50 protein-coding genes and 3 pseudogenes (1 of these 53 only partly in view) are annotated in these 56,724 nt (G+C 62.3%); 8 read left to right on the plus strand and 45 right to left on the minus strand.

The features are described 5' to 3' along the window. Positions 1 to 140: 140 nt before the first annotated feature. The 13 genes and pseudogenes from GUY40_RS14745 to GUY40_RS28795 form a co-directional block, all read right to left on the minus strand. Complete coding sequence (locus GUY40_RS14745; protein WP_166569652.1) at positions 141 to 689, minus strand: adenine phosphoribosyltransferase; 549 nt, start codon at positions 687 to 689, stop codon at positions 141 to 143. A 54-nt stretch (positions 690 to 743) separates the two neighbouring features. Further along, the gene (fnrA, locus tag GUY40_RS14750) at positions 744 to 1,478 is read right to left on the minus strand and encodes a Crp/Fnr family transcriptional regulator FnrA (RefSeq protein WP_166569653.1); all 735 of its coding nucleotides are present in this window, start codon (positions 1,476 to 1,478) and stop codon (positions 744 to 746) included. Positions 1,479 to 1,557: 79 nt separating this feature from the next. Further along, on the minus strand, positions 1,558 to 2,940 hold the full coding sequence (gene hemN / locus GUY40_RS14755; protein WP_166569654.1) for an oxygen-independent coproporphyrinogen III oxidase: 1,383 nt from the start codon (positions 2,938 to 2,940) through the stop codon (positions 1,558 to 1,560). Positions 2,941 to 3,023: 83 nt separating this feature from the next. Continuing rightward, positions 3,024 to 3,707 carry a sulfite exporter TauE/SafE family protein gene (locus GUY40_RS14760; protein ID WP_166569655.1) on the minus strand — a complete coding sequence of 228 codons (684 nt, stop codon included), beginning with the start codon at positions 3,705 to 3,707 and terminating at the stop codon, positions 3,024 to 3,026. Continuing rightward, entirely contained in the window at positions 3,700 to 3,918 is a 219-nt protein-coding gene (ccoS, locus tag GUY40_RS14765) for a cbb3-type cytochrome oxidase assembly protein CcoS (RefSeq protein ID WP_166569656.1), read from the minus strand. The genes GUY40_RS14760 and ccoS overlap by 8 nt, the downstream gene beginning before the upstream one ends. Before the next feature lie 12 nt (positions 3,919 to 3,930). Beyond that, a complete protein-coding gene (locus GUY40_RS14770) occupies positions 3,931 to 6,384 on the minus strand; it encodes a heavy metal translocating P-type ATPase (RefSeq protein WP_166569657.1) in 2,454 nt (817 codons plus the stop codon). A gap of 25 nt (positions 6,385 to 6,409) precedes the next feature. Continuing rightward, positions 6,410 to 6,949 (minus strand): FixH family protein, encoded by a 540-nt coding sequence (locus GUY40_RS14775; protein WP_166569658.1) that lies wholly within the window; start codon positions 6,947 to 6,949, stop codon positions 6,410 to 6,412. Between the two features lie 11 nt (positions 6,950 to 6,960). Next, positions 6,961 to 8,376: a cytochrome c oxidase accessory protein CcoG gene (gene ccoG / locus GUY40_RS14780; RefSeq protein WP_166569659.1), complete on the minus strand. Its 1,416-nt coding sequence runs from the start codon at positions 8,374 to 8,376 to the stop codon at positions 6,961 to 6,963. 304 nt (positions 8,377 to 8,680) lie between these two features. Continuing rightward, positions 8,681 to 9,652, minus strand: coding sequence for a cytochrome-c oxidase, cbb3-type subunit III (ccoP, locus tag GUY40_RS14785; protein ID WP_166569660.1), 972 nt, complete (start codon positions 9,650 to 9,652; stop codon positions 8,681 to 8,683). Next, entirely contained in the window at positions 9,649 to 9,852 is a 204-nt protein-coding gene (locus tag GUY40_RS14790; RefSeq protein WP_166569661.1) for a cbb3-type cytochrome c oxidase subunit 3, read from the minus strand. The genes ccoP and GUY40_RS14790 overlap by 4 nt, the downstream gene beginning before the upstream one ends. Positions 9,853 to 9,857: 5 nt before the next feature. Continuing rightward, positions 9,858 to 10,466: a cytochrome-c oxidase, cbb3-type subunit II gene (gene ccoO, locus GUY40_RS14795; RefSeq protein ID WP_166569662.1), complete on the minus strand. Its 609-nt coding sequence runs from the start codon at positions 10,464 to 10,466 to the stop codon at positions 9,858 to 9,860. Next, the gene (gene ccoN / locus GUY40_RS14800) at positions 10,466 to 11,908 is read right to left on the minus strand and encodes a cytochrome-c oxidase, cbb3-type subunit I (protein WP_166569663.1); all 1,443 of its coding nucleotides are present in this window, start codon (positions 11,906 to 11,908) and stop codon (positions 10,466 to 10,468) included. Before ccoN ends, ccoO begins: the two co-directional genes overlap by 1 nt. A 424-nt stretch (positions 11,909 to 12,332) precedes the next feature. Further along, positions 12,333 to 12,437, minus strand: a pseudogene (locus GUY40_RS28795) (hypothetical protein); the annotation flags it as partial. A 52-nt stretch (positions 12,438 to 12,489) separates the two neighbouring features. On the opposite strand from GUY40_RS28795, the gene GUY40_RS14805 reads away from it, so the two are divergent. Further along, the gene (locus GUY40_RS14805) at positions 12,490 to 13,173 is read left to right on the plus strand and encodes an alpha/beta family hydrolase (RefSeq protein WP_166569664.1); all 684 of its coding nucleotides are present in this window, start codon (positions 12,490 to 12,492) and stop codon (positions 13,171 to 13,173) included. A gap of 128 nt (positions 13,174 to 13,301) precedes the next feature. On the opposite strand, the gene GUY40_RS14810 is transcribed toward GUY40_RS14805, so the two are convergent. From GUY40_RS14810 to acnA, 15 genes are all read right to left on the minus strand, one after another. Continuing rightward, the gene (locus tag GUY40_RS14810; RefSeq protein WP_166569665.1) at positions 13,302 to 14,867 is read right to left on the minus strand and encodes a PAS domain-containing methyl-accepting chemotaxis protein; all 1,566 of its coding nucleotides are present in this window, start codon (positions 14,865 to 14,867) and stop codon (positions 13,302 to 13,304) included. Between the two features lie 72 nt (positions 14,868 to 14,939). Continuing rightward, the gene (gene gspM, locus GUY40_RS14815) at positions 14,940 to 15,413 is read right to left on the minus strand and encodes a type II secretion system protein GspM (RefSeq protein ID WP_166569666.1); all 474 of its coding nucleotides are present in this window, start codon (positions 15,411 to 15,413) and stop codon (positions 14,940 to 14,942) included. Positions 15,414 to 15,416: 3 nt separating this feature from the next. Next, complete coding sequence (gspL, locus tag GUY40_RS14820) at positions 15,417 to 16,511, minus strand: type II secretion system protein GspL (protein ID WP_166569667.1); 1,095 nt, start codon at positions 16,509 to 16,511, stop codon at positions 15,417 to 15,419. Next, positions 16,508 to 17,395, minus strand: a complete 888-nt coding sequence (gene gspK, locus GUY40_RS14825) for a type II secretion system minor pseudopilin GspK (protein WP_166569668.1) — start codon at positions 17,393 to 17,395, stop codon at positions 16,508 to 16,510. The genes gspL and gspK overlap by 4 nt, the downstream gene beginning before the upstream one ends. Further along, complete coding sequence (gene gspJ, locus GUY40_RS14830; RefSeq protein ID WP_166569669.1) at positions 17,388 to 17,987, minus strand: type II secretion system minor pseudopilin GspJ; 600 nt, start codon at positions 17,985 to 17,987, stop codon at positions 17,388 to 17,390. Before gspJ ends, gspK begins: the two co-directional genes overlap by 8 nt. Beyond that, on the minus strand, positions 17,984 to 18,355 hold the full coding sequence (gene gspI / locus GUY40_RS14835; protein ID WP_256675758.1) for a type II secretion system minor pseudopilin GspI: 372 nt from the start codon (positions 18,353 to 18,355) through the stop codon (positions 17,984 to 17,986). The genes gspJ and gspI overlap by 4 nt, the downstream gene beginning before the upstream one ends. Then, complete coding sequence (gspH, locus tag GUY40_RS28335; RefSeq protein WP_256675759.1) at positions 18,339 to 18,830, minus strand: type II secretion system minor pseudopilin GspH; 492 nt, start codon at positions 18,828 to 18,830, stop codon at positions 18,339 to 18,341. Before gspH ends, gspI begins: the two co-directional genes overlap by 17 nt. Before the next feature lies 1 nt (position 18,831). Continuing rightward, positions 18,832 to 19,266 (minus strand): type II secretion system major pseudopilin GspG, encoded by a 435-nt coding sequence (gene gspG, locus GUY40_RS14840; RefSeq protein ID WP_166569671.1) that lies wholly within the window; start codon positions 19,264 to 19,266, stop codon positions 18,832 to 18,834. A gap of 18 nt (positions 19,267 to 19,284) precedes the next feature. Beyond that, positions 19,285 to 20,493: a type II secretion system inner membrane protein GspF gene (gspF, locus tag GUY40_RS14845; RefSeq protein WP_166569672.1), complete on the minus strand. Its 1,209-nt coding sequence runs from the start codon at positions 20,491 to 20,493 to the stop codon at positions 19,285 to 19,287. A gap of 1 nt (position 20,494) precedes the next feature. After that, positions 20,495 to 21,973, minus strand: coding sequence for a type II secretion system ATPase GspE (gene gspE, locus GUY40_RS14850; protein ID WP_166569673.1), 1,479 nt, complete (start codon positions 21,971 to 21,973; stop codon positions 20,495 to 20,497). Beyond that, complete coding sequence (gspD, locus tag GUY40_RS14855) at positions 21,970 to 23,823, minus strand: type II secretion system secretin GspD (RefSeq protein ID WP_166569674.1); 1,854 nt, start codon at positions 23,821 to 23,823, stop codon at positions 21,970 to 21,972. Before gspD ends, gspE begins: the two co-directional genes overlap by 4 nt. After that, on the minus strand, positions 23,820 to 24,350 hold the full coding sequence (locus tag GUY40_RS14860; RefSeq protein ID WP_166569675.1) for a type II secretion system protein N: 531 nt from the start codon (positions 24,348 to 24,350) through the stop codon (positions 23,820 to 23,822). The genes gspD and GUY40_RS14860 overlap by 4 nt, the downstream gene beginning before the upstream one ends. 22 nt (positions 24,351 to 24,372) lie before the next feature. Then, positions 24,373 to 24,888: a cytochrome b/b6 domain-containing protein gene (locus tag GUY40_RS14865; RefSeq protein ID WP_166569676.1), complete on the minus strand. Its 516-nt coding sequence runs from the start codon at positions 24,886 to 24,888 to the stop codon at positions 24,373 to 24,375. 66 nt (positions 24,889 to 24,954) lie between these two features. Further along, complete coding sequence (gene gbpA, locus GUY40_RS14870; protein WP_166569677.1) at positions 24,955 to 26,457, minus strand: N-acetylglucosamine-binding protein GbpA; 1,503 nt, start codon at positions 26,455 to 26,457, stop codon at positions 24,955 to 24,957. A 260-nt stretch (positions 26,458 to 26,717) separates the two neighbouring features. Next, positions 26,718 to 29,459, minus strand: a complete 2,742-nt coding sequence (gene acnA, locus GUY40_RS14875) for an aconitate hydratase AcnA (RefSeq protein ID WP_166569678.1) — start codon at positions 29,457 to 29,459, stop codon at positions 26,718 to 26,720. A gap of 258 nt (positions 29,460 to 29,717) precedes the next feature. On the opposite strand from acnA, the gene rlmM reads away from it, so the two are divergent. Next, complete coding sequence (rlmM, locus tag GUY40_RS14880; RefSeq protein ID WP_166569679.1) at positions 29,718 to 30,791, plus strand: 23S rRNA (cytidine(2498)-2'-O)-methyltransferase RlmM; 1,074 nt, start codon at positions 29,718 to 29,720, stop codon at positions 30,789 to 30,791. Positions 30,792 to 30,817: 26 nt separating this feature from the next. Then, positions 30,818 to 31,063, plus strand: a complete 246-nt coding sequence (tusA, locus tag GUY40_RS14885; protein ID WP_166569680.1) for a sulfurtransferase TusA — start codon at positions 30,818 to 30,820, stop codon at positions 31,061 to 31,063. Here tusA and GUY40_RS14890 read toward each other — a convergent pair. Further along, a complete protein-coding gene (locus GUY40_RS14890) occupies positions 31,060 to 32,445 on the minus strand; it encodes an MATE family efflux transporter (protein WP_166569724.1) in 1,386 nt (461 codons plus the stop codon). The genes tusA and GUY40_RS14890 overlap by 4 nt on opposite strands. 146 nt (positions 32,446 to 32,591) lie before the next feature. On the opposite strand from GUY40_RS14890, the gene pdxB reads away from it, so the two are divergent. Beyond that, positions 32,592 to 33,737 (plus strand): 4-phosphoerythronate dehydrogenase PdxB, encoded by a 1,146-nt coding sequence (pdxB, locus tag GUY40_RS14895; protein ID WP_166569681.1) that lies wholly within the window; start codon positions 32,592 to 32,594, stop codon positions 33,735 to 33,737. A 463-nt stretch (positions 33,738 to 34,200) separates the two neighbouring features. Here the strand turns inward: pdxB and GUY40_RS14900 are convergent, their stop codons facing one another. After that, positions 34,201 to 34,374 carry a PA1571 family protein gene (locus GUY40_RS14900; RefSeq protein ID WP_166569682.1) on the minus strand — a complete coding sequence of 58 codons (174 nt, stop codon included), beginning with the start codon at positions 34,372 to 34,374 and terminating at the stop codon, positions 34,201 to 34,203. Positions 34,375 to 34,634: 260 nt separating this feature from the next. Here GUY40_RS14900 and GUY40_RS14905 point away from each other — a divergent pair, with 260 nt between their 5' ends. Then, entirely contained in the window at positions 34,635 to 36,419 is a 1,785-nt protein-coding gene (locus tag GUY40_RS14905) for an ABC transporter transmembrane domain-containing protein (RefSeq protein WP_166569725.1), read from the plus strand. A 33-nt stretch (positions 36,420 to 36,452) separates the two neighbouring features. Here the strand turns inward: GUY40_RS14905 and GUY40_RS14910 are convergent, their stop codons facing one another. After that, positions 36,453 to 36,737, minus strand: a complete 285-nt coding sequence (locus GUY40_RS14910) for a pyrimidine/purine nucleoside phosphorylase (RefSeq protein WP_166569683.1) — start codon at positions 36,735 to 36,737, stop codon at positions 36,453 to 36,455. Between the two features lie 83 nt (positions 36,738 to 36,820). Next, positions 36,821 to 37,363, minus strand: coding sequence for an exonuclease domain-containing protein (locus GUY40_RS14915; RefSeq protein ID WP_166569684.1), 543 nt, complete (start codon positions 37,361 to 37,363; stop codon positions 36,821 to 36,823). Between the two features lie 129 nt (positions 37,364 to 37,492). On the opposite strand from GUY40_RS14915, the gene GUY40_RS14920 reads away from it, so the two are divergent. Both GUY40_RS14920 and GUY40_RS14925 read left to right on the plus strand, forming a co-directional pair. Continuing rightward, complete coding sequence (locus GUY40_RS14920; RefSeq protein WP_166569685.1) at positions 37,493 to 38,116, plus strand: TetR/AcrR family transcriptional regulator; 624 nt, start codon at positions 37,493 to 37,495, stop codon at positions 38,114 to 38,116. 105 nt (positions 38,117 to 38,221) lie between these two features. Then, on the plus strand, positions 38,222 to 38,995 hold the full coding sequence (locus GUY40_RS14925; protein WP_166569726.1) for an ABC transporter substrate-binding protein: 774 nt from the start codon (positions 38,222 to 38,224) through the stop codon (positions 38,993 to 38,995). A gap of 119 nt (positions 38,996 to 39,114) precedes the next feature. Here the strand turns inward: GUY40_RS14925 and GUY40_RS14930 are convergent, their stop codons facing one another. The 12 genes and pseudogenes from GUY40_RS14930 to GUY40_RS14985 form a co-directional block, all read right to left on the minus strand. Beyond that, positions 39,115 to 40,566, minus strand: a complete 1,452-nt coding sequence (locus GUY40_RS14930) for a mannose-1-phosphate guanylyltransferase/mannose-6-phosphate isomerase (RefSeq protein ID WP_166569686.1) — start codon at positions 40,564 to 40,566, stop codon at positions 39,115 to 39,117. A 39-nt stretch (positions 40,567 to 40,605) separates the two neighbouring features. Then, positions 40,606 to 41,277 carry an alginate O-acetyltransferase AlgF gene (locus GUY40_RS14935; protein WP_166569687.1) on the minus strand — a complete coding sequence of 224 codons (672 nt, stop codon included), beginning with the start codon at positions 41,275 to 41,277 and terminating at the stop codon, positions 40,606 to 40,608. Between the two features lie 12 nt (positions 41,278 to 41,289). Beyond that, positions 41,290 to 42,447: pseudogene (locus GUY40_RS14940) on the minus strand (alginate O-acetyltransferase). Between the two features lie 10 nt (positions 42,448 to 42,457). Then, a complete protein-coding gene (locus GUY40_RS14945; RefSeq protein WP_166569689.1) occupies positions 42,458 to 43,915 on the minus strand; it encodes an MBOAT family protein in 1,458 nt (485 codons plus the stop codon). A gap of 238 nt (positions 43,916 to 44,153) precedes the next feature. Further along, positions 44,154 to 45,281, minus strand: coding sequence for a mannuronate-specific alginate lyase (locus GUY40_RS14950; protein ID WP_166569690.1), 1,128 nt, complete (start codon positions 45,279 to 45,281; stop codon positions 44,154 to 44,156). A 7-nt stretch (positions 45,282 to 45,288) separates the two neighbouring features. After that, the gene (locus GUY40_RS14955; protein ID WP_166569691.1) at positions 45,289 to 46,746 is read right to left on the minus strand and encodes an alginate O-acetyltransferase; all 1,458 of its coding nucleotides are present in this window, start codon (positions 46,744 to 46,746) and stop codon (positions 45,289 to 45,291) included. 13 nt (positions 46,747 to 46,759) lie between these two features. After that, on the minus strand, positions 46,760 to 48,325 hold the full coding sequence (gene algG, locus GUY40_RS14960) for a mannuronan 5-epimerase AlgG (protein ID WP_166569692.1): 1,566 nt from the start codon (positions 48,323 to 48,325) through the stop codon (positions 46,760 to 46,762). 27 nt (positions 48,326 to 48,352) lie between these two features. After that, positions 48,353 to 49,807 carry an alginate export family protein gene (locus tag GUY40_RS14965; RefSeq protein WP_166569693.1) on the minus strand — a complete coding sequence of 485 codons (1,455 nt, stop codon included), beginning with the start codon at positions 49,805 to 49,807 and terminating at the stop codon, positions 48,353 to 48,355. Beyond that, positions 49,804 to 51,207 (minus strand): alginate biosynthesis TPR repeat lipoprotein AlgK, encoded by a 1,404-nt coding sequence (algK, locus tag GUY40_RS14970; RefSeq protein WP_371924818.1) that lies wholly within the window; start codon positions 51,205 to 51,207, stop codon positions 49,804 to 49,806. The genes GUY40_RS14965 and algK overlap by 4 nt, the downstream gene beginning before the upstream one ends. A gap of 133 nt (positions 51,208 to 51,340) precedes the next feature. Beyond that, a complete protein-coding gene (locus tag GUY40_RS14975) occupies positions 51,341 to 52,519 on the minus strand; it encodes a PilZ domain-containing protein (protein ID WP_166569695.1) in 1,179 nt (392 codons plus the stop codon). A 37-nt stretch (positions 52,520 to 52,556) separates the two neighbouring features. Then, a complete protein-coding gene (locus tag GUY40_RS14980; protein ID WP_166569696.1) occupies positions 52,557 to 54,038 on the minus strand; it encodes a glycosyltransferase family 2 protein in 1,482 nt (493 codons plus the stop codon). 114 nt (positions 54,039 to 54,152) lie between these two features. Then, entirely contained in the window at positions 54,153 to 55,469 is a 1,317-nt protein-coding gene (locus tag GUY40_RS14985) for a nucleotide sugar dehydrogenase (protein WP_166569697.1), read from the minus strand. Between the two features lie 559 nt (positions 55,470 to 56,028). On the opposite strand from GUY40_RS14985, the pseudogene GUY40_RS14990 reads away from it, so the two are divergent. Next, a pseudogene (locus tag GUY40_RS14990) lies at positions 56,029 to 56,180 on the plus strand (MBL fold metallo-hydrolase); the annotation flags it as partial. A gap of 227 nt (positions 56,181 to 56,407) precedes the next feature. Here GUY40_RS14990 and dsbG read toward each other — a convergent pair. Continuing rightward, positions 56,408 to 56,724 carry the 3' end of a thiol:disulfide interchange protein DsbG gene (gene dsbG, locus GUY40_RS14995; protein WP_166569698.1) on the minus strand. It continues 442 nt past the right edge of the window, so 317 of the gene's 759 nt are visible here — the last part of the coding sequence; the start codon falls outside the window, past its right edge; it ends in the stop codon at positions 56,408 to 56,410.

The following is a 56,724-nucleotide window of genomic DNA, read 5'->3' on the forward strand; positions in this document are numbered from 1 at the left end:
CGCGATGGGGCGCGCAGCGCCCCCAGAGGCCCGTGACATCTGCAACCTATCTTTGCGAATGCAGACGGTTTCAGCATCGCCGGGGCCGCTGCGCGCCCCATCGCGGCCAGGTCCGCTCCAACAGATAGCGACAGATCGCTCTATTTCTCGGTCAAGGCAAACTCGGTCAGGCAAAAGGTCGGGATACCCGCTGCCTGCAAGCGCTGCGAACCGCCCAGCTCCGGCAAGTCGATGATCGCCGCCGCTTCAAACACCTGAGCCCCCATGCGCCGAACCAGGTTCGCCGCGGCAAGCAAGGTGCCACCCGTGGCGATCAGGTCATCGAAGATCAGGACCGAGTCGCCCTCGCACAAGCTGTCGGCATGCACTTCCAGGTACGCCTCACCATATTCCGTGGCATAGCCTTCGGCGATCACATCCGCGGGCAGCTTGCCTTGCTTGCGGAACAGAATCAGCGGCTTGTTCAGTTGGTGGGCAATGATCGAACCGATCAGAAAGCCGCGTGCGTCCATGGCGCCGATATGGCTGAAATCGGCTTCGACATAGCGCTGGATAAAACTGTCGGCCACCAGGCGCAAGGCTCGTGGCGACTGGAACAGTGGGGTAATGTCGCGAAAGATCACGCCGGGTTTCGGAAAGTCCAGTACCGGGCGGATGAGGGATTTGATGCAGAAAGGATCGTTAAGCATTGTGCAGGTCCTGGCAAGCGCGATGCCCGCCAGTATAGCTGCTCCGAGCCTCGCTTAGCCTTCCAGCGATCCACCTGCCAACGCGCACAGTTGAATCGGGTCAAGGATATGGATTTCCTTGCCTTCGGCGTTAATCAACTGGTTTTGCTGAAAGCGCGTGAATACCCGCGAGACGGTTTCGACGGCAAGGCCCAGGTAATTGCCGATTTCATTGCGTGACATACTCAGGCGGAACTGGTTGGCCGAATAACCGCGCGCGCGGAAGCGTGCGGAGAGATTGACCAGAAAGGTGGCGATGCGCTCGTCGGCGGTTTTTTTTGACAGCAGCAACATCATCTGTTGGTCGTCGCGAATCTCCCGGCTCATGACCCGCATCAACTGGCGACGCAGTTGCGGCAGCTGTACCGAGAGCTCATCCAGCCGTTCGAAGGGGATTTCACACACCGAGGTGGTTTCCTGCGCCTGGGCCGACACCGGGTAGCGTTCGGTGTCCATGCCGGACAGCCCGACCAGTTCGCTGGGCAGGTGAAAACCGGTGATCTGTTCTTCGCCGGCATCGCTCAGGCTGAAGGTTTTCAGGGCGCCGGAGCGGACAGCGTAAACCGAGCCGAAATCGTCACCCTGGCGGAACAGGAATTCACCCTTTTTCAATGGGCGACCGCGCTTGACGATTTCGTCCAGTGCATCCATGTCCTCCAGGTTCAGTGAAAGCGGAAGGCACAGGGGCGCCAGGCTGCAATCCTTGCAGTGGGCCTGGTTGTGGGCACGTAGTTTTACGGGCTCGGACATTTCTTCATTCCTTGTGGGAAAACACACATAAGCCGTAAGGGTACCTCACGCATACTGTTCAAACCAGCGGCCATCCTGATCAGATCACCCGCGAAAACCGCTGCGGGCTCTGTTGGCCAAGGTAGGCGTCGAACACCCTGCACACGGACCGCACCAGCAACCGCCCGGTGGGCAATATACGGATGCCGGTGCTGTCGAGTGCGATCAGGCGGTCGTCGGCCATGCCTTCAAGGGCCGGCCACTGAGCGTTGAAATAGCCGCGAAAATCGATAGTGAAGGCTTGCTCGATGGCGGTGAAATTCAGCTCGAAATGGCAGATCAGTTGCTGGATCACCGCGCGTCGCACACGGTCGTCCGGGCTGCATTCAAGGCCGCGGCAGGTGGCCAGTTGGGCGTTGTCCAGGGCGTTCTGGTAATCGTTCAGGTCGCTGCTGTTCTGGCAGTACACCTCACCGATCTGGCTGATTGCCGAGACGCCCAGGCCAATCAGGTCACAGTGGCCATGGGTGGTGTAGCCCTGGAAATTGCGCTGCAGGGTGGACTCTTCCTGGGCGATGGCCAACTCATCGTCGGGCAGTGCGAAGTGGTCCATGCCGATGTAACGGTAGCCGGCGCCGGTGAGCTGTTGGAGGGTGTTTTCAAGCATCGCAAGCTTGGCTGCCGGTGTCGGCAGGGCACTGCTGTCGATCCGTCGCTGGGGCATGAAGCGCTCCGGCAGATGGGCGTAGTTGAACACCGAGAGGCGGTCAGGCTGCCACTTGATGACTTCTTCCACGGTTTTCGCAAAACCCTGGGGTGTCTGGTTGGGCAAGCCGTAGATCAAGTCGACATTGACCGAGCGAAATTGCAGGGTTCGCGCCGCATCGATGATCGCGCGGGTCTGCTCCGGGGTTTGCAGGCGGTTGATGGCGCGCTGCACCGCAGGGTCCAGGTCCTGGACGCCGAGGCTGACCCGATTGAAGCCGAGCTCGCGCAACAGGCCCATGGTCGACCAGTCGGCCTCGCGCGGGTCGATCTCGATGCTGTAGTCGCCCGAGTCGTCATCCAGCAGATTGAAGTGAGTGCGCAGGTGCTGCATCAGCTGGCGCAGCTCGGTGTGGCTGAGAAAAGTCGGGGTGCCACCCCCCAGGTGCAGTTGCTCGACCCTTTGCCTGGGGTCCAGGTGGCAGGCGATCAGCTGGATTTCCTGCTGCAGCCTTTGCAGGTAGGGCTGGGCGCGACCGCGGTCTTTGGTGATGACCTTGTTGCAGGCGCAGTAATAGCAAATGTTCGCGCAAAACGGCACGTGCACGTACAGCGACAACGGGCGAGCGGCCCGGCGGCTTTCGCGCAAGGCTTGCAGCAGGTCAAAGGAGCCGACTTGAGTGTGGAATTGCACCGCTGTCGGGTAGGACGTATAGCGCGGGCCGGCCAGGTCATAGCGGCGAATCAGGTCAGCGTCCCAACGAAGAGCGTCGAGCATGGTGGGGTTCCCCGCAATGGCTGTGAGTGGCCAAAGTCTAGGGAATGGGGCGGCTTGGCGTGTTGATTTGCGTCAAGGGCCTTTCAGTGGCCCATCAGCCAGTGTTGGTGCGGGCCGGGCAGGGTCCACAGCCCGAACAGGATCACCAGCAGGCCACCCGCGACGCGCACGCCGCGGCGGCGCAGCAGTGCCTGGGTGCGCTCGGCGGCAAGGCCGGTGGCCAGCAACACCGGCCAGGTGCCTAGGCCAAAGGCCAGCATCAGGGCGGCGCTGTCCAGCGCATTACCTTGGCTCGCGGCCCACAACAGGGTGCTGTAGACCAATCCGCAGGGCAGCCAGCCCCACAAGGCGCCGAGCAACAAGGCCCGGGGCAGGCTCGATACCGGCAGCAGGCGGGTGGCCAGCGGTTGAATGTGCCGCCATAACCCACGGCCGAGGCTTTCTATGCGGGTCAGACCGCTCCACCAGCCGGCCAGGTACAAGCCCATGGCGATCAACAGCAGGGCTGCAACGACGCGCATCACCATGGCCGCTGGGCTGTTGGCCAGGGCCCAGCCGCCCAGGCCGATCAACAGGCCTGCACAGGCGTAGCTGAGGATGCGGCCCAGGTTGTAGGCCAGCAGCAGGCGAAAGCGGCGGCCGCGTTGCTCCTGGGGGATGGCCAGGGTCAGGGCGCCCATCAGGCCGCCGCACATGCCCAGACAGTGGCCGCCCCCGAGCAGGCCGAGAATGATTGCCGAGACCAGCAGCGGCAACAGCTCAGGCACGAGGCGGCGACTTGTCGGTGGGCGGCGCTTGCTCGTTTTTGCTCGAATCCACGGCAGCCGTGTGGTTCGGGTCCTGATCATCGAACAGGATGCTGTGGGCCGGGCCGTCGAGGTCGTCGTACTGGCCGCTGTCCACCGCCCAGAAGAAGATGTAGACGGCAATACCGACAAGCACGAGCGCCGCGGGGATCATCACGTAAAGCGCGGGCATGGTAACTCCTGGTCAGGCGGTGGCCGGCCGCGTATCGGTGGCTGAGGGCATGGGCTCGGGTAGCGCCTTGACGCGGGTCAGGCGCAAGGCATTGAGGACCACCGTCAGCGAGCTGAGCGACATGCCGATAGCAGCCCAGACCGGTGTGATCCAGCCCAGGGCTGCAAAGGGCAACATGAGGCCATTGTACAGCCCGGCCCAGAGCAGGTTTTCGATGATTACCCGGCGAGTACGACGAGCCAGGTGCAGGGCTTGCACCAGTGCGTCGAGTCGGTTGCAGAGCAGCACGGCGTCGGCACTGGTCTTGGCAAGGTCGGTGGCCGAGCCCATGGCCACGCTGATGTCCGCAGCGGCCAATACCGGAACGTCATTGACCCCGTCGCCGAGCATCAACACCTTGCGACCTTCGGCGTGCAGCGCCTGCAGCACCTTCAGCTTGTCATCGGGGCGAAGACCGCCACGAGCCTCGTCGATGCCCAGCTCTGCGGCGACGCTGGCGACCATGGGCGAACGATCGCCTGACAACAACAAGGTTTTCCAGCCACGGGCTTTGCAGGCGGCCAGCAGGGCCGGGGCATCGCTGCGCAGGCGGTCGTCGAGGGCAAACCAGCCGAGGGGGCCCTGGAGGTCGCCCAGCAGCAGCCATTGGCCGCTGTTCTCGGGTGTGGCCGGTACCGGGCAGCCGCTCAGGGCACAGACAAAATGCGCTTCGCCAATGCGCAGTTGATGATCGCCGACCACCCCCTCGAGCCCCAGGCCAGGGTGGTTGATCACCTGTTCGGCAGCCTCCGGGGGGCGGCCAAAGGCGCGGGCAATCGGGTGTTCGGAGCGGTGTTCCAGTGCCGCCGCAAGCGCCAGGCACTGGTCTGCATTCAGGTGGCCCAATACACGGATGGCGCGCAACACCAGCCGGCCTTCAGTCAGCGTGCCGGTCTTGTCGAAAATCACCGTGTCGATCTGGTTCAGCCCTTCAAGCACATGGCCACGGGTCAGCAGCAGGCCCAGGCGGTGCAGGCTGCCGGTGGCGGCGGTGAGGGCTGTAGGGGTCGCCAGAGACAGGGCGCAGGGGCACGTGGCAACCAGCATGGCGAGTACGATCCAGAATGCGCGTGAGGCATCCAGTTGCCACCAGAGCAGGCCAATGGCGGCCGCGGCTATCAACGAGATCAACAGGAACCACTGGGCGGCGCGGTCGGCCATTTCGGCCAGGCGCGGCTTCTCGGCCTGGGCCCGTTCCAGCAGGCGCACGATGGCCGACAACCGCGTGTCCTGCCCCAGCGCCAGGACTTCAACGGTCAGTGGCCCTTCGACGTTAAGGGTGCCGGCGGTGACCGCGTCACCCATGCCGCGCGGATGGGGCAGATACTCACCGGTCAGCAAGGATTCGTCGATGCTCGACTGGCCGTCAAGAATGCGGCCATCGGCTGGCATCACCGCGCCGGGATGGATCAGTACCCGGTCACCCACCGACAGCTCATTGAGCAGGATACGTTCGCCCCGGCCTTGCGCATCCAGGCGCAAGCAGGAGGCCGGAAGCAAATTGACCAGTTGGGCAGTGGCCGCAGCAGTCCGTTCACGGGCTCGTCGCTCCAGATAGCGGCCGCTGAGGAGGAACAGCGCAAACATCCCCACCGCATCGAAATACAGCTCGCCACTGCCGCTGATGGCTGTCCAGATCCCGGCGATGTAAGCGCCGCCGATGGCCAGCGACACCGACACATCCATGGTCAGGTGGCGGGTGCGCAGATCGCGCGCCGCGCCGCGAAAGAACGGTTTGCAGCTGTAGAACACGATCGGCGTCGTCAGAAACAGCGCGACCCAGCGCAGGATGGTGTGCATCTGCGGGCTGAGGTCGATATTGAATTCCGGCCAGGTGGCCATGGTCGCCATCATCGCCTGGAACCACAACAACCCGGCGACGCCCAGCTGGCGCAGGGCGGTGCGGTTCTCGCCAGCCAGATGTTCGGCGGCGCGGTCGGCCTGGTAAGGATGAGCGCCATAGCCGATCTGGCGCAGCTCGCTGAGCAGGGCGCTGAGCGGCAGCTGGCTGTCAGCCCATTGCACCAGCAAGCGGTGGTTGGACAGGTTGAGCCGCGCTTCGGCGACCGCCGGCAGGCGGCGCAGGTGCTTCTCGATCAGCCAGCCACAGGCCGCGCAGCTGATGCCTTCGATCAACAGGGTGGTTTCAGCCAGCTCGCCTTCGTGGCGAACGAAGGGCTGTTGCACGTCGGCGCGGTCGTACAGTGCCAGCTCATCGACCAGTTGCACCGGCAGCGCATCGGGGTTGGTCGACGCCTCGCTGCGGTGCTGGTAGTAGCTTTCCAGCTGGCCAGCGACGATGGCTTCGGCCACCGCCTGGCAGCCCGGGCAGCAGAACTGCCGTGGCTCACCAAGCACGATGGCGCTGAAGCGACTGCCCGCGGGAACGGGCAGGGCGCAGTGATAGCAGGGCGTGGGGTTGGTCATGGTTGAAGTCGCTGCGGGGCCGCCATCATTTGTCCAGGTGTTCTGCGCCTTGCAGCGGCTCGTCACCCAGCTTGAGCGTCACGTCATGGCCGACCTGCTCTTCTTCGAACATCCGCCAGGTCTGGCCGTTCTGGCTGCCGAGCAGCTCGACAAAGCGCCGGCCCTCGACCTTGTCACCCAGCTGGCCGATATAGCGGCCCGGTTCGCTGCCACTGTGGGTCAGCGCCACGTTGCGGTCTTTTTGTGGCTGGGTAGGGGAGATCAGGTTCAGTTGCAGGCTGTCGGGTTGGCTGTCGCCGGAAAGGTGCAGCTCGACTTCGCCGGTCAACTCGTCCAGGTGCACGGTAGCCCGCAGCTTCAGTGTCTGCGCCAGCAGCTCACGGTCCAGGGAGCGGTTGATGCCCTTGCCGGCCTCGTAGTAGTTATCGTTGACCAGGTTGTCCTGGTTGCGCACGGCGATGGTCACCGTGGTCAGCGTCAGGGCCACCGAGCAGCCCAGGGCGCCGATGATGAACCAGGGCCAGCGATGTTTGTACCAGGGGCTGGAAGCAGTTGCTGCAGGCATGTGTACTTCTCTCAACGAACGTGTGGGCCGATGAATCGGCTCTTGGCTTGGACTTCGACGCCGCTGTTGTCGGCATCCTTGAGGATGAAGAACACCTCGTTGGTGCTCGACGGCAGCTTCTCGGGTGCAATCGACAATTCCACCGGCATGCTGACGATATCGCCGGCGCCGACGCGGATTTCGCCTGGGCCTTGCAGTTTCAGGTCAGGCAGGCCTGAGGCTTGCAGCACGTAGACGTGGTCGCGCTGGTCCTTGTTCATGATTTTCAGGCTGTAGACGTTTTCGATCCGGCCCTCGGCGTTTTCGCGGTACAGCACGCGGTCCTTGCTGACGTCGAAGCCGACCAGCGAGCGCATCACGAAGGCGGTGACCAGCAGGCTGATCATCAACAGCAGCACCGCGGCGTAGCCGATCAGGCGTGGCCGCAGTTTATGGGTTTTTTGCCCGGACAGGTTGTGCTCGGTGGTGTAACTGATGAGCCCGCGCGGGTAGTTCATCTTGTCCATGATGGTGTCGCAGGCGTCGATGCAGGCAGCGCAGCCAATGCATTCGATTTGCAGGCCGTCGCGGATATCGATGCCGGTCGGGCAGACCTGAACGCACATAGTGCAGTCGATGCAATCGCCCAGGCCCTGGGCCTTGTAGTCGATGTCTTTCTTGCGTGGCCCACGGGTTTCGCCACGCCGAGGGTCGTAGGACACGATCAGGGTGTCTTTGTCGAACATCACGCTCTGGAAGCGCGCATACGGGCACATGTAGATGCACACCTGCTCGCGCAGCCAGCCGGCGTTGCCATAGGTGGCGAGGGTGAAGAAGCCGACCCAGAAATACGCCCAGCCATCGGCTTGCCCGGTGAAGAAGTCCAGGGTCAGTTCGCGGATGGGGGAGAAGTAGCCGACAAAGGTGATGCCGGTGACAAGGCCGATCAGCAGCCAGAGGCTGTGCTTGGCGGCCTTGCGCAGCAGCTTGTTGCTGCTCATGGGCGCCTTGTCGAGCTTGATGCGCTGGTTGCGGTCGCCTTCGGTGACCTTTTCGCACCACATGAAGATCCAGGTCCAGACGCTTTGCGGGCAGGTATAGCCGCACCACACGCGCCCGGCATAGACAGTGATGAAAAACAGGCCGAAGGCGGCGATGATCAGCATTCCCGACAAGAGGATGAAGTCCTGGGGCCAGAAGGTCGCGCCGAAGATGTAGAACTTGCGTTCGGGCAGGTTCCACCACACCGCCTGATGACCGCCCCAGTTCAGCCACACCGTGCCGAAATACACCAGGAACAGAAAGGCACCGCCGGCCATGCGCAGGTTGCGGAACAGCCCGGTAAAGGCGCGGGTGTAGATTTTTTCCCGAGCGGCGTAGAGGTCTACGCTGTCGTTCTCTTTCCTGGCAGGCGGGGTAACGTCATGGACCGGAATCTGCTTGCTCATCAGTGAGTCCCACGGCAGTGGAGAGTGCCGCGGCCAGTACATGCCAGCCGCAGTCAGAAGAGTATCGCTCTGGGATCAATGATACGCCTGTGATCCGAGTGCGAGGGTGCGACCTTTGGTCGCGTTGGGGAAAGCTATTTTATGGTGTAGTGATCTGGGTCAATTGACTGTTTGGACAACTTGATATTCCCGTTCTCGGGGACTTCAAAAGCTTCGCGGGCAAGCTCGCTCCCACAGGTTCAATACATCACCAATGTGGGAGCGGGCTTGCCCGCGAATGGGTCCTGCGTGTAATCCCCCCACCTTACTCGGTGGTCTTCTCACCCTGCGACAGGCTGTAGACATAGGCGGCCAGCAAGTGGACCTTGTCGTTGCCCTGGATCGCTTCTTGCGCAGGCATCTGGCCCTGGCGGCCGTAACGGATAGTCTGCTGCAGTTGGGCGAAGCTGGAACCGTAGATGAACCCTTGCGGGTGGGTCAGGTCAGGGGCGCCCATGGCGGGGGTGCCTTTGCCTTGCGGGCCGTGGCAGGCGACGCAGTTGGCAGCGAAAAGCTTTTGCCCGTTGGCGACGTCGACCTTGGCGTTTTCCGGCGGTTTGCGACCGTCCAGGTTGGACAGTACGTAGCCGGCCACGTCAGCAACGCCTTGCTCGCCGATGACTTCAGCCCAGGCCGGCATGACCGCATGGCGACCGCCCATGATGCTGGTCTTGATGGTCTGGGGCTCGCCACCCCAGCGCCAGTCGGTGTCGGTCAGGTTCGGGAAACCATAAGCGCCCTTGGCATCGGAACCGTGGCACACCGAGCAGTTGGAGGCGAACAGGCGGCCCCCCATTTTCAGTGCTTGCGAGTCTTTGGCGACTTCTTCGATAGGCATGGCGGCGAACTTGGCGAAGATCGGACCGAAACGCGCATCGGAGCGGGCCATTTCCTTTTCCCATTCATGTACGCCGGTCCAGCCGGTCTGGCCGTTGGCAAACGGGGTCTGCTTTTCGTTGTCCAGGTAGTTGTAGCCCGGCAGCAAGCCTTTCCAGTTGCCCAGGCCCGGGTACAGGACCAGGTAGCCAAGAGCGAACACGATGGTGCCCACAAACAGCATGAACCACCACTTGGGCAGCGGGTTGTCGTACTCCTCGATGCCATCGAAGGAGTGACCGACGGTCTCATCGGTGACTTCAGTGCGCTGGCCCTTGCGGGTCGACAGCAGCAGCCAGGTCAGGGCAAAAATGGTCCCCAGACTCAGCACGGTGACATACAGACTCCAGAAGGTAGTCATTTGTTGTTACTCCTAGCAGCTCTCGCGTCCGATTTCGCTTGCTCGACATGCTTGATGGCCTCGGGGTCATCCGCAAATGGCAGCAAGGTCGCTTCGTCGAACTCGGACTTGCGCCGAGAGCTGAACACCCACAACGCCAGCCCGATAAAGGCCACCATCACGACGACGGTGCCCAGGCCACGAATCATCCCGATATCCATCAAGGTCACCGTTTGCTTTTGATGATGGTGCCAAGGCCCTGAAGGTAGGCGACCACGGCGTCCATTTCAGTCTTGCCCTTGACGGCGGCCTGGGCACCGGCAATGTCTTCGTCGGTGTACGGCACGCCCAGGGAGCGCAGGACTTCCATCTTCTTGGCGGTTTCCTTGCCGTCGAGCTTGTTCTCGACCAGGAACGGATACGCCGGCATTTTCGACTCGGGTACAACGTTGCGTGGGTTATACAAATGCGCGCGGTGCCAATCGTCGGAGTAACGACCGCCAACCCGGGCAAGGTCCGGCCCGGTGCGCTTGGAACCCCACAGGAACGGGTGGTCCCAGACGCTTTCGCCGGCAACCGAGTAGTGGCCGTAGCGTTCGGTTTCGGCGCGGAACGGGCGAATCATCTGCGAGTGGCAACCGACACAGCCGTTGGCGATGTACACGTCACGGCCTTCGAGCTCCAGGGCCGGGCGTGGCTTCATGCCCTCGACCGGCTTGTTGGTCACGTCCTGAAAGAACAGCGGAACGATCTGGGTCAGGCCACCGATGCTGACGGCGATGACCATGAAAAAGGCCAGCAGGCCGATGTTCTTCTCAACTGCTTCATGCTTCATCAATGAGCTCCCACAACGACGATCTTGGTCGCAGCTTCCGCTTCAACCGGGTTCGAGGCCCGTACGGTGCGGAACACGTTCCAGGCCATCAGCAGCATCCCGGCAGCGAAGAAGGCGCCGCCCAGGGCACGGACGATATAGCCCGGGTGACTGGCCTGCAGGGCTTCGACGAAGGAGTAGGTGAGGGTGCCGTCGTCGTTGATGGCGCGCCACATCAGGCCCTGGGTGATGCCATTGACCCACATCGAGGCGATGTAGAGCACGGTGCCGATGGTGGCCAGCCAGAAGTGCGCGTTGATCAGGCCGACACTGTGCATCTGCGGACGACCGAACAGTTTGGGGATCATGTGGTAGATCGCGCCGATGGAAATCATCGCCACCCAGCCCAGGGCACCGGCGTGTACGTGGCCGATGGTCCAGTCGGTGTAGTGGGAGAGGGCGTTGACGGTCTTGATGGCCATCATCGGGCCTTCGAAGGTCGACATGCCATAGAACGCCAGCGACACCACCAGAAAGCGCAGGATCGGGTCGGTACGCAGCTTATGCCAGGCGCCCGAGAGGGTCATCATGCCGTTGATCATGCCGCCCCAGCTGGGCGCCAGCAGGATGATCGACATGGCCATGCCCAGCGACTGCGCCCAGTCCGGCAGCGCGGTGTAGTGCAGGTGGTGCGGGCCGGCCCAGATATAGAGGGTGATCAGTGCCCAGAAGTGCACGATCGACAGGCGATAGGAATAGATCGGACGTTCGGCCTGCTTGGGCACGAAGTAGTACATCATCCCCAGAAAGCCCGTGGTCAGGAAGAAGCCCACGGCGTTGTGGCCATACCACCACTGGATCATTGCATCGGTCGCGCCGGAGTAGGCCGAATAGGACTTGAACAAGCTCACTGGCAGCGACATGTGGTTGACGATGTGCAGCATCGCGGTGACGACGATGAAGGCACCGTAGAACCAGTTGCCGACGTAGATGTGCTTGGTCTTGCGCTTGACGATGGTGCCGAAGAACACCACCCCGTAGGTCACCCAGACGATGGCCAGCAAAATGGCAATCGGCCATTCCAGCTCGGCGTATTCCTTGGTGGTGGTGTAGCCCAGCGGCAGGGTGATGATGGCAGCGACGATGACGGCCTGCCAACCCCAGAAGGTAAAGGCCGCGAGGCTGTCGGAAATCAGGCGCGTCTGGCAGGTTCGCTGCACGACGTAGTAGGAGGTGGCAAACAGAGCACAACCACCGAAGGCAAAGATCACCAGGTTGGTGTGCAGCGGGCGAAGGCGTCCAAAGGTCGTCCATGGCAGGTCAAAGTTAAGCTCTGGCCAGACCAGTTGCGAGGCGATGAATACGCCGAGCCCCATTCCAAGGATCCCCCAGACCACCGTCATGATGGCGAACTGGCGGACTACCTTATAGTTATAAGCAGTCGGACTGATTGCTGTGCTCATTCTAAGGTTCCACGGTTTAGGTGTTTTTATAAGTAGAAAATCGGCGCAAGTATGTATAAACCGTGTGGTCTTTGCAACGCGATGGAGCCGCTGCCAACCCTTGCCAAAGCCGATTCCACGGGCCTTTCAGCCGTCAAGCGGCGGCAATTGTACACAATCTTTTATACAAGTCCTTAGCATTTTTGTTCAATATTTCAAGGCCAATTACCAGCCGTTCTGCCCCTCGGGAGCAACGACAAGAACCGTGAAGTGGCATGAACCGGCCACTACCGTCCTTACAGCGCCCAGACCCTGCAGGTCTGGCCCGTAAGCAGTGCCATCGAAAAACCGCTTGGAGCGGTTTGGCAAGAAGCTTAGTCGGGCATTGACAGGGCTGCAAAACTACCTTGGAAGGGGTGCGACACTCTGTCGCAAGCGAGGCGCGAGGCCAGACAAGCTGCGCCGCGAGAAAAACACCGAGCTCCATCCCGACGATGGCGTATTGGCGGACCACCTTATAGTTGTAGGCGGCACTGCGGGTTGTGTTCATGTATGGGTTTCCATCCACGGTTATAGGCAGACTTTTCAAAAGCGAGGCAAGCATGAGTAATGGGCAGGGTGCCGGTATTGACGGGGATCAATGGGCGCAGCAGGGCTGGTTGTGGAACGCCCCGCAGGTTCAGGCGGGTGAGGGGCCGGCAGCGTGCCTGATCCTTGCCCATGGCGCGGGTGCGCCGATGGACAGTACGTTCATGGAACAGATGGCTGCCAAGCTGGCGGCGCGGGGGGTTGGGGTGTTGCGCTTCGAGTTTCCGTACATGGCCCAGCGCCGAGTCGATGGCGGTAAACGCCCACCTGACCCCAAGGCTCGATTGCTCGAATGCTGGCGTGAGGTGTATGCCACTGTGCGACCTCAAGTCGCAGGGCGGCTGGCCATCGGCGGCAAGTCCATGGGCGGGCGCATGGCCAGCCTGTTGGCTGATGAGTTGGAGGCGGATGCACTGGTATGCCTGGGCTATCCGTTCTATGCCGCGGGCAAACCGGAAAAGCCACGGGTTGAGCACTTGCCAGCGTTGAAGACGCCGACCTTGATCGTGCAGGGCGAGCGGGATGCGCTGGGCAATCGCCAGACGGTAGAGGGGTATGAATTATCGCCGACGATCGAGCTGTGCTGGCTGGTGGCGGGGGATCATGACTTGAAGCCATTGAAGGCGTCGGGGTTTACCCATGAGCAGCACCTGGACGCGGCGGCGGAGCGGGTGGCGGCTTTCCTGCTCGGGCGTTGAATGAACGACTGAAATCCTTGTGGGAGCGGATTTATCCGCGAATAGCGGTTTATCAGGCGGACCGCGTTGTCCCTATTCGCGGATGAATCCGCTCCCACATTAATTGAATCCAGCAAGACGACCCGGTGTCAGCGGTTGAAGCGCTCCACCAGCGAGTACTGCCCATTGGCCGTCCGGGTCAGCTCTTCGCTCAGCAGGGCTGAGCGCTGGGCCTGTTCGGAGGTCTGGTCGGCCAGGTCAGCGATGGTGCTGATATTGCGGCTGATCTCTTCCGCCACGGCGGTCTGCTCTTCGGTCGCGGCGGCGATCTGGGTGGTCATGTCGGTAATGTTGGCCACCGCTTCGCTGATTCCCACCAGCGCCTGGTCCGCTTCCAGCACCCGCGCCACGCCTTCCTGGGCCTGACGATGACCGGCATCCATGGTCTGCACCGCCGCATTGGCGGTGTGTTGCAGCTTGGCGATCAGGGTGTGGATTTGCCCGGTAGACTCGGCGGTACGCTGCGCCAGTTGCCGGACCTCATCGGCGACCACCGCGAAACCGCGGCCCATCTCACCGGCACGGGCGGCTTCGATCGCGGCGTTCAAGGCCAGCAGGTTGGTCTGGTCGGCAATGCCTTTGATCACATCGACCACACCGCCGATCTCGTCGCTGTCGCGTGCCAGTTGGGTCACGGTCAGGCCGGTTTCACCCACGGCCCTGGACAGTCGCTCAATCGCCTCACGGGTTTCGCCGGCGATATCGCGGCCGCGACCGGTCAGCAGGTTGGCCTGCTGGGTGGCGTCGGCGGTGCGCTGGACGTGGCTGGCCACTTCCTGGGTGGTCGCGGCCATCTGGTTGACGGCGGTAGCGACTTGCTCGGTCTCGACACGCTGGCGTTCCAGGCCCCGGGAGCTGTTGTGGGCCAGTGTGTCGGATTCGCGCGCCTGTCCGGTCAGGTGCTCAGCGCTGTCCTGCAGGCGCGTCAGGCAGGTTTTCAGACGGGCATCCTGGCTGAGCATGGCCAATTCCAGGCGGCCCTGGACGCCACGGCTGTCGGTGTACATTTGCGCGATCAGCGGGTCCGAGGTGGTTTGCTCGGCCAGGCGCAGCAGGCGCTTGAGACCGCGTTGTTGCCAGCTCAGGCCCAGCAACCCCAGCGGCACCGACAGCGCGGCGGCAAGGGCAAAGCCCCAGGAGGAGTCGAGCCAGGCACCGATCAGGAAGCTGGCCTGGCTGATCAGAATGAACGGCAGCCAGTCCTGCACCACCGGCAGCCACTGGTCGCGCTTGGGCACCGCCGATTTGCCCTGGTTCAGGCGCTGGTACAACGCCTGGGCGCGGCGAATCTGTTCGGCGGTCGGCTTGACCCGCACCGACTCGAAACCTACCACCTGGTTGTTCTCGAACACCGGGGTCACATAGGCATTGACCCAGTAGTGGTCGCCGTTCTTGCAACGGTTCTTGACGATGCCCATCCACGGCTGGCCCTGGCGCAGGGTCGCCCACATATGCGCGAACACCGCCGGCGGTACGTCCGGGTGGCGCACCAGGTTGTGCGGCGCGCGCAGCAGTTCCTCACGGGTGAACCCGCTGATCTCGACAAAGGCGTCGTTACAGTAGCTGATCATGCCCTTGGCATCGGTGGTCGAAATCAACCGCTGTTGGGCCGGGAAAGTCCGTTCTCTCTGGGTAATCGGTTGGTTGTTGCGCATGTGGGTTCAATCCGCGGGGCTTTGACAGGGTATCGGCCGGATCGCGGAATAATTGAATCATTTTTTGAAAGGTTATTTGGCCTCCAGTTGCAGGCGTGCACGGACTTGGGCATCGCTGGCCACTTCCAGCGCCAGGGTGGTGACCTGCGCACCTGCTGCGGTGAGGTGTTCAAGCCAGCCAAGCAAGTCCACCAGGCCACCGGCCAGTTCCAGGCTGACGCGTTGGTGGCTGTCGGTGTCCATTCGTTCGAGGTTCAGGTTGGCGTCGGCGCTGCTGCGGGTCAGTAGCCCCGGCAGATCACTGGCCTGCAGGCGTGCTGCGGTTTGAGGCTGTACCGCGGGCAGACGCTTGATCAGATCGGCCAGTTGCTGCTCGTCGTGATAACGCGCTTTCGCCGCCGTCAGGGCCTCGCGTTGAGGCTGCCAGATCAACCCGTAAAAAGCGCTTGTCGCCAGAAAAACGCAGAGTGCGATCAAGGCCGTACGTTCGCGATCTTGCAGTTGTTGCCAGCGTTGGCGCCAGGCGGGGAAAAGACGATGGGGCATGGTTCACTCCTTGATGCGCAATTGGGCGCTGACGCCGTCGGGCTGGCGGACGGTGCCTTCGGCCTGGACGTTCAAGCCACGGGCGGCCAGGCCCGCTCGAAGGCGTTCGATGTCGGCGAAAGTGGGGGCGCTGACTGCCAGCGTCCAGCCTTCGGTGGCGTGATAATCGAGATGACGAATAATGGCCAGCGCTCCGCCGCTGAGGCTCCAGTGCTCGGCCAACTGTTCCAGGCGGCGGGCGAGGTTGTGAGCAGGGGCATGGGTTTGCCGCATACGGGTCTGCAACTGTCGACGCAGGTCGACGATGCGGGTTTCATCCGGGAAGCGCTGGATGAAGGCCCTCTGGTTTTCACTTGCAAGCCGTACGCTGTGATGTTCGATCAGCCAGCGCTGGCCGACGGTGTGCAGCAGTAACGCAATCATTGCCAGGGCCGCGAGGGCACCCAAGCCCCGCCATGGCGGGCGAACCGGTGCACGCAGGCTGAAGTCGCCCTGGCGCAGGTCGATGGCGTGTTCGGCACCCTCGCTCAAGCGCTGCCAGGGCTGCTCATCGCGGTCGTGCCAGTGCAGGTCGGCGGGCAGCGCCGCGTGCAGCTGGTCCGCGTCCTGTGGCGCCAGTGCCAGGCGCAGGTGATCCGCGCCACTGATCAACCATCGCCCGGCGCACAGGAGGGCGGCAGGTTTCTCCTTGCCAAGGCAATCGCTGTCGACGTGAATTCGTACAGGTGTCAGTCCATGCTCGGCCAACTGCGCCAGGCACTGTTTCAACCACTCGCCAGGCAGTGCAAAGAGCCTGCAGCGCCGCCGGGCTTGCCACGGCCCGAAGGCCAGATGGAGTGTTTGCGGGTCTTCGAGTAGCGACTCTTCCAGCGTCGAGTACACCGCTTGCAGGCGCCAGCGGCCGCTGCGTACCGGCACTTCGACCTGATGATGGCTGCAGATTTCGGTCGGCAGCAGCAATACCACGGGATGGTCCTTCAGGTGCGTCGCGGCTTCAGCCAGGGCGCCATGCGATGCGGCGCAATCAGCCGTCCACCAGGTGCAAGCCAGGGGTTGGCCAGTATTGATGGGGAAATGCAGGTAAAGCCAGGCAGTCACGGTGACTCCAGATGCGCGAGGTGAGAGGGAGGCGCGGGGGCAAAACGTCGGCGCAGCGTGTCGAGGCGGCCATCGGCGTGGACCTGAAAGTCAGTGACCAGTCGCAGGGATTGGTCGCCGGCACGCACCTCGACAGTGGCCCGCAGGCGTGAACTGCTGACGCCCAACCCACGCTGATTGACCTCACGTCCTTCAAGTGCCGGGCTTTGCATAAAGTCCTGGACACTGTCGTAGCCGGAAGCCGGGCGCTCGTCGATCACCGCCTGGGCGCTGACCATGTCCAGCCCTTCGAGACTCGCCAGCACGCGTTGGCTGGCGGTGTTGATGTTCAGCAGCTGATTGCCATTGGTGGCGATCCAGGGCTGCAGGCGATCAAGGCTCAGCCCGTCCAGCACACTCAGACGCCGCAGTTCGGTGGTGTCGCCCAGGGTCGGGGTCGGGCGCCGCGCGGTCTGGAACAGAGAGAGCGGGTCATGGGCAGGCACCCCCAATGAAAGCAGCAGCCGCTGATAACGCGCGCGGGTGATGGCGTCGGTGGCGTGGCGCAGCGTGTCGATGTTGAAGCGGCCACCCAAGTCTTCCAGCCGGATATGAATGCGCGCCCCTTCGATGTCGAATGCGGGCGAGGGTTGGGCCCAGCGCTGGCCCAGGTGAACGCGCCGCATGCCGTCCTCGCTGCGCAGGTCACTGAACAATTGCTGGCGAGCCCAGGCCTCGCCGCTCAAGGCCAGCTGCCACAGCTGGGTGTGCTGGATGTGGTGGCTGCTGATGTGCAGGCTCAGGCGCTGGCGTGACAACAGGGTGCTGACGATCAAGGTGGCGAGCGCGGTGATCAGCAGCACGCTGATCAGTGCCACGCCGCGTTGGCGCAGGCGATCAGTCATCACCAGTACCCCCGCGCGGGTCGCTGCCGGGCAGCAGGATGACTCTGCGAATGGCAGGAAAACCTGGAGCGTCCAGCTCAAGCTCGATGGCCTGCGGCAAGCTCAGTGGCGTTGCCCCGATCGGCCAGGCCGGATGGCGTTGCCCGCGTTGATCGATGTACTGCAAGCGTTTCAGGGTAATGCCCTCCAGCAGGTGCTGCTCAAGGGCTGGCTGGTCAGGTTTGGCGGGGTTGTAATACGTGCGTAGCCAGAGCCCGCTGCTCCACTGATGGCTGACTTGCAGCCGGTCGCCCCGGGGCTGATCCAGCGGGTTGTTCCAGCCGCCGCGCATCAGGCGCAGGCGGGTGGGCTGGCCGATCAGCGCCTGTCGGCCGCTGGGCTCGTCAATCAGCGCGTGCGGCAGGGCGTGCAGCAGGTCGCGTTCGAACAGGCTCAAGGCGCGTTGCAGCTGGCGCAGGTGTTGTTCTTGCCGGGTGATGTGCTGTTCCAGGCCCATGGTTCGCTCAAGCAGGTGATACCCGGCAAGGCCGAGCAGGCTGAACAGGGCCATGGCGATAAGCAGTTCGAGCAAGGTAAAGCCGCGCTGGTTCATCGCTCGGCCTCGATAAACCCACTCAGGCTGGCGCGCAGGTGCGGCGGGTTGTCGGTATAAACCTTCAATTCAACCCGCAACAGGCGTGGGTCAGGTGCGCGCTGGATGTTGACCGCAAGCTGCCAGCGACGGTCGGCAAAACTCAAGGCTTCGCTGCGCTGCCCCAGCTGGCCGTCGCGAATGCCGGCGCGCAGTTCGGTCAGGTGGTTGTCGGCGATCCACAGGGCCAGCTGGCGCTCGGTCATGGCACTGGCGGTGCCGACGAGGTGGCCGCTGGCGCCATAAATGGCAACGGCCAGCGTGGCAAACAGGCTCAGGGCGACCATCACCTCCAGCAAGGTGAAGCCGCGCTCACTGCGCGTAGTCAAGGCGAGCCTCTTGAACGCCGTCGCTGTGCAGCGACACCACCGTGTTGAGCTGGTGTTCGACAAACAGGTGAAACGGCGAGACTTCGTCACTGGACAGCACCAACAGCTGAGGCAGCGCCGGGTTGCCTGACTGGCCGGGCAGTGCCAGTTCATCGCTGACCTGCAAGCGCAGGCGCAGGGCCTGCGGCAGTCGCTGTTCAGCGTATCGGGTCGCCGGTTGCCAACCGTTGCGGCGATCGTACTGCAGCACCCGATAGCCCCAGGGCTCGATGCGCAGGCCAAAATCCAGCTGTTCATACACCGCCTGCTCGCGCAGCAATTGCAAGAGGCTGCGCAAGCGCTCCGCTTCCCGGCGTGCCTGTTGATGGCCGGAATCGAACTGCATCACCCCCAGTGCCGTCGCCAACAGGGCGATCAGCACGAGTACCACCAGCACTTCGATCAAGGTAAACCCCGCGGCCAGCTTTCGGGTCATTTCAGTGGGACCCGTTGCCGATGTCTGCATTGAGCAGCTCGCCGCCGGGGCGACCGTCGGCACCAAACGAAAACAGGTCGTAGGCCCGCCCGTCCTGCCCGGGCACCAGGTAGTGGTAAGGGTTGCCCCACGGGTCCAGCGGCAGGCGCTTGAGGTAACCGTCCGGGTTCCAGTTGCGCGCTTCGGGGCTGCCGGAAGGCTTGCTGACCAGGGCTTCCAGGCCTTGCTGGGTGCCGGGGTAGGTGAAGTTGTCGAGTTTGTAGATGTCCAGCGCAGTGGCAATGGCCTTGATGTCGCTTTGCGCGACGGTGACCTTGGCCTGGTCGGGGCGGCTCATGATCTGCGGCACGACCAATGCGGCCAGCACGCCGAGGATGACCACGACGACCATGATTTCGATCAGGGTAAAGCCCTGTTGCCGGTGTTTGTATGGCATAGCAGTGTCCGCCTGGATTCAGTGGATGAGTTGGTTGAGGTTGAGGATCGGCATCAGGATCGCCAGCACGATCAGCAGCACCGCCGCGCCCATGAACACCAGGGTCGCCGGCTCGAACAGCCCGACCAGCAGGGCAATCCGGTTGGCCAGCTGTTGTTCCTGATGGCGGGCAGCCCGTTCGAGCATGCTGTGCAGCTCCCCGGAGCGTTCGCCGCTGGCGATCATGTACAGCATCATCGGTGGGAAGCCGCCGCTGTTTTCCAGGGCCCGGGTCAGGCTGTTGCCTTCCTGCACGCTGCGAGCGACGCCTTGCATGGCGTGGCGGATCGGTTGGTTGCTGACCACTTCGGCGGCGATCTTCAGCGCGTCGACCAAGGGCACGCCGCTGCTGCAGAGGATGCCGAGGGTGCTGGCAAAGCGGGTGCAGTTGCTGGCACGAATGACATTGCCCACCATGGGAATATGCAGTTGCAGGCGGTGCCAGCGCTGGCGCCATCGAGGGCTGCGCAGCAGCGCCAGGGCCGCGGTGCCAGACAGGCCGAGCACCAGCAGGCCCGCCACGCCGTAATCACGAACCGCCGCACTGCAGGCGATCAGCGCTCGGGTCAGCCAGGGCAGTTGCTGGCCACTGTCGGCAAATACCTGGACCACGTCCGGCACCACGAAGCCCAGCAGAAAGGCGACGATGGCCAGACTCGCCAGCAACAGGATGCAGGGGTACAGCAATGCCAGCTGAACCTGTTGGCGCGCGGCCTGGCGGGCCTCGGTATGGCTGGCCAGTTGCAGCAATACTTTATCCAGATGCCCCGAGCGTTCGCCGGCTGCCACCGTGGCCCGGTACAAGGCTGGGAAGGCTGCCGGGAAATCCGCCATGGCCTGGGCCAGGCCGTGACCTTCGAGCACCCTGGCGCGGATCGCCAGCAACATGCTGGTGAGCCGACGTTTGCCGGCTTGCGCGGCGCAGGCTGCCAGCACTTCATCCAGCGGCAAGGCAGCCTGTACCAGCGTCGCCAGCTGCCGGGTGAGCAATGCCAGTTCGGCGCTGCCAAGGCCACCCTTGTGCTTGACACTGCCGGCCTGGCGTCTGGCGCGGGCCGGTTTGACCGTCAGCGGAATAAGCTGCCGCTCGCGCAGGCGCTGGCGCACCTGGCGTGGACTGTCGGCTTCTTCTACGCCACGCTGCTTGTGCCCGGACTCGGTCATCGCCAGATATTCGAAGGCGGCCATGTCAGTCTTCCTGGGTGACGCGTAGCAGTTCTTCCAGGCTGGTCAGGCCCAGCAAGACCTTTTCCCGACCATCGGCAAACAGGCTGCTTGCCTGCAGGCGAGCCTGCTGCACCAGCTCGGCTTCGGCCGCGCCGCGATGGATCAGTTGGCGCAGCGCCGCGTCGAACATCACCAGCTCGTAAATGCCCTGCCTGCCGCTGTAACCGGTGTGCTGGCAGGCCGGGCAGCCCTGGGCTTGAAACAGGGTGGGTGTCGGGTTGTCGCAACTGCCGAGCAGCTCAAGGGTTTCACGATCAACCGGGCGGGGCACCTTGCAGGCGGTACACAACACGCGAACCAGCCGTTGGGCCAGCACGCCGAGGACCGAGGTGCTGAGCAGAAAAGGTTCGACGCCCATATCGACCAGCCGCGTGATCGCGCCGACCGCACTGTTGGTGTGCAGGGTCGAGAGCACCAGGTGGCCAGTGAGTGAGGCCTGCACGGCGATTTCGGCGGTTTCCCGGTCACGTATCTCGCCCACCATCACCACATCCGGGTCCTGGCGCAGGATCGCCCGCAGACCGCGGGCGAACGTCATGTCGACCTTGCTGTTGACTTGGGTCTGGCCAATGCCCGGCAGGTGGTATTCGATGGGGTCTTCGATGGTAAGGATATTGCGTTGCTGGCTGTTGAGGCTGGCCAGGCCTGCGTACAGCGTGGTGGTCTTGCCGGAGCCGGTGGGCCCGGTGACCAGCAGGATGCCGTGGGGACGATGCAGGGCCTGATGCAACCGGGTGCGGGTGGCATCGCTCATGCCCAGGCGGCTCAGGTCCAGGTGCCCGGCCTGTTTGTCCAGCAAGCGCATGACGATGCGCTCGCCGTGGGCCGAGGGAAGGCTGGAGACCCGCACATCCACCTCATGGCCGGCGATGCGCAAGGCAATTCGGCCATCCTGGGGGATGCGTTTTTCGGCGATATCGAGCCTGGCCATGACCTTGATGCGCGACACCAGCAGCGGGGCGATCTCCCGCAGCGGGCGCAGGATCTCACGCAGCAGGCCGTCCACGCGGATGCGCACCGACAGGTGCTTTTCGAAGGTTTCCAGGTGAATGTCCGAGGCCTTGGCCTTGATCGCTTCGGCCAGGATCGCGTTGATCAAGCGAATGACCGGGGCATCGGCCTGCTCGTCCAGCAAGTCGGCGGTCTGCGGCATCTGCTCGGCCAGGCTGGCCAGGTCCAGGTCTTCAGCGAACTGTTCGCCAAGGCCTTCGGCGACTTGTCTGGCATTGTCCTGGCCATCTCGGTAATGCTCCGCCAGGCGTTGGTCGAAATGCCCCGGTTCAAGCACCTGCAACGGGATGTGCGCTTGTTGATGGCGTCGCACTTCGGCCAGGATCGGCAGCGGCGTCGTGGCCCGGCAATAGAGCGTGACCCCTTCGGGGCCGGCATCGAGCAATACGCCGTGGCGGCGGGCATAACTGTACGGCAGCGAGGCGCTCATGGTGCGTTGTTGGCCGAGTCGAACAGCCCGTGGGGGCTGGCGGGCAACGGCCGGCCCTGGGGCTGCTGCAATTGGCGAAGGTCGTTGAAGCGACGGTTGCTGACCGCGTCGCTGCTGTCGCTGCCGCGCAGCAGGGTGGGGCGCAGGAACACCATCAGGTTGGTTTTCTCGGTCACCTCACGGCTGCTGCGGAACAGCCGGCCCAGCACCGGAATATCGCCCAGCAACGGCACCTTGCTGACCTGGACCTTGACGTTGTCCTTGATCAGGCCGCCGAGCACAATGATTTGCCCGTTGTCGGCCAGAATGGTGCTTTTGACCGAGCGCTTGTTGGTGATCACATCGCTGGTGCTGATGCCGGCCGGGGCGGCGGCCAGTTCCGAGCTTTCCTGCTCGACCTGCAGGCGCAGGCTGTTGCCGTCGTTGATGTGCGGGGTGACCTTGAGGGTGACACCGATGTCCTTGCGTTCGACGGTGGTAAACGGGTTGCTCGAACCATTGGCGTCGGTGGTATAGGAGCCGGTCTGGAAGGGGACGTTCTGGCCCACCAGAATCTCGGCCGGCTCGTTGTCCAGCGTCAACAGGCTGGGGGTGGACAACAGGTTGTTGTTCGAGTCGCTCGAGAGAGCGGTGATCAGGGCGCCGAAATCACGGCTGCCCAAGCCGATAACCGCGCCGTCCGGCAGGTTGGGCAGGCCGTCCTGGCTGCCGATCAGGCTGCCAATGGTCAAGTCACCGAGCCCGGAGCTGATGGCACCGGCCAGGTTGCCGGAGCGACCGGCCCACTGCACGCCAAGGGCTTCCTTGATATCGCCGCTGACTTCCACAATGGCCGCTTCCACCAGCACCTGGGCACGCGGTTGATCGAGCTGGGCAATGATGTTGTCGAGCATGGCCAATTGTGCCGGGTCCGCCATCAACACCAGCGCGTTCTGGCGCTCGTCGGCGCTGACCAGCAAGGTGCTTTCCTGGCTGTTTTCAGTGCCGCGCTTGCCCGTCTCAAGGCGCTGACCGATACCGTTGAGCAACTCCTCCAGCTGCTTGGCGTTGCTGTGGTGCAGGCGCACCACGCGGGTACGCTCACTGGCGTTGGTGGGTACGTCCAGGCTGCGGGCCAGGCGCTGCATCTGCTCGCGCGCAGGGGCTGGCCCGGACAGGATCAGGCGGTTGCTGCGGGCATCGCCGACGGCCTTGGCGCTGTGGCTGTTGGCGCCGCTGCGGGCCAGGCTGTCGTTGAGGGTCTTGGCCACCTCGACAGCCCAGGCGTGCTCCAGCGCCACGGTGCTGAAGGCCTGGTGACCGGCAACGTCGAGCGCCTGGATCAAGTGGCGGATGCGCGCCACATTGCTGGCGCTGTCGGACACCACCAGCGCATTGGCGCTGGCCGACGGCGCTATATAGGCGTCCGCTGCCACCAGTGGGCGCAGTACGGTGGCGATTTCGGCGGCCGTGGTGTTGTGCAACGCCAGCACCTGGGTCAAAAACTGCTCCCCGCCATCGACGGAATGCTGGTTGGCGCGAGTCTTGGCTTCGGCCACCGGGAGGATGAGAATCCGGTCGCCCTGGTCCAGGGCGGCAAAGCCGTGGCTGCGCAACACGCTCAGGAACAATGAATAGATCCCGTCTTTGTCCATCGCCACGGTCGACTGCACGTTGACCTTGCCGTTCAGGCGCGGGTCGAGCAGCATCGTCTTGCCGGTGATCAGCCCGACTTCGCTGACCAGGTCCCTTAGCTCGGCGTCCTGCATGTTGAGGGTCCACTGCCGTGGCGATTCGGTCGCGACGGCGAAGGGCGGTGCCAGCAGGACGCTGGCGAGCAGCAGCGCGGTGGTAAGTCTTGATCGGTTCATGGCGAGGTTCTTGAAGTGGGCGATACGGCGGCCGGGGTTGGGTTGCCAGAGGGGACGGGGTTCAGCAGGCCGGTGCGTGCAGGCTTGAGATTCAAGGCCTGTTCGCGTCCGTTACGCAGGATGACCACATGGGAACTGGCGATGTGTTTGAGCAATGCGCCACCGGGCAGGGACTCACCGGGGCGGTAGAAACGCGTGGTCGCTGGCGCCTGTATCAACGCGCGAGAATGCTCCAGGCGGGTTTCCACAAGGCTCGCGAGCAAGGTGAGCGGTACCGCTTGACGGTCCTGGCTCTGGCCCGGCACCTGCGCCCCGAACAAGGCGGCAATCGGGCCGGCCTCCAGCGCGGCCGCCGGTGGGAGGGGCGCGACAGCCTGCGGGGCAATCAGCGCTGGGGTGCGCAACGTCCGGTTCAGCTGCCACAGATCAATGCTCAACCAGACGACCCCGAAGCCAAGCAGCACCAGGACGGCCGCCATGCCCCAGCGTGGCGACGACAGGCGCCAGAGCCAGACGGGCAGGGACATGGAACGGACGTTTATCATAGGGTCAGATCGACATGCGCTTGAGCACGCTATGACCGCGAAGCGAGTGGCTCAGGACCGCTGCAATGTGACCGGCCACCAGCAGCGCCAACAGTAGGCAACTGTCACTGTGCACCGCATTGAAAAAGGCCGTGACGGCGGGCTGCTGGATCGGCTGTGGAATCAGCAGCAGGCCAAAGATATCGATCGGTCGGTCCATCATCAGTACGCCCGTGATCAGCACCAGCGCCGTGCAGGCATAGAGGGAAAAATGCCCGGCGGTGATGAGCATATGGTTCAGGCGGCCAACGTGTCCGGGCGTGGCAGGCGCGGGATGAATCAGCAGGTACAGCAAGCGGACCACGAACAGCGGAACGGCCACGGCCGTGATCGACACGTTGAAGAAATGGATGGCATTGACCGCCGCTTCAGGCAGTTGTACCAGCGACAGGCCAAAACCGCTGATGGTCGTCCAAAGGATGATGCCGGCAAAACACCAGTGCAGCAGCACTCGTGGCCGGGAGTATTTGAAGGTTTGCATTGATGCTCTCGGAATGAACGCGGATGCGCGGCACCGGAGTGCCACGCATGGGTTCGCGGTTACCTGTTACTTGCGGGTCCAGGCCATTTCCCAGTGCGAACCGGTGCCCGGCTCGAATTGGGTGGCCGACTGGCTCCACTGAATGCAGTAGCCGCTGTTAGGGAAGGGTTTGCACTCATAGATGTTGCCGTCTTTTGGCTGCAGCACGGTAGTACCTGCACGGTAGCTACTCAGCGACTCAGGGAAGACGTGATCGTGGTCACCGCCCACGGTCGCTTCGGTAAACGTCAGAGAGCGGGTTTGCTGGATCAATGAGCCTTTGGCCGGTTGAGCGACAACGACCAGATCGTATTTGCCGGCGCTGGCGTCTTTGACGGCCAGACTGAAATGCGGGGCGTTGTCGCTGGTGGCGCCTTGCTTGAAGGCTACTGATTCGCCCTTGCTGTTGAACAGGGTGGCGTTGAGGGTGTAGACACCGCCCGAGGCCATGGCGCCGAAATGCAGATCGACAGCGCCTTGCTCCAGTGCATAACTGTCTTTGAGGCCGGTCAGCTTCAATTCACCTGGAACACCGACGACTTCTTTCAGGATCTCTACCCGGGTCACATCACTGTCGGCTTTGGTATAGACGCTGTTGCGACCGTGAACCGGTACCACTTCATCCTCGCTATTGAGTTCGCCAATCTTGTAGCCGTGGTTGGCGCGGTTGACCTTTTCGGCCAACTCGAACGGCCACTGGCTGGCATGCCCCTGTTCGGTCGAAGAGATGGTCAGTTGAGTCTGGCGATCATGCTGTTCACCAATACCGCTGAATACACGGGTACTGACCTTGTCGCCAATTTTCAACGTTTCAGGAACGACGGCACCGATATCACTCCATTCGGAAGGAGGAACGTCACCATTTTCAATGTTGACATCGACCACTTGGTAGAACGTCGCTTTTGTGTCGTTGATTTCCCAGGTGCCGAGAACGATGTGATAGCCACTGCGGTCGGCCGGGATATTCACTTTATGGGTGGTGCTTGACCCGGCCGGGTTGCCATTCCCTTGTTCTGTCAGCAACGGAGTCAACTCGAAGGAGTCGCGGGTCAGCGGCTGGTTCGGGTTCCAGTCTTTTTTGGTGATGAAAAATTGCCAGTTAGTGGTCTTGTGGCCGATCGTGTACTTCCACTTGAAGTCATTCAAACCAGGTTGAACAGTGGTCTTGTTCCAACGAGTTGCGGTTTGTTCGTTGATTTTGGAAAAACCGTTCATACCGCCAGCAGCGATATGGCCGTTGGCTGGGCCACAGTCTGTGAAGGAACCTTGGCAGGACTGGGCCTTGCTTGGGTAGTGCTCTATGCCGTCGCGACCATCGCCTTGGTATTCGACGCTTTGGTAGTCATACGTCACAGGGCCACAGTCGGTGTTCAGAGAGCCACCCGTTGAGTGGCAGGAAAAGCTGCGAGATTTTGGCGATTCGATATAGCCATGCGCGCTCGCTTGCTGGGCGGACAGCCCGGCAGCGATTGCCGCAGTCAGTGCAAGCGGTGCGCAAAGCAGCGCCCGCGTATTGTTTTTAGGTGTCATAAGGTAATCCTTTGGCCGGCTGATTAGGCCACGGCGTGCTTGCCGTGGTCGTTCCCCATCAAGGGAACTGGGCGGCCGCTAGGATCACGATTATTTGAGGCGGTGTAGATCGGGTGATTTCCCAGAAGATGTAGGAAAAATCCATATGTGAGTGGTATAAGTCCGATCATTAACAAAATGGCATATTAACTGGCATTTTCAGCACTTGCGCGTAAGTTGTTTCGTGATTGATTCAACTTACGCGCCATCGTCATACACGTTTAAGCGGCAATCATTTGCCGCAGTACGTAGTGCAAAATCCCCCCCGCCTTGAAGTACTCCACTTCATTGAGCGTGTCGATCCGGCACAGCAGCGTCACCTTTTCCTGCATGCCATTGGCCCGGGTGATTTGCAGGGTCAGGTTCATGTGCGGCTGCAGGCTGGCCGGGTCAAGCCCGAGGATGCTGAAGGTCTCATGGCCGGTGATGTGCAAGGTCTTGCGGGTTTCACCTGGCTGGAACTGCAAGGGCAGCACGCCCATCCCGACCAGATTGGAGCGGTGGATGCGTTCGAAGCTTTCGGCGATCACCGCTTTGACCCCCAGCAGGTTGGTGCCCTTGGCGGCCCAGTCACGGCTGGAACCGGTGCCGTATTCCTGGCCGGCGATAACAACCAGCGGCGTGGCTTCAGCCTGGTAGCGCATGGCGGCGTCATAGATCGAGAGTTTTTCGCCGCTGGGGATGTGCAGGGTCGTGCCGCCTTCCTCGCCGCCGAGCATTTCGTTGCGAATACGGATATTGGCAAAGGTGCCGCGCATCATCACTTGGTGGTTGCCACGTCGAGAGCCATAGGAGTTGAAATCCCTTGGCTCCACACCTTTGTCGCGCAGGTAACGGCCGGCCGGGCTGTCGACCTTGATATTGCCGGCGGGGGAGATGTGGTCGGTGGTCACCGAATCGCCCAGTACTGCCAGGGCGCGTGCCTTGTGGATGTCGCCGATGGCCGGTGGCGGGCCGCTGATGTCGTCGAAGAACGGCGGGTGCTGGATATAGGTCGAGTCCGCCTGCCAGACATAGGTCGCCGCCTTGGGCACTTCGATGGCCTGCCATTGGGCATCGCCCTGGAACACTTCGGCATACTCCTTGTGAAACATGGTGGTATCGACCTGTGCCACGGCGTCGGCGATTTCCTTCTCGCTGGGCCAGATATCGCGAAGGAACACCGCCATCCCATCCTTGCCGGTACCCAAGGGCTCGGCGCTCAAGTCGATCCGCACGCTGCCGGCCAGCGCATAGGCCACCACCAGTGGCGGCGACGCCAGCCAATTGGTCTTGACCAGCGGGTGAACGCGGCCCTCGAAATTGCGGTTGCCCGACAGCACCGACGCCACCGTCAAGTCAGCCTGGGTGATGGCCTTTTCGATAGGCTCGGCCAGCGGCCCCGAGTTGCCGATGCAGGTGGTACAACCATAACCCACCAGATCAAAGCCCAGGGCGTCCAGGTATTGGTTCAGCCCGGCGGCTTTATAGTAGTCAGTGACCACTTTGGAGCCGGGCGCCAGCGAGCTCTTGACCCAGGGCTTGCGCTGCAGGCCTTTTTCCACGGCTTTTTTCGCCACCAGTCCGGCGGCCATCATCACGCTGGGGTTGGAGGTGTTGGTGCAGGAGGTGATGGCGGCGATCACCACGGCGCCGTCCTTGAGGCTGTACTGGGTGCCTTCGAGATCGAAACTGGCCTCGCCGGCCTGGTCGGCATTGCCGACGGCCACGCCGCCTCCGCCTTCGCTTTCCAGCCGGCCTTCATCCTTGCTGGAAGGCTTGAGTTGCAAGCCGATGAAGTCGTTGAAAGCCTGGCTGACCTTCGACAGGGCGACCCGGTCCTGCGGACGCTTTGGCCCGGCGAGGCTGGCCTCGACCTCGCCCAGGTCCAATTCCAGACTGTCGGTGAACAGCGGCTCCTGGCCGGGCTCGCGCCACAGCCCCTGAGCCTTGCAATAGGCTTCGACCAGCTTCACTGTCTGAGCCGGGCGACCGGTCAGGCGCAGGTAGTCGAGAGTGACCTCGTCCACCGGGAAAAACCCGCAGGTGGCACCGTACTCCGGTGCCATGTTCGCCAGGGTAGCGCGGTCGGCCAAGGGCAAGTCAGCCAGGCCATCGCCGTAGAACTCGACGAATTTACCGACCACGCCTTTCTTGCGCAGCATTTGCGTCACGGTCAGCACCAGGTCGGTGGCGGTGATGCCTTCGTGGAGCTTGCCGATCAATTTGAAGCCGACCACTTCAGGGATCAGCATCGACACCGGCTGGCCCAGCATCGCCGCTTCCGCCTCGATCCCGCCCACGCCCCAGCCGAGCACGCCCAGGCCATTGATCATGGTGGTGTGCGAATCGGTGCCGACCAGAGTGTCCGGGAAGGCATAGGTGCGCCCGTCCGCTTCAGCGGTCCAGACCGTGCGGCCCAGGTATTCGAGATTGACCTGATGACAGATGCCGGTGCCCGGCGGCACCACGCTGAAGTTGTTGAATGCGCTCTGGCCCCAGCGCAAAAAGGCATAGCGCTCGCCATTACGCTGCATTTCGATATCGACGTTTTCACTGAAGGCCTGGGTGGTTGCGTAACGGTCCACCATCACCGAGTGGTCGATCACCAGGTCCACCGGCGACAGCGGGTTGATGCGCTGCGGGTCGCCACCGGCCCTGGCCATGGCCGCGCGCATGGCGGCCAGGTCGACCACGGCGGGAACACCGGTGAAATCCTGCATCAGGACCCGTGCCGGGCGGTATTGGATTTCCCGCTCTGAGCGGCGGTTTTGCAGCCAGTCGGCGAGGGCGCTCAGGTCGGTGCGGGTCACGGTTTTGCCATCTTCCCAGCGCAGCAGGTTTTCCAGCAGCACTTTCAGGGACTTGGGCAGGCGCGCCAGGTCGCCAAGGCTCCGGGCAGCCTCGGCCAGGCTGAAATAGTGGTAAAGCGTGGCATCGACTTGCAGGGTCTTGAGGGTTTTCAGGCTATCGAGCGAGGGCATGGACAAACTCCTTCCGCATCGGTGAATCACCCTCTTCGGGGCCGTTGCTTCACCGCCTCAGTGACGGTCCGCTCGGTACGGACCTTGTGCATTTAACAGTTCTACGCTAGCCCTAATTGCCGGAACCGAATATTTACTGGACCAGCGGGGCATGTCGCAGGTTCCGATCTTGCTTTATCATTCGCCGATTTGCGGCCGGTGCGCTTGCGCTCGGTCAAGGTCGCACAGGTTTTGCCGGCGACCGTCCTGGAGTGGTGAATGAATACCCTGTTTATGCATTGCCGGCCGGGCTTCGAAGGAGAAGTCTGCTCGGAAATCTCGGACCACGCGGCGCGACTGAACGTCGCCGGCTACGCCAAGGCCAAGCCCCAGAGCGCCTGCGCCGAATTTATCTGCCATGAGCCTGAGGGCCCGCAGCGGCTGATGCGCGAATTGCGCTTTGCCGAGCTGATTTTTCCTCGCCAGTGGGCGCGCGGTGAGTTTGTCCCGTTGCCCGAAAGCGACCGTATCGGCGTGCTGCTCGAGCACCTGAGCAACCTGCCGACCTGCTCCAGCGTCTGGCTCGAAGTGCTCGACACTAACGACGGCAAAGAACTGTCCACCTTTTGCCGCAAGTTCGAAGTGCCGCTGCGCAAGGCGCTGATCAAGGCTGGCAAATTGCAGGAAGACGGTAACGGGCCGCGCCTGCTGCTGACCTTCAAAAGCGGCCGGGAAGTGTTTGTCGGCCTGGCCGATGCGGACAACTCGGCGATGTGGCCGATGGGTATCCCGCGCCTGAAGTTCCCGCGTGAGGCGCCCAGCCGCTCGACCTTGAAGCTGGAAGAAGCCTGGCACCACTTCATTCCTCGGGATCAGTGGGACGCGCGCCTGAATGGCGACATGACCGGCGTCGACCTGGGTGCGGCGCCTGGCGGCTGGACCTACCAACTGGTCCGCCGCGGCATGCTGGTGACGGCCATCGACAACGGCCCCATGGCCGAAAGCCTGATGGACACCGGCCTGGTCCAGCACTTGATGGCGGACGGCTTTACCTTCAAGCCCAAGCAGACCGTGGACTGGATGGTCTGCGATATCGTCGAGAAGCCGGCCCGCAATGCCGCGCTGCTGGAAACCTGGCTGGGCGAGGGGCTGTGCCGCGAAGCGGTGGTCAACCTGAAGTTGCCGATGAAGCAGCGCTATGCCGAAGTACGGCGCCTGCTCGACCGTATTGCCGACGGCTTCAAGGCCCGCGGCGTCAAGGTCTCGATTGGCTGCAAGCAGCTGTACCACGACCGTGAAGAGGTGACCTGTCACCTGCGTCGGCTGGACATGAAGCCGCGCCCAAGCCATTGATGAGCATTTCCTGAACCGGAGTTGTTATGCCTGACACCCTCAAAGAGGACGCTTTACTCGACGCCACCGGCCTCAACTGCCCGGAGCCGGTGATGATGCTGCACCAGAAAGTGCGGGATCTGGCGGCCGGCGGCCTGCTCAAGGTGATCGCCACGGACCCGTCGACCCGTCGCGACATCCCCAAGTTTTGCGTGTTCCTCGGCCATGAGCTGGTCGAGCAACAGGAACAGGCCGGCATCTATCTGTACTGGATCCGCAAAAAGCTCGATTAAGCCTGGCGGATCCGCCGGCGCGCACTGCGGGCCAGGCGGACCGACAGCATCAGCGCCGCGCAGGTCAGGCCGACGATCAACCCTTGCCACAGCCCGCTCGGGCCGCTGGCGCTGGCAAACCAGTCGGTCAGGCCCAGCAGGTAACCCACCGGCAAGCCAATGCCCCAATACGCGAACAGGGTCAGGATCATGGTCACCCGTGTGTCCTGATAGCCCCGCAACGCGCCCGCCGCCGTCACCTGGATCGCATCGGAAAACTGAAACAGCGCCGAATACACGATCAGCATGGCCGCGATGCGGATCACCTCGGTGTCGGCGGTGTAGACGGTAGCGATATGTTCGCGGGTCAGCAGCATGAAGCTGGCCGACAGGCACGCATAGCCCAGCGCCGCGGCCATGCCGACCCCGGCGGCGAAGCGCGCCTCGCGCGGCTGGTTGCGACCGATCGCCTGGCCGACCCGAACGGTCACCGCCATGCCCAGTGAGTACGGGATCATGAACACCAGCGAACTGACGTTCAAAGCGATCTGGTGGCCGGCGACCACGGTTGAACCCAGGCTGCCGATCAACAGGGCGATCACGGCAAAAATGCTCGACTCTGCAAACACCGCGATGCCAATCGGCAAGCCAATGCTCAGCAGACGCTTGATCACCGCCCATTGCGGCCAGTCGAAACGGCTGAACACCTGGCTGGCCCGATAGGCCGGCGCCCATTTGACCCAACCGGCCATCCCCAGGCACATCACCCACATCACGATCGCTGTCGCCCAGCCACAGCCGACTCCACCCATGGCCGGGACACCAAAGTGGCCGTAAATGAACACGTAGTTCAACGGGATATTCAACATCAGCCCGCAGATACCCAGCACCATGCTTGGGCGGGTGCGGCCCTGGCCGTCGCTGCAGCAGCGCAGCACGTGGTACAGCGCCACCGACGGCAAGCCGCTGGCGATGCCATTCAGATATTGCATGCACGGGCCGATCAGTTCCGGGTCGACCTTCATCAGGTGCAGGATCGGTTCGGCATTGACCAGCATCAGCGTCGCGCCAATCCCGACCGCTGCCGCCAGCCACAAGGCCTGACGCACAAGCGGGCCGATCTCGGCATGCTGGCCGGCGCCGAAGCGTTGCGCGACTTTGGGCGTGGTTGCCAGCAGAATGCCGGTCATCAGCAGAAACACCGGTACCCAGATCGAGTTGCCGAGGGCCACGGCGGCCAAGTCGCGCGGGCCAACCCGGCCGGCCATGACGGCATCGACAAAACCCATGGCCGTGGTTGCCAGCTGGGCGATGATAATCGGCGTGGCCAGGGTCAGCAGCGCGCGCACTTCGGTGCGCACCCGGGCAGTGCGGGAGAGGGGGGTGGAGGTGTCGGCGGTCATCAGTGTCACAAGGCAGGTGTCCACATTAAAGGTGCGGAAAACCGCCTAGTCTACGCCTTGACACATGAGTCAGGAAACGCTTCCTGCCGAGGCTGGATTGCACGGGGCATTAACGCCTACACTGCTGGCCTTCAAAGGAGCCCGCCATGCTGATCGTTGCCGACGAAAACATTCCCCTGATCGACGCCTTTTTTGCCGGTGTCGGTGAAGTTCGCCGCTATTCCGGGCGCGCCATTGACCGTGCCGCCGTACAGGATGCCGACCTGTTGCTGGTGCGTTCGGTGACCCAGGTCGACCGGGCCTTGCTCGAAGGCAGCCGGGTCAAGTTTGTCGGCACCTGCACCATCGGCACCGACCACCTGGACCTCGATTACTTCGAAGAAGCCGGCATTCGCTGGTCCAACGCGCCGGGTTGCAATGCCCGTGGTGTGGTGGATTACGTGCTCGGCAGTCTGCTGACGCTTGCCGAGCTCGAAGGCGTCGAGCTGGCTCAGCGCACTTACGGCGTGGTGGGGGCCGGGGAGGTCGGTGGGCGCTTGATTACCGTGTTGCGGGCCCTGGGCTGGCGCGTATTGGTCTGTGACCCGCCTCGGGCGGAACGAGAGGGCGGGGACTACGTCAGCCTGCAACAGATCATCGAGCAGTGCGATGTGATCAGCCTGCACACCCCGCTGCACAGCGGCGGCGATGCGCCGACCTGGCACCTGCTCAATGCCGGCAACCTGGCAAAACTCAAGCCCAACAGCTGGCTGATCAACGCCAGCCGTGGTCCGGTCGTGGACAACGCCGCCCTGCGCGAACTGCTGCTCGACCGCGTCGATGTGCAGGCGGTGCTGGATGTCTGGGAGGAAGAGCCGCTGGTGGACCTGGCCCTGGCCGAGCTCTGCGTGCTGGCCACCCCGCACATTGCCGGATACAGCCTGGAAGGCAAGCAACGCGGTACCGCGCAGATCTACGCGGCCTGGTGCGCCTGGCGCGGCGAGCAGCCTGCGCTGCAATTGGCCGATGTACTGCCACGGCCGTGGTTGTCGCAGATGACGCTGAGCGCCGACTGTGACCCGGCCTGGGCCCTGGCGATGCTCTGCCGCAGCGTGTACGACCCGCGCCGCGACGACGCCGATTTCCGCCGCAGCCTGAGTGAAGACCCGGCCTTGCAGAAGGCTGACTTCGATGCGTTGCGCAAGCACTATCCGATCCGTCGCGAGATCGATGGGTTGCAGGTGCGAATCGAAGGGGAGGCGCCGCAGTTGGCCAAGCTGGTGAAGGCGTTGGGGTGCTCAATCATTCAGTAAAACCGCGGCGTCCTTATCGCGGCGGTGCGGCGATAAGGACAAGCCCCAATGCCGGTCAGTTAAGGGATGAATCGCCGAAATCCGTGTAGGAGCGGACCTGGCCGCGATGGGCTGCGAAGCGGCCCCGGCGATTCTGAAATCACCTGCACTCGCTGGCTCAATCACAGATGCCAATGGCCTCTGGGGCCGCTGCGCGGCCCATCGCGGCCAGGTCCGCTCCTACATGGACGTCTGTGCTCCGGTCCTTAACTGACTGGCATTGCGACAAGCCCTGCTCCTACATCTGGATCAAAAGCACCTCGCGCAATTTCGGCAGGACTGGAGAGGGGTGTGGGAGCAGAGCTTGCTAGCGATGAGGCCAGCACAAGCGACAAAAACCTTTCGGCATTGGGCCTGCTGCGCAGGCCCTCGCGGCTGAAACCGCTCTAACGAGAGGCGCCAAGTCAGAAAAATTCGTTGTCGCTTATTTCTTGTCAGCCGGCTTGACCACCTGTTTTTCCAGGTCCTCGCAGGCTTTGCGAATCATCTCAGGGGTGATGTCCACCTCGCGCCCTTGCGCGTCAATGATAGAGCCGCATGGCTTTTGCGGCTGTTGTGGCACGGTTTTGCTTTTTTCAGCGCTGTTTTGCAAGCCCATGGCCTGTCTCCTCATCAGGTAATAAGCTCAGACTAGAGCCGCAAGATGAATTCGGTGTGACACTCCGTCACGGAACATCGCGGCCACTTCAGTCCAACAGAATCCCACTCTGACTGCCAGTCCAATATTAGACCTAAACGGTCCAGGCACCATCAGTCGGTTCATACAGGCGGATGGACTCGGCACCCAAGAGTTCCTCGCGCCACACCGCTCGTCGGGTGTAGGCTGGCTGTCACACTCCGGATGCGGTCGCTTCGATGATGGTCAATCTGCTGTCTTCCCGCCAGCGCCAGGCATTGCGCTTGAGCTGGCGCTTTATTCGCCCCTATCGAGTGCAGGCAGCCTGTGCCCTATTGGCGCTGGTGCTGACCGCGGGCGTTACCCTGTCGATGGGGCAGGGCATCAAGCTGGTGGTCGACGAGGGGTTCATGACCCAGTCGCCGGAGTTGCTCAACCGTTCGATCCTGATCTTCCTGCTGCTGGTGCTGGCACTGGCAGTCGGCACCTTTACCCGCTTCTACCTGGTGTCGTGGATCGGCGAACGCTGCGTGGCGGATATTCGCCGTCAGGTCTTCGAACACCTGATCGAGTTGCACCCGGGCTTCTACGAAAATAACCGCGCCTCGGAGATCCAGTCGCGACTGACGGCCGATACCACATTGCTGCAATCGGTGATCGGCTCGTCGCTGTCGCTGTTTCTGCGTAACAGCCTGATGGTCATTGGCGGCATCGTCCTGCTGTTCGTGACCAACCCCAAGCTCACCAGCATTGTGGCGGTGGCGCTGCCGCTGGTGCTGGTGCCGATCCTGGTGTTCGGGCGGCGGGTGCGCAGCCTCTCCAGGCAAAGCCAGGACCGCATCGCCGATGTCGGCAGCTATGTGGCCGAGACGCTGGGCCAGATCAAGACGGTGCAGGCCTACAACCACCAGCGCACTGACCGTGTACGTTTCGCCGACACGGTCGAGGCGGCGTTCAGCACGGCTCGCCAGCGTATTGTCCAGCGCGCGTGGCTGGTGACCCTGGTGATCTTGCTGGTGCTCGGCGCGGTTGGGGTGATGCTCTGGGTCGGTGGCATGGACGTGATCGCCGGGCGCATTTCCGCCGGTGAACTGGCCGCCTTTGTGTTCTACAGCCTGATCGTCGGCAGCGCCTTCGGCACCCTCAGTGAGGTGATCGGTGAACTGCAGCGTGCAGCGGGTGCGGCCCAGCGCATCGGTGAACTGCTGCAGGCCCGCAGCGACATCCTGCCGCCGGAGTACGGGCTGCGCACGTTGCCAGCCCGGGTCAGCGGTGCGATGGCCTTTGAGGCGGTAAGCTTTGCCTACCCCTCACGCCCGGACCAATGGGCCATCGAAGGGTTGAGCCTGACGGTGGAACCGGGCGAAACCCTGGCGCTGGTCGGCCCCTCGGGGGCGGGCAAGTCGACCTTGTTTGACTTGCTGCTGCGCTTCTACGACCCGCAACAGGGCCGAATCCTGATCGACGGCCAGCCGCTGACGGTGCTTGACCCCCATGACCTGCGTCGGCATTTCGCGCTGGTGGCACAAACCCCGGCGCTGTTTTATGGCACCGTGCAAGAGAACATCCGCTATGGCCGCGACGACGTCAGTCGTGGGCAGGTCGAGGCGGCGGCGCGCATTGCCCATGCCCATGACTTTATCGTGCAGTTACCCCAGGGCTACGACACGCCACTGGGTGAGGCGGGCCTGGGCTTGTCGGGCGGTCAGCGTCAGCGCCTGGCGATTGCCCGGGCGTTGTTGGTGGACGCACCCATCCTGTTGCTGGACGAGGCCACCAGCGCGCTGGATGCGCAAAGCGAACACTTGATTCAACAAGCCTTGCCGACACTGATGGCCGGGCGGACCACCCTGGTCATCGCCCACCGCCTGGCGACGGTACAGAATGCTGACCGTATTGCGGTGATCGAGGCAGGAAAGCTGGTAGCGGTGGGCACCCATCAGCAATTGCTGGCGCAGAGTCCCTTGTATGCGCGGTTGGCGGCGTTGCAGTTCAATGCGCCGGCAACGCTGGCCCGGTCGGGCTGAGCCCTCTTGCCGGGAGCAAGAGGGCTGGCAGCATCAGCCGCGGTATTCGCACAGGTAGGCAGTGTCGACAGCGACCTTGAGCTGGAACTTGGAATCGGCAGGCACGTTGAAGCGGGTGCCGGCTTCGAAGGTTTCCCAATTGTCGCTGTCTGGCAGCTTGACGGTCAGGGCGCCGGAGACCACGTGCATGATTTCGCGCTGGGCGGTGCCGAACTCGTATTCGCCCGGGGCCATGACGCCGATGGTGGCCGGACCTTGCGCGGTGCCGAATGCGATCGACTTGACGGTGCCGTCGAAGTACTCGTTGACTTTGAACATGGGCGATTCCTCGAGAAAAAGGGGCAAAAAAGGCTGGCCAGTATGCCCAAGCCCTACCCCCTCGTCACTTGCTTTCGAAGTCTCTAGACCGGCAATGACAGCGGTAACAGACGTGCGGTATTGCGCGCATCCTCCAGGGCCCGATGCTGCTGCCCGACAAATTGCAGCCCGGCCAGCTGCAGGGCACCGTTCAACCCGGTCGGGCGGTCGAGTTTGCGGGCCTTGGCGAAGCGCTGCTTGAGGTTGATGTGCGGGGTGTCGGCCAGCAGGCTGGGCAACTGATGGCGCTGCCATTCCAGCAGCAGTTGCTTGCGGTCGTAATCCCCCCAGCTGACCCAACCGGCCAACTTGTGGCAATGATGCCCCAGCCAGCGCTCGAACTGAGGCCAGACCTCCGTAATCGGCGCGGCCGAATCGATATGGCCTTGGGTGATATGCGTCAGCTCTCGGCAAAAGGGTGTCAGGCACGGACGCCGCAGCGGCCGTACGAAGCGCTGGAAATGGTCCAGCTCACGCCCTTCGCGATTGACCAGGGAGGCGCCGATTTCAATGATTTCCATATCTTCGACCGGCCAGCCACCTTCATCGGTGGTGGCTTCCAGATCGATGACCAGCCAGTGCGTCATAGCGGGTTCCTCTTCATGGCCCTGATGCCAGGTGCTTGCCTGGCCATCGCAACGCGCATTACATTGCGCGCCCGACGTCCATACTTATAGCGTGCGAGCGCACGCAAGGCACGTTTGAAGGAGATCGATGTGGACGAACAGCGAGCCTTGCAGGTGCTGCAAGAACTGATTGAGCAAGGCCGCGTGGCCGATCCCCAGAGTGCCCGTGGCAAGCTGTTGCACGCCGCCACCCACCTGTTTCGCAGCCACGGTTTCGAGCGCACCACGGTCCGTGAGCTGGCCAGCACCATGGGCATTCAGTCCGGCAGCCTGTTTCATCATTACAAGAGCAAGGATGAGATCCTGCGGGCGGTGATGGAGCAGGCGCTGATTTATCACCTGGCATTGATGCAGGCCTCGCTTGAGGGTATTGACGATGTGCGCCAGCGCGTACTGGCGCTGATTCGCTGCGAACTGCACTCGATCCTTGGCAACAGCGGCGAAGCCATGGCCGTGCTGGTGTATGAGTGGCGCTCGCTGTCCGAGGAAGGACGGGTGCAAGTGCTGGCCCTGCGAGACCAGTATGAACAGCAGTGGCTCGCGGTGCTGGCCCAGGCCCAGGCGGCGGGATTGCTCAAGGGCGACCTGTTCATCGCCCGGCGCTTTCTGACCGGGGCCTTGTCCTGGACTTCCACCTGGTTTCATCCCCACGGCAGCCTCAGCCTCGATCAATTGGCCGAGGAAGCGCTCAAGCTGGTGCTCAAGGATGGCTGAAACAGGCGTGCGACGGAGTTGTCTATCGCCGCGAAAACGCCTAGCTTAGGTGGATCCAACAGTTCACCGGGGTGTTGCGTCGTGAGTGTCGAAGCAAGCCAGAGGATGTTGCGCACCTTGCTGTTGTGCGTGGCCGTGGTGCTGGCCCGTCCGGCGGTGGCAGCGGTCGAAGTCAAGGTTGGGGCTGCCCATTTCCCCCCTTACACCGTGCGTCCCGAACAGGGCGCTGGCACCGGGTTGCTGCCACGTCTGGTGGAGGCGTTGAACGAGGTCCAGAGCAGCTACCGCTTCGTGTTGGTCCCTACTTCGATCCCACGACGCTTTCGCGACTTCCAGCAAGGCCGCGTCGATATCGCTGTGTTCGAGAACCCCGACTGGGGCTGGCAGGAGATCCCCCATGTGACGGTCGACATGGGCCTTGAAGACGCCGAGATTTTTGTCGCCCGCCGTCATGACGCCGGCAACCAACAATACTTCAACGAGCTGCAGGGCAAGCGTCTGGCGCTGTTCAGTGGCTATCACTACGCGTTCGCCAACTTCAACGCCGATCCGGCCTGGCTCGCCAGCCGGTTCAATGCCACGCTGACCTATTCCCATGACAGCAATCTGGCGATGGTTGAGCGCAAGCGCGCCGATATTGCCCTGGTGACCCGTTCCTACTTCAGCGATTTTCTGGCGCGAAACCCCGAAAGTGCCAACAACCTGACGGCCTCCGAGCGCATCGATCAGGTCTATCACCATTACGCCTTGCTGCGCCCTGGTGCGCCGATCAGCGGTGAAGAGTTCAACGAGCTGATGGAGCGCCTGCGCGCCAATGGGGATCTGGTCAGCATCTTCACGCCGTATCGGATCAAGGTCACGGGCATACCCGGCCTGTAGGAGCTGAGCTTGCTCGCGATAGCGGTGTAGCAGATACACCGCTATCGCGAGCAAGCTCAGCTCCTACAGGCCGGCATGGGCCAAAACCCAGGGCATGCGCTCACTGAGGGTTTGTGAAATTACCGCGCGACAGTCTTGATCGATACACCAGCCGCTGTCGGCGTAGACCGACCATAGATATCCTCGAACCGCTCGATATCGTCCTCGCCCAGGTAGCTGCCCGACTGCACCTCGATGATTTCCAGGGGGATCTTGCCGGGATTGCGCAGACGGTGCACCGAGGCAATCGGAACATAGGTCGACTGGTTCTCGGTCAGCAGGAACACGTTTTCGTCACAGGTGACTTCAGCGGTGCCAGAGACCACGATCCAGTGCTCGGCGCGGTGGTGGTGCATCTGTAGCGACAGGCAAGCCCCCGGCTTGACCGAGAGGTGCTTGACCTGGAAGCGGCCACCCATGTCCACCGAGTCGTAGGAGCCCCACGGTCGGTACACCGCACAGTGGTTCTGGGTTTCGCTGCGGCCCTGCTCGTTGAGGGTGTTGACCAGTTGCTTGACGCCCTGGACCTGGTCCTTGTGGGCAATCAATATGGCGTCTCTGGTTTCGACCACCACGATGTTCTCCAGGCCGATCACCGACACCAGCTTGCCGCTGCCGTGGATCATGCAGTTGCGGCTGTCCTGGATCACCACATCGCCTTTGCTGACGTTGCCGTTGTCGTCCTTCTCGTTCACGTCCCACAGCGACGACCAGCAGCCTACATCGCTCCAGCCGACGTTCAGCGGCACTACGCAGGCGCGTTGGGTCTTTTCCATCACCGCGTAGTCGATGGAGTTGTCCGGGCAGCAAGCGAAGGTGGCTTCGTCGATCTCGATGTTGTCATCGACGTGCTTGCTGCGTTCCAGGGTCAGCAGGCAGGTGTCGTAGATGTCGGCGTCGTGCTTTTTCAGCTCTTCGAGGAAGCGGCTGGCGCGGAACAGGAACATGCCGCTGTTCCAGAAATAACCGCCGGCCTGGACGAATTCGTTGGCGCGTTTCTTGTCCGGTTTCTCGACGAACTGGGCCACCCGGCTGACGCCTTCAGGCAGCAGCGCATCGTTGTTCGACTTGATATAGCCATAACCGGTTTGCGGCTTGGTCGCCGGTACGCCGAACAGCACCATCTCGCCGCGCTCGGCGGCCACGGTGGCCAGGGTCAGGGCGCGTTGCAGGGCTTTCTGATCGTCGATCACGTGGTCGGCCGGCAGCACCAGCATCAACTCGTCGCGGCCTTCGTTGACCAGCTTCATGGCGGTGATCGCCACTGCTGGCGCGGTGTTGCGGCCGAACGGTTCCATCAGGATCGCCTGGGTTTCAAGCTTCAGGGCGCTGAGCTGTTCGTTGACGATAAAGCGGTGGTCCTTGTTGCAGACCACGATGGGCGTGTCCATCCCCTCGAACACCAGGCGCGAGAGGGTTTGCTGGAACAGCGTGTGCTCGCCGGTCAGGGCGAGGAACTGCTTGGGGAACTGCTTGCGCGATAAAGGCCACAGACGCGAACCGCTACCACCAGAAAGAATGACCGGGATCATGGGTGTATCTCCGTAATGAAGTGGGCTGTTTAAGCTGGATCAACGGGTCGAAACCGGGCGCTTGACCCAGACCGGGGCCAGGCTGCTGCCGGAACCTGTGACGTACAGCACGACCGCTTCGCCGCGCTCCAGGGCCACGGGTTTGAGGTCGCTGACTTTCTTGTCGCCCTCATACAGCGCCAGGCTGACTTTCACCGGGTTGATCTCGCGCTCGCCACGGGAGTTGGCCGCCACCGGCTTGACCACTTCGGTCTTGCCGTCGGCGGTCTTGAGGGTCAGGGGTTTGTCGCTGAGGTTCTGCACGCGAACCAGGGATTTCTGCTTGTTCTTGAACGGCGGCTCTTCAACCAGCCTGGGCTCGCCACTGCTGTTGTTGACCAGGGTGTAGTAGTGGTCGGAGGCGAGCTTGACCGGCACGGTCTTGCTGCCCAGCCTGGCGCTGTAGTCGCCCTGGGGCATGAAGCTGAAGTCGCTGCTGGCCTGTGGCCCGATGGCGTTGATGTTGGTGTTGCCAACGGTGGCGCTGACTTCCTGGCTGCTGGCGTTATAGACCCGCACGAAGGTCGAGCCTTTCGGTGCGATAGGACCGTAGAGCGCGGCGTCGGCGCCGGCCCAGGCCTGCAGCGACAGCAGGCTGAAACTGGCGGTCAGGGCGCAGGCCTTGGCGATAGTGTTTTTGCGGGGACGACGATCGTTAGTGTGCAAGGTCATGTGCGTTTCCTCTCAGTCTTTCGTCCGATTGGACGACAAGGCCAGGTCTTGATTGGCGTTACGGGTTTTCTTCAACTGTGCGATTCACTGCGGGTCGAATTCGCTGAGGTCGCTTTTCATGGGCAGATAGCGTTCGGGGAACTCCCAGATCAGTAGCTGGGGCGGGGTGTTCTTGAAGGCATCGGTTTGCAGGTACTTGAGCATTGGTCGCAGCGGGCCGTGACCGTTTTCGGCGTAATTGACCACGTCGCTTTGAAGGGCTTGCTGCAGGGCACCCATGAAGTTCCAGTTGGGATTGGCGCTGTAGCTGGTGCCGACCAGGGCCACCGGGATTTCGTTGTCGGCAAACAGCGCTTCATCGCTGTCGGCCACGCCCTCGGCAACACGGGTGGTGCGTTTGTGCAGGGTGTCCGGTGCTGGCAGCAGGTCGCTGAACAGCGGATCGAGTGGCAGGAAGCTAGTCAGGTCGCCCTTGTAGGGCGTGCTTTGTTCGGTTTCTGTGATGAAGTGCTGCGGCTCTGCGCGCAACGGGCTTTTTTTCGCGACGGCAGCGCCCAGTTGCTGCGCCACGACCTCGGCACCCAGCGGAGTCCAGTGGGTGTCGGTGCGCAGGAACACCTGGCCACGCTCCTTGGCCTGCAGCAGCGGCGTCAGCAGGTCGGGAGCGAAGATGTCGGCCTGGCGGGCCTGGGCATGAAATTCGTTGTAGAGGCCGGTGTGCAGGCTGGCCGGCGCTTGTTCACCGATGTACTCGGCATACAGACGGGCCTTGGCCGGGACGATCGCCAGCACCAGCTCCACCCCGTGTTGCTTGAGGGTGTCGTGCACGCCGCGCATCAGCGCCAGGTTTTCCTGTTCGAAGTGATCGCTGTTGGCGACCGGCTTGAACTCTTCATCGCTGAACAACCATTGCTCGCGACCGAGCACCACGCCCGGGCGGCCTTCGTTGAACAGTTTGAAATCCAGTGCGGCCCAGAGGTTGGTGCCCAGGCGCTTGATCGGAAACTCGTCGTCGTAATGAGTCTCGACGGCCTTGGCCCATTTGCCGTTGAGCAGCGTGGCGTCGCTGTTGGTGTTGAAACCCATGAAGCTGCGCAGGGACCAGGCGCCCAGGCACAGCAGCAGGGCCAGGAACAGCGCGACGTAGAGGATGCGTAATGAACGGGTCATGGTCTGCGCCTCAGAATTGGAAATACAGGAACGGCGAGAAACTCTGCGCCGAGAGTTTGAGAATCGAAGCCACGAACAGCAGCAATACCAGCGCACGGGTGGCATACAGCGACCAGTCGATGACGCCGGCCGAGCTGAGCAGTGCGCCAGGTGCCACGGCAACGGGTTCAGGCTTGGCATTGCGGTAGAAATCACGCAGGCCGAAGTACGCAAGCGTGACGTAGGCCACCACCAGGGTCGTCACTTGGAGGCCGGTCACGCTGGCACGGTTGAGTTCCGACAGCTGCCAGTCACCGAAGCTGAACATGGCGCCGTACATGCGCCCGGCGACGTGCAGGTTCTCGGCGCGGAAGATCACCCAGCCCATCACCACCAGTAGGAACGTCAGTGCCCAGCGCACAGGGTTGAAGCTGCGCGGCGTGGTGTTGATGCCTACAGCTTTCTCGATGGCCAGCCACATGCCATGCCAGGCACCCCAGATGATGTAGGTGAAGTTGGCGCCGTGCCACAGGCCGCCCAGCAGCATGGTCAGGAACAGGTTGCGGTAGGTGGCGAAGCGACCGCCGCGGTTGCCGCCCAGGGTGATGTACAGGTAATCGCGCAGCCAGGTCGACAGGCTGATGTGCCAGCGCCGCCAGAACTCGGTGATCGACTGGCTGATGTACGGCTGCTTGAAGTTCTCCATGAAGCGGAAGCCCATCATCAGGCCCAGGCCGATGGCCATGTCGCTGTAGCCGGAGAAGTCGAAGTACAGCTGTGCGGTGTACGCCAGCGCGCCGAGCCAGGCGTCGCCCGTGGTGGGGTACTGCAAGGCGAAGCAATGGTCGGCGACGACGGCCAGGGTGTCGGCAATAAAGACCTTCTTGACAAAGCCCTGCATGAACCGCGTGGCACCTTCACTGAACTTGTCGAGGGTGTGGGTGCGGTTGTTGAACTGGTCCGCCAGGTCCTTGAAGCGCAGCACGGGGCCGGCGATCAAGTGCGGGAAGATCGCCACGAACGCGGCAAAGTCGATGAGATTGCGCGTCGCCGGGGTATCGCCACGGTAAACGTCGATGATGTAGCTGATCGATTCGAAGATGTAGAAGGAGATACCGATCGGCAGCAGCACGTGGGTCAGGATGAACGGCTCAAGACCAAACGACGTCATGATCGCGTTGAGGCTGTCGACCCCGAAATTGGCGTACTTGAAGTAGCCGAGGATGCCCAGGTCCACCGCCACGCCGAGCAGCAGCCAGCGCTGGGCGGGCTTGGTGCGCACGCCGGCGGCGCCGACTTTGAGGCCGATCCAGTAGTTCCACAGGGTGACGCCGACAAACAGCGCCAGGAAGTCCACCCGCCACCAGGCGTAGAACACGTAGCTGGCGATCAGCAGCAGCAGGTTGCGATAGCGTTGTCCGCTCAAGTAGTACAAGCCGAGAAAGATCGGCAAGAACAGGAACAGGAACACGTTGGATGAAAACACCATCCCGATCTCTCCTTGTTGTATTCCGAATCAAGGGCCGCAGCCCCCCAAACCCCCCACTGAAATCCGGGGGAAAACCAAAATTACTGTCTTGCGCTGTTCGCCTATCCCCTATGGGAACGGGCTTCTAATGTGGGAGCGGATTTATCCGCGAATTGCCTCACCGCGATTCTTCAGATACACCGCACTGCATTCATTCGCGGATAAATCCGCTCCCACAAAAAGCAGCTTCCACGGCGTGTTATTTCTCGGCCTGCGGGTCATAGACCCGAGTCAGGTCACCGCCCAGGCGAAAGGTCTTGAACGGCTGCATCTCATGCTTTTTCTCGACCACCTCGGCACTGCAGCTGTAAAGGCTGCACCACGGCTCGAGCCAGGCGAATTTGCTGTCGATCTTCAGGTCGGTCATGTCCTGTTTCTCGCCGTTCTTGCTCTTGAACGCTGAAGGGGCCTTCACCCCGGCCAGCACCCGATCACCCAGGCGCTTGAGGGCGCTGTTGTTTTCGGGGCGTACGTCGACGCCGTTGACCTGGGCGAAGCTGGCGATCATCGCCAGCGGCGGCAGGGCGTAGTTGTGGTAGGCCAGGGCGCGTTGCTTGCGCTTGAGCTCGTTGGGCAAGAAACCCTGGGCGTCGATCTGGTTGGCAGCTACGCGGTACTCCTTGATCGACCAGTCGAACAGGTCGCGGCGGTCAGTTGCCACGGCGGTGGCCATCACCGACCAGGCGGCCCAGTACGAGTGGTTGTTGATCTTCTCCAGCGGCAGGTTGCTCCAGTCGCTGACGACCTGATCGGCCATGCGCCCGAACCATTTCTCGATCAGTTCGGCCTGGGCCTGATGCGCGGCCAGCGGATGCGAGTTGGAGAACTTCAGCCGCAACCAGGCGGACGACATGCTCCCCAGCGCCCATTTGCGCATCGACTTGCCGGTGTGGTTGAAGTCGGTGGACATCAAGGCGTTGGCCTGGGCCCAGCCGCCCAGCCATGCCAGCGTGCAATCGAGCTGCTCGGGGCGGCCGTCGCGCATGTACTGCATGACCTGCTTGCTCACCCCGCGCTCGAGGGTGGTGATGCTGGCGGTCGAGTCACGGAAGGCTTTTTCCGACGCCAGGTTCAGGGTTGCCCGTGCCTTGTCGGAGCCTTCGTACTTGCTGCGAAAGACCAGCTTGCCGGTGTAGGGCGTCGGCACGGCATCGCACTTGAAGCCGCTTTTGTCGGCCTTCAGCTCTTCGATGCCGGCGTAGTAACCCTGCGGCGGCACCAGTGTCGCGGCCTGTGCGGCCGAGCCGAACAGTGTCATGTCAAGCAGGGCCAGGCCGAGCAGGGCCGGTGCAGCCAGTTTCCGAGCGGAATTTTTCAACGTCTGCATGGGAGCCTCATGGTCCGGCTTGTGCAGTGCGTTGCGCTGCACCGGGGAACACGTTGCGGTTGCATACTTTCGCTTCAACTTTCTGCGGCGCGGCTGCGGCTTCGGGGCCCAGGACTTCCACGGCCAGCAGGTTCTGCCCGGCCCAATCCGCATCGTCGCGCAGCTCAAAGGCGAAGCGCCCGTCGGTTTCGGAGCTTGCCGGCTTTTCGATTCTCACGTTTTCATGACGGCCGTTCATGTACCAGAGGGTCGCCTGCAGGGTTTTCACCGAGGTGTCTTCGAACTGGATATCGATCTGGTGATGGCGGTTCTCGAGGTTCTTGATGCCCCCGCCACGGCCGTTGACCAGCAGCTCGTTGTTGCCCGGCTTGAGCGAGGTACTGGCTCTCAGTTGCGCTGGCTTGCCTTCACAACCGTTGTCGAGCAGGGCCATCATCTGCCGGTAGATGGTTTCCTGGTCCAGGCGGTACAGCGGCGAGAATTCCCAGATGAGGATCTTCGGCGGTTTGGTCTGGAACTCTTCACTGCCCAGGTACTGCAGCATCGAGCCCTCCAGGCCACCGCCGCGGAAGGCGACGTTGAGCACATCGGCGCCGATGTACTGCTCCAGGAAGCCTGCGAAGTTGTAGTTCTTGCCGCTGTGGCTGGTGCCGACCAGGGTGATTTGCGGGTTGCCGGAATCGCCGAACAGGTCTTCGCCGCCGCTTTCGCCCTTGGGCTCGGTGGTGAACTGATCCACGTATTGGATCGCGTAGCTGGTGCCGCACAGTTGCCCGGCGACGGTGTGCATGGTTCCGGTCTTGCCCATGCGCCCGGACCTGTGGGTCTCGAATTCGCGCTTGGGAATCTCGGCGAACCCGGGCACCTGTTTGACCTTCTCGGCAATGATCTTCGCCGCACGCTCGGCACCGTAGGGCGTCCAGTGCTGGTCGCCACGGAAGTAGAAATCATGGCCTTGCTCGGCGAGTGGCAGTTGCTCGTTGGTCAGTACCGACAGGTCGGGCACCCAGTAGCCCATCTTGCTGAAACGGGCGAGCATGCCCTGGTAGTTGCGCAGCGCTTTTTCGTAGTCGAAGGCGGCCTTGTCGGCCGGCTTGAGCATGTTGCGATTGACCAGCCCGCGGGTCGGTTGATAGACCACCACCAACTCCACGCCCCTGGCCTTGAAGGCATCGTGCAGCTGCTGCAGGCGGCGGTAGCCGGCCGGCGTGGTGTCGAATTCGGTGCGCAAGTCTTCACGGGTGCGGAATAGCCAGTCGCCTTCGGCCTGCACAAGGGTGGTGAAGTTTTGCTGATAGCGCGTGGTGTAACGGCTGGCGTCGTGGGCCTCGGGGCAGAGGTTGCAGCACGGCTCGGCGCTGAACGCCGGGGCTTGCACTTCATCGGCATGGGCGACGCCGCTGGCGGCAAGCATGGCGGCGGCCAGGCCCGAGAGGCCAAGCAGTTTGACAAGATGTGGGTGCATAAAAATACCTTCCTTAGTCCCGCATTTCGGTCTGGCGTTCGACGGGGTTGATCAGCACGGCTTTGCGCTGGCGCACCATCAGGTCCAGGATTTCGCCCTCTTTCTCGCCCAGCGCACCAGAGAAACTGATGCCGTTGGGGTTGTTCGGCGCATGCATGGAGACCCGATACAGCGTCACGCTCAGCGGTGAATCGATCGACAGCGGCCCGCTGCCGTTGGCGGCCAGTTCACCGCCGACCAGGGTCAGCGACACCTTGGCGTCGAACGGGTCCAGGGCGAAGTCGCGGTCGGTCTTGGTCAGGTCCTTGATGTGCCCGTAGACGCCCACCAGGCCGTTGGCCATGGCGATGTTTTCGTACAGGCGGATGTTCACGCTGTTGCGCAACCGGATGCCGTGGCGACGGTTGTTGATCACCCGGTTGCCCCAGATCAGGTTGTTGCCACTCTCGTAGAGGGTGATGCCGTCAGTGTGGTTGCGGTAGATCTCGTTGTAGGCGATCAGGTTGTTGATGCTGTTACGGTCGATCACCACGCCCGAGAGCTTGTTGTCATAGATGCGGTTGTTGATGATCCAGCTGTCGTTGACCTCGCGGGAAATGATGATGCCGTGCTTGTTCTTCGTCCCGTGGACGATGTTCTCGGCAATGATCAGGCGGTGCGAGCGGTCGTGCGGGTCAATGCCATAGACGATGTTGTCGCGGTAGGTGTTGCCCTTGAGCACGAAGTCCCGGGTCTCGAAGCAATAGAAGCCGTACCACATGTCCGAGAACTCGGAGCCTATGAACCAGCCGGTCGGTTCGCTTCGATTCATGGCCTTGGCCATGTCCGGGGTGTACTGGGAAATACTCACCCCGTAGGACTTACTCTTGGAGTAACCGAAGCTGGCCATCTTGCTGTTGACCACATAGGTCTCGGTACCGCCCCAGGACAACAGAAACGGGCGGAACTCCTTGGGCGAGCGGAAGGTGGCCGGGCCATTGTCCTTCTCGCGCCAGGCGGTGACTCTGGTGTCGGTGACGAACAGCTTACCGTCGTTGATCAGGAACGAACCGCCTTCCTGGGACAGGCGCAGCTCGCGGGTCTGCTTGTCGATCTCGAGGATGCCCTTGCGTGCGACCACGATCGGCAAGCGGGCGAGAAACACACCCGGTGCGGTTTCGCTGAAGTACTGCTTGGGCAAGGTCTTGCTCAAGTCCTTGAGATTGACGTGGCCATCTTCGATGAAGATCGCCTGCGGAATGCCATGCTGACGAGCGACCCATTCGGCCATTTTGTTGTCGCCGCCGATGAACTCCTTCAGTGTGTCTTCCTGCAGCATGCGCCGCACCTGGACCTTGCCTGCGTGGCTGCGATCGATCCTGGCCTGGACGGCTTCGGCGGTGTAGCCGGAGAGGTCAGGCAGCTTCGGTTTGTCCAGGTGCAGCGGTTCGATCGGCGCACTGCTGACGGTGTAGGTCTTGGCCTGTTGCAAACCCTTGGCCTTCGAGGCCGGTGCCTCGGTGTTGGCCAGCGCCACGCTGGTGGCCAGCAGCAGGGCTGTGGCCAGCAGGCCTCGGCTGCCGAGGTGTCGAATGTTCATCTCATTGTGCTCCTTTGGCGGCTTGCATCAGAATTGCCAGACCACATCGACAAAGGCGCGGTGCATGTACGAATCCGCTTCCTTGCCATAGGCGTCGCCAGGTTTGAATATGCCGACACGCAAGCGCACCAGCGCCGACGGCTCATCAATCGACTGGCTCAAGGCCGCCGGTAGCAGGCCTTGCTTGAAGTACTGGGTGACCACCAGATCCATTTCCTGGCCCAGGTCTTTCTCGCCCTGAATCAGCGGACGGTTGATGCCGTTGTCCTCGACCACGGCATTGATGCCGCTGCCGCCGATGTTCTGATCGCCATCGACGCGCCAGAACTTGTGGTAGATCAGGCTGGCGTCGTAGTCGCCCTGCAGCTGCCAGGACGTGAACAGGGTCGCCGACTGCAGGTTTTCCAGCTCGCCACGCAAGGCCTCACCGAAACGGCGGACGCGCGAGCGAGTGCCGGTGAAGTTGGAACGGTTGCTCTCAAGGCCGGTCTGCTCGTAGTTTCCCGAACCGCGGGCGTAGGCGCCGCCGATTTGCCAGTTCGCGTCCAGGCGCCAGCGGATACCCAAGTCGGTGGCCCAGGCGTTGACGTCGCCGCTCTGCTTGCCGGTGGCAACCTGTTCGTCATTCACCGTGGTGGTGTCGAGGGAATCGCGATTACCCGTCAGCCAGGTCACGCTGCCCCAGTAGTTCAGGGTGTTGGTATTACGGAAGTTGTAGGCATCGCTGTTGGCTTCCAGGCCCAGCCAGGTCAGGTCGCCGGTTTGGGTCTTGTCCTGCGCATCGACGGTCTCGCCGGGGTTGGCCAGCTTGCCGCTGTCATGGCTGTGGTGGGCGCGCAGGCCGACCCAATGGCCCGGTTGCCACTGGGTCGCGACATCGCCATAGACGTGTAGGCGATCCTTGTCATCGGGGGCCAACTCGGTCAGGTCGGTGCGGTATTCGCTGAAGCGCTCGGCCACACCCAGGTTGGCACGCAGCAGGCTGGTGTCGAAGATCCAGTTCAGCGCTTCGATATGGGTGTCGCGCCACATGCCGTCGTCGTTGCGCAGGCGCTGGCGACCGAGCCGCAGCTGCTCGCCGGGGTACTGGGTCAGGCCGCTGTAGCCGATCCAGAACTCGCGCATGGCCAGGTAGCTTTTGTCCGGCTTGCGGTTGTCGCTGCTGTTGGCTTGGCTGCGGTCGACAGTGGACTGGCGCAGGGTGTCGGTTTCGATGATGTCGGTGGCGGCGACCGCCTGGCCCATGGCAAAGGCGCTCCAGTTGCCGCGCCCGCCATAGACCCAGGGACGCAGGTCCAGGCCTGCGCCGTTGACGTCGCCACCGGCGCGGGTGCCCAGGTCACGGTCGTCTTCGGACTGGCCGGTGACTTTCACTTCCAGGCCGAAGTTCTTCTCGGCGTTCATCGCCGCCAGGGTCGGGCACGACCAGATCAGGGTGAAGCCCAGGCCAACGCCGGCTTTCATCCAGGGATTGAGTTTCATAGGGAATTCTCACCGTCTCGTTCTTGCAGCGCGTGCAGTGGCAGTGCGTTCTGACCCTGGTTCACAGAGCCGCGCATTTGCTGCTCCTGCTGCAGCAGGCGTTGGGCCTGGGCACGTTGCGCCGGCGGTAGTTGTTCATTGACTTGCTGGGCAAGCTCGATGGCCTGCGGCGTGTTTTGCTCCAGTGCCAGTTGGCTAAAGACATAGGCGTTGACTGGGTCTGGCTTGGTCCCACGCCCTTGGGAGAACAACTGCGCCAGCGCGTAGTCGGCGTTTTTCTGACCGCCGCGGGCGGCTATCAGCAGATGGTCGAGGGCTTTCTGCGGGTAGACCTGGCCCAGGTAGCCGCGGCGGTATAACTGGCCCAGGTAGTAATGGGCACTGTTTTCGGTGGCGGCGGCGTTTTGCAGATGGCTTTCGGCCTGCTTCGCATCGGCCGGGAGCATCTTGCCTTCGTAGTAGAGCCTGCCCAGCAGCAGCTCGGCACGTGGCTGATCGGCTGCATGGCTTTTGTCGATGTACTCCATCAACTTGTCGACATCACCCAGTTCCGGGAAGTCGTAGAGCAACTGCGCCAGGCTGACCCAGGACGCCGGGTTGGCCGCAGCGACTTGCTCGAGCAGGGCCTGTGCGGTTTTCTGGTCGGTCTGGCCCAGCGTGGCATCGCCGAGCACGCGGGCGACACTGTCGACACGTGTGGCCGGGACTGCGCCGCGTTGGTAAGCGTCTTGCAGTTGCTTGACCAGCTCGGCCTGTCGGTCGGCCTGGCCGCGCTTCTGGTAAACGGTGGCGAGTTCCACGTAGCAAATGTCGGTGGTGTTCAGTGCCGGTTTACAGATGCGTTCGACTTCATCCAGGTGCTGGTCGTAGGTGCCCTGGGTGCGGTGCAGCAACACCTGAGTGAGACCTGCCTGGGGATAGCCCGCGGCGCGCCACTGATCGATCTTCTGCTGGGCGTTGACCTTTGGAAAGCTCTGTGGGTATTGCAGGTACAGCATCGCCAGCGGGATCAGGGTGTTGCCCTCACCATTGGCGAAGGCCTTGGTGAGCAGTTGTTCGGCTTCATGACGCTCGGCTTCGCTGGCGTTGGTTTTGGCGGCCAGCAAACGACCGAGGCGCGCCTGGGCCCGGGGCGAGGTATCGACGGCGGCGCGGTAGATCGCTTCAGCCGACTTGATCTGCGCCGGGTCGCGGGTGCTGACCTTGAGGTCGGCCAGACCGACCTGGGCATCGCTGTAGCCCAGTTCGGCCAGTTGGCGGTAATTGCTCTCGGCCAGCGCCGTGTCACCCCGCTTGAGCGCTTCGTTGGCCAGGCGCTGATCCGGCAGGCCGGCACAGCCACTCAGACCCATGGCGATCGCCAGGCTGGTGATTTTAAGAGCTTCGCTGGCAAGGCGAATCGTCGCACCGCAGCTCCCACAATCATTTGTGGTGCGCTGACTACTGTAGGAGCGGGCTTGCCCGCGATCGAGTCGGAGTCGCGCACGACCGTAGCACTCGCCAGCATTGAGCAATTTCACCGGCATACCCTCCTCAAAGGCCACGAGCCACAGCTTTATCGAACAGCCAATCCAGTGAAGGACCGCGATCGCTGATCACCTCTACCGGGCGCCCCTCCCATTCGCTGCTCAGCGGTGCATCAGGCTTGATCTTCACCCAGATATCCGAAGGCGAATCCTCTCTGTTCAGGTTCTGGCTGCTGATAATCGAGCTGCTGACAATCTGCCCCTTGCGAAAACTGTCTTCGCCGGCGACCTGGAATTTGACCCGGGCGCCCGGCTTGACGGCGTCGAAATGGCGATAGTCGAAGTGCGCTTCGACATTGGCCTGGCTGTTGCGCGGTACCAGCTGGAAGATCACCGCACTCTTGCTGGCGTGCTGGCCGTCAGGTACCAGTTGCTGCGAGACGATGCAGTCACACGGGCTGGTCAGGGTGCCACTCACCTGCTTGCCGAATAGCTCCTCGACTTTGGCCGGTTGCAGCAGCTGGTCGTCCAGATGGTCCTTGAGCATGTCGAGCATGCTGGTGCTGAACGAAGCCAGCGGCGCACCCTTGGCGACCTCGCCGTGCACCTGGACCAGGCTCTGCAGGGTGCCATCACGCGGCATGGTCACGTTCACGCTCGGAAGGCTGACCACCCCGGATTCGGCATGGCTGACGAAGTACATGCCGTACACCGATTTGAAGATCAAGCCGAAGGCCACGAGCCCGAGCAGGAAGATCCCCAGGCTGAAGACCACTGCGCGCAGGCGACCGAAGGCACTCATGCTGCTGACGCCATCCTTGTGCTTGCGCTCCTTGGTGAAGTTGTCGCGCTGCAGGGTGTTCAGCACACCGTCCACGGTGACCAACTCACCGGCCAGGTGCGAAATGATCAGGTGGCGCAGGAAGGTGATCTGGCGTTGCTCCAGGTTCTGGAACTGGCAACCGGCACGGCCGTTGTCCGGGTCGTACCAACGGACCTGGAACTCCACGTCGATGGCCAGTTTCAGGTTGTCGATCAGAAACTGCAGGCTGCCATGGTGGACCTCGCCCACGCGTAGGGGCTGCTTGGCGAGGAGGCAGAACCCGCCGGCCGAGAGATCCTCGATTGCGTCGGTTTCACGGTTGGGGTCGGTGTTGTAGCTCAGCTTGGCCGGAATCCGGACCCGGACGTGTTGGCGCTGGGCTTCGGATTCATGCACAACATTATCGTTCACGGCGGTATTCATCGCGATTGCTCCTTATTAAATCCATTCGGGGTCCGGCTCAGACGACCAGGGTCAGCACAGCAACGAAAATGCTGACCGCCGAGAAGGTCATGGTCCGGGAGGACCAGGTGTTGAACCATTGTTGAAAACTGGCCAGATCACGCTTGAGGACGATGGGCTGGCGCGTCCAGGCTTGTTTGTCGAGGCGGAAGAAGACGTAGATCTTCATGATCGCCCCGGCGACCTGGTTGTAATAAAGGAGCACCGGGTAGGCCGGGCCGATCGTGTGGCCGGAGCACAGCAGCAGGAAGGTCAGGATCAAGCGGGTGATGCCGACCCACAGCAGGTAAACCAGGAAGTACACCGGGCTGAACTTGATGCTGGCGATGATGGCGAGCGTCAGGCCCAGCAGGCAGGCCCACATCGACACGCGCTGATCGACCAGCACCACACTGGTGAACAGCCCCAGGCGGCGAACACCCAGGGCCATTGCTCGCGAGTTCTGCCTCAGGTTGTTGCCGTACCAGCGGAACATCAGTTTGCGGCTGGCCTTGATAAAGCTCTTTTCCGGCGGGTGCTCGACGGTACTGACCGCCGCATCCGGCACGTAGAAGGTGTCGTAGCCCAGGCGCATCAGGCTGAACCAGCTGGACTTGTCGTCACCGGTGAGGAACTTGAAGTGGCCCAGGCGCCAGTGATGCAGCGAGTCGTTTTCCACGTCGGCGATGAATTCGGGGTTGGTCACCACCGAGGCACGGAACATCGACATGCGCCCGGTCATGGTCAGCACGCGCTTGGACAGGGCCATCGAGCACATGTTGAGGTGACGCTGGGCGAAGCGCAGCTTGTGCCATTCGCTCATGATGTAGCTGCCGCGCACTACGCAGAATTCGTTGGTGGTCAGGCCGCCAACGTTGTCGAACAGCTTGAACCAGGGCACGGTCTTGCGCACCAGGCCCTCTTCGAGCACGGTGTCACCGTCAATGACCGCGACCACCGCATTCTCGTCCGGCAAGTGGCGGGAAATCGCGCGAAAACCATAAGCCAGGCCATCACGCTTGCCGGTCCCGGCGATACGGACGAAGTCCAGCTTGACCCGGTCAGGCGGGTTGAGCCTGGCCCAGAGGCTTTTGACCAGCAGCTCATCGGCCATTTCCACCAGCGAGCAGACCACGGTGGTCGGGTAGCCACAGGCGATCGCCTCGCGAATCACCGAGCTGTAGACCTGGGCGGTGGTCAGCGCCTCGATGCGAAAGCTGGTGACCATCAGAAAGACGTGGGACGGATCAGCCGCCGTGCCGAGCTTGCGTACCTTGCGCCGAAGGCATGGGTAGACCACGTAAAGAAACAGCATGCCGCGCACGAAATGCGTGGCACCCATGGTGTAACGCCAGATACCGACGACGCCCAGCAGAAGAATGAAGTACTTCGACTCGGGGTCGAAAATGGTTTTTGGCAGCATCAGGGCGATTGCCATGAGCAAGCTCAAATAGAACAGCCAACCGGCGGCCAGGAGGAGGTCGTGTTTTAGCCTGTGCATGATCTGCATCCGTCTTGTTATCGGGCGTGTTGTAACGGGTCACAACGTCCGAGTTTGGTTAAGGCAGGCATAAGGTGTTGCGCAGGGCCCGAAGGCTTTGCGCACGTGCAGCGATCACCAACAGATGCCTTCGGTACGGTTGGCCGGTGAGGTGGCCTGGGCCATGAAACCGACCAGGTCAATGACCTGCTTGCCCTCTGGTACGTCCTGGGCGAGGGCGCGGAACTTCTCGTCGCGGTTGCCGAGGATGATCACATCGGAGTTGTTGATGACTTGATCGAAGTCCGAGTTGAGCAAGGACGAGATGTGGGGGATCTTCGATTCGATGTAGTCCTTGTTCGCCCCGTGGACGCGGGCATATTCGACGTTGCTGTCGTAGATGCTCAGGTGGTAGCCCTTGCCGATCAGCATTTCCGCCAGTTCCACCAGCGGGCTTTCGCGCAGGTCGTCGGTGCCGGCCTTGAAGCTCAGGCCAAGCAGGGCGACCTTGCGTTTATCGTGGCTTTCGATGATGTCGAAGGCGTTCTGCACCTGGGACTCATTGCTGCGCATCAGCGAGTTGAGCAGCGGCGCTTGCACGTCCAGGGCGCCGGCGCGGTAGGTCAGGGCGCGTACGTCCTTGGGCAGGCAGGAGCCGCCGAAGGCGAAGCCCGGGCGCATGTAGTACTGCGACAGGTTCAAGGCCTTGTCCTGGCAGACCACCTCCATCACGACACGGCCATCGACGCCGACGGCCTTGGCGATGTTGCCTATCTCGTTGGCGAAGGTCACTTTGGTCGCGTGCCAGACGTTGCAGGTGTACTTGATCATCTCGGCCACTTCGATGTCCTTGCGGATAATCGGCGCGTCGAGTTCTTCGTAGAGCGACTGCAGGACATCGCCGCTGGCGCTGTCGAGCTGGCCGATAACGGTCATCGGCGGGAAGTCGTAGTCCTTGATCGCGGTGCTTTCACGCAGGAATTCAGGGTTGACCGCAACGCCGAAGTCGACGCCGGCTTTTTTGCCCGAGTAGTCTTCCAGAATCGGGATCACCACGTTTTTCACGGTGCCGGGCAACACGGTACTGCGCACCACGATGGTGTGGCGGGTGGTTTTGTCACGCAGGACGAAACCGATCTCGCGGCACACCGATTCGATGTAGTTGAGTTCCAGGTCGCCGTTCTTTTTGCTGGGCGTGCCGACGCAGAGCATCGACAGATCGGTGTCGCGAATGGCGGCGGCAAAGTCGGTGGTTCCGCGCAGACGGCCGCTCTTGATGCCCTGTTCCAGAAGTGCTTCAAGACCCGGTTCAACAATGGGCGATTTACCGTTGTTGATCAGGTTGATCTTGGCCTTGGAAATATCCACGCCCACTACTTCATGACCCCGTGCAGACAAACAACCGGCGCAGACTGCACCCACATAACCCAAACCAAAAATGCTGATACGCATCGCATTCACCTCATGTGTTTATCACGCTGGCTCAAAACAATAAGAGCCAGGTTGGATTAAATAGCCAGCAGTGTTCGGGCGCGCGGAAGTATGACGGTTTAATGTCAAAGTACCGCGTGCAGGCGGAATAGGTTCCGAGTGCCTAAGCAGTGTGCACTCAAGTTCTACGCAACTTGTCCTTGTTGTGGTGGCATGCCCTTGGATATAGCGGGTCTTGAAGGCAGAGCGCTTAACTGCTCAGGTCCAATAACGTTTGATCACCTTGCCGCTTGGTTGTTGGAAGTCTGTTCTCGGTTTCTGAGACAGCGCCCATGTATAGGTCGCCCTTGGCTGGAACTTTTGAGGGAGAAGTTTCATCGATGAGCGGTGAGTTCATGGTCAACTTCCTTGAATCAAAAAGCGCTGGCGCAACGGCTTAGTTAGCGAAGTGACTTTATGCTCCGGCTGTGCAGGTTTGGCAACCTGTCAGAAATACTAGGGGGGGTCTGAAGTAGTCATATATTTCTGGCTGACTTCAGGCCTTGCTGCGTCTCAAAACGGCATATAAATCAAAGACGATCAGTGCCAGATGTTCGCGTGCCCTGCACGACAGTGCCCTCGCCGGATCGTTGGCTGGAGGATGACGAAGAGCTGGCCTGCGGTTGCGGGGTGGCGCGGCACACGCCGGGGCACCCGCCAGGTTCCATGAGTTTCTGGTTTGCCGAGTCTAAGCCGTGCGAGCATGATTCAGACTGCTGACAAACCCAAATCCACCTGCTGGATTCGATTAGGAGCCCGGCTTGCCCCAATGCCAGTCAGTTAAGGACCGGAACACAAGACGTCCATGTGGAGCGGACCTGGCTGGGCTGTGAAGCAGACCCCCAGGGCCGCTACGCGCCCCATCGCGGTCAGGCCGGAACGCCGGACCGCCGCTCCTGCATCTGAATTGCGGTTCGGCCTTAGCGCGGGCCGAGTATTTCGCCCAGGAGCTCCGGCTGCGGCGCCCCTTGCTGCTGTTGCAACTTCCCGGCCTTGTCGAGGTAGAAGATCGACGGGGTCGCCGACTGCCCCATTTCCTCCATCAGTGCCAGGTTGGCGGCGAGCTTGTTGCCGATGTCGTCGGGGATCTTGCTCAAGGGTTTCAGGCCGCTGCTCTTGCCGGCCTTTTCATGTTGCTCCAGGGTTTTCTCCGGGTTTTTGCTGGCCAGCATGGCCGCGGCCTTGGCGGCGCTGTCTTCGCGAATGATGCCGACCATGATGTGCCGCAACTGCACCT

Source organism: Pseudomonas sp. R5(2019) (assembly GCF_009905435.1).
In the GTDB taxonomy this organism is placed as follows: Bacteria; Pseudomonadota; Gammaproteobacteria; order Pseudomonadales; family Pseudomonadaceae; genus Aquipseudomonas.

Coding starts and splice junctions, on each gene's coding strand:
- GUY40_RS14745 (WP_166569652.1), bottom strand. CDS start 689: ATGCTTAACGATCCTTTCTGCATCAAATCCCTCATCCGCCCGGTACTG.
- fnrA (WP_166569653.1), bottom strand. CDS start 1,478: ATGTCCGAGCCCGTAAAACTACGTGCCCACAACCAGGCCCACTGCAAG.
- hemN (WP_166569654.1), bottom strand. CDS start 2,940: ATGCTCGACGCTCTTCGTTGGGACGCTGACCTGATTCGCCGCTATGAC.
- ccoS (WP_166569656.1), bottom strand. CDS start 3,918: ATGCCCGCGCTTTACGTGATGATCCCCGCGGCGCTCGTGCTTGTCGGT.
- GUY40_RS14770 (WP_166569657.1), bottom strand. CDS start 6,384: ATGACCAACCCCACGCCCTGCTATCACTGCGCCCTGCCCGTTCCCGCG.
- GUY40_RS14775 (WP_166569658.1), bottom strand. CDS start 6,949: ATGCCTGCAGCAACTGCTTCCAGCCCCTGGTACAAACATCGCTGGCCC.
- ccoG (WP_166569659.1), bottom strand. CDS start 8,376: ATGAGCAAGCAGATTCCGGTCCATGACGTTACCCCGCCTGCCAGGAAA.
- ccoP (WP_166569660.1), bottom strand. CDS start 9,652: ATGACTACCTTCTGGAGTCTGTATGTCACCGTGCTGAGTCTGGGGACC.
- GUY40_RS14790 (WP_166569661.1), bottom strand. CDS start 9,852: ATGGATATCGGGATGATTCGTGGCCTGGGCACCGTCGTCGTGATGGTG.
- ccoO (WP_166569662.1), bottom strand. CDS start 10,466: ATGAAGCATGAAGCAGTTGAGAAGAACATCGGCCTGCTGGCCTTTTTC.
- ccoN (WP_166569663.1), bottom strand. CDS start 11,908: ATGAGCACAGCAATCAGTCCGACTGCTTATAACTATAAGGTAGTCCGC.
- GUY40_RS14805 (WP_166569664.1), top strand. CDS start 12,490: ATGAGTAATGGGCAGGGTGCCGGTATTGACGGGGATCAATGGGCGCAG.
- GUY40_RS14810 (WP_166569665.1), bottom strand. CDS start 14,867: ATGCGCAACAACCAACCGATTACCCAGAGAGAACGGACTTTCCCGGCC.
- gspM (WP_166569666.1), bottom strand. CDS start 15,413: ATGCCCCATCGTCTTTTCCCCGCCTGGCGCCAACGCTGGCAACAACTG.
- gspK (WP_166569668.1), bottom strand. CDS start 17,395: ATGACTGATCGCCTGCGCCAACGCGGCGTGGCACTGATCAGCGTGCTG.
- gspJ (WP_166569669.1), bottom strand. CDS start 17,987: ATGAACCAGCGCGGCTTTACCTTGCTCGAACTGCTTATCGCCATGGCC.
- gspH (WP_256675759.1), bottom strand. CDS start 18,830: ATGACCCGAAAGCTGGCCGCGGGGTTTACCTTGATCGAAGTGCTGGTG.
- gspG (WP_166569671.1), bottom strand. CDS start 19,266: ATGCCATACAAACACCGGCAACAGGGCTTTACCCTGATCGAAATCATG.
- gspF (WP_166569672.1), bottom strand. CDS start 20,493: ATGGCCGCCTTCGAATATCTGGCGATGACCGAGTCCGGGCACAAGCAG.
- gspE (WP_166569673.1), bottom strand. CDS start 21,973: ATGAGCGCCTCGCTGCCGTACAGTTATGCCCGCCGCCACGGCGTATTG.
- gspD (WP_166569674.1), bottom strand. CDS start 23,823: ATGAACCGATCAAGACTTACCACCGCGCTGCTGCTCGCCAGCGTCCTG.
- GUY40_RS14860 (WP_166569675.1), bottom strand. CDS start 24,350: ATGTCCCTGCCCGTCTGGCTCTGGCGCCTGTCGTCGCCACGCTGGGGC.
- GUY40_RS14865 (WP_166569676.1), bottom strand. CDS start 24,888: ATGCAAACCTTCAAATACTCCCGGCCACGAGTGCTGCTGCACTGGTGT.
- gbpA (WP_166569677.1), bottom strand. CDS start 26,457: ATGACACCTAAAAACAATACGCGGGCGCTGCTTTGCGCACCGCTTGCA.
- acnA (WP_166569678.1), bottom strand. CDS start 29,459: ATGCCCTCGCTCGATAGCCTGAAAACCCTCAAGACCCTGCAAGTCGAT.
- rlmM (WP_166569679.1), top strand. CDS start 29,718: ATGAATACCCTGTTTATGCATTGCCGGCCGGGCTTCGAAGGAGAAGTC.
- tusA (WP_166569680.1), top strand. CDS start 30,818: ATGCCTGACACCCTCAAAGAGGACGCTTTACTCGACGCCACCGGCCTC.
- GUY40_RS14890 (WP_166569724.1), bottom strand. CDS start 32,445: ATGACCGCCGACACCTCCACCCCCCTCTCCCGCACTGCCCGGGTGCGC.
- pdxB (WP_166569681.1), top strand. CDS start 32,592: ATGCTGATCGTTGCCGACGAAAACATTCCCCTGATCGACGCCTTTTTT.
- GUY40_RS14900 (WP_166569682.1), bottom strand. CDS start 34,374: ATGGGCTTGCAAAACAGCGCTGAAAAAAGCAAAACCGTGCCACAACAG.
- GUY40_RS14905 (WP_166569725.1), top strand. CDS start 34,635: ATGGTCAATCTGCTGTCTTCCCGCCAGCGCCAGGCATTGCGCTTGAGC.
- GUY40_RS14910 (WP_166569683.1), bottom strand. CDS start 36,737: ATGTTCAAAGTCAACGAGTACTTCGACGGCACCGTCAAGTCGATCGCA.
- GUY40_RS14915 (WP_166569684.1), bottom strand. CDS start 37,363: ATGACGCACTGGCTGGTCATCGATCTGGAAGCCACCACCGATGAAGGT.
- GUY40_RS14925 (WP_166569726.1), top strand. CDS start 38,222: ATGTTGCGCACCTTGCTGTTGTGCGTGGCCGTGGTGCTGGCCCGTCCG.
- GUY40_RS14930 (WP_166569686.1), bottom strand. CDS start 40,566: ATGATCCCGGTCATTCTTTCTGGTGGTAGCGGTTCGCGTCTGTGGCCT.
- GUY40_RS14935 (WP_166569687.1), bottom strand. CDS start 41,277: ATGACCTTGCACACTAACGATCGTCGTCCCCGCAAAAACACTATCGCC.
- GUY40_RS14945 (WP_166569689.1), bottom strand. CDS start 43,915: ATGGTGTTTTCATCCAACGTGTTCCTGTTCCTGTTCTTGCCGATCTTT.
- GUY40_RS14950 (WP_166569690.1), bottom strand. CDS start 45,281: ATGCAGACGTTGAAAAATTCCGCTCGGAAACTGGCTGCACCGGCCCTG.
- GUY40_RS14955 (WP_166569691.1), bottom strand. CDS start 46,746: ATGCACCCACATCTTGTCAAACTGCTTGGCCTCTCGGGCCTGGCCGCC.
- algG (WP_166569692.1), bottom strand. CDS start 48,325: ATGAACATTCGACACCTCGGCAGCCGAGGCCTGCTGGCCACAGCCCTG.
- GUY40_RS14965 (WP_166569693.1), bottom strand. CDS start 49,807: ATGAAACTCAATCCCTGGATGAAAGCCGGCGTTGGCCTGGGCTTCACC.
- GUY40_RS14975 (WP_166569695.1), bottom strand. CDS start 52,519: ATGAATACCGCCGTGAACGATAATGTTGTGCATGAATCCGAAGCCCAG.
- GUY40_RS14980 (WP_166569696.1), bottom strand. CDS start 54,038: ATGCACAGGCTAAAACACGACCTCCTCCTGGCCGCCGGTTGGCTGTTC.
- GUY40_RS14985 (WP_166569697.1), bottom strand. CDS start 55,469: ATGCGTATCAGCATTTTTGGTTTGGGTTATGTGGGTGCAGTCTGCGCC.